This is a genomic window from Isoptericola jiangsuensis (genome assembly GCF_002563715.1).
Taxonomy (GTDB): Bacteria; Actinomycetota; Actinomycetes; order Actinomycetales; family Cellulomonadaceae; genus Isoptericola; species Isoptericola jiangsuensis.
On record NZ_PDJJ01000001.1, the window covers coordinates 798,625 to 853,726 of the forward strand.

Sequence of the window (55,102 nt, forward strand, 5' to 3'; positions counted from 1 at the left end):
AGCACTGACGGACGCGACCCCGCGCTGACTCGCCGAAACCAGCGCTGACTCGCGCAGAACTGCGCTGACTCGCGGGATCCTGCGCTGACTCGCGAGTCAGCGCAGGATCCCGCGAGTCAGCGCGGTCGCCGCCGAGTCAGCGCTTGCCGTGCTCCCACGCGTCGAGGCGGACGGTCCACGGGGTCGGGAAGACCGCGCGGAGGTCGTCGGCGAGGCGTTCGCCGTCGGCCAGGTGGGCCGACGCGACGTCGGGGGAGTCCCAGCCGACCTCGTGGTCGAAGTGGTCCTGGAAGGTGGCCGCCCAGGTTCGCAGGCGTTCGCGCAGGTCGTCGTCGATGCGACGCTCGACGTGGGTGGGGAGCTTGCCCCACAGGGGCCATCCGGCACCGTAGTCGTTCATGAGGCGCACCGAGTACCGGGCCCACGGGGAGGCGGGCTCATCGCGCCCTTCGTCCGCGTCCGCGTCGCTCCCGCCCGTCCGGACCCGGGGAGTGTGCTGCTCAGGTCCGGACTCGTCGGAGTCCTGGTCGGCGCCCGGGACGAACACCTGCCCTGAAAGCGGGGCGTACGCGAACCAGCCGTGGGACGAACGCGGGCGGTCCCGGTCGGGGAGGGCGCCGCCGCGGGCGTCCATGCGGTCGAGGAGGCGGTCGAGGACGTCTCCGGCGCGCAGGCCGTCGTGCTCGAACTCGTTGGTGACCCAGGTGCGGGCGCCGGGGACCCGCGCGGCGGTGTCGAGGGAGAGGTCGGCGTCGACGAACATGTCGTCGAAGTAGACGGCGGCCTCCAGCGGGACCTCGTTGGCGGCGAGGACGTCGAGGTCGTAGAGGGCGCCCCAGTCGTCGCGGGCGGCGAGCGCGTGCGCGGCGTCGCGGAAGGGGCGCAGCGCGGCGACCTGGTCGAACATCCAGGGGTAGATCATCTCGCCGGTGAACAGCAGAGGGCGGGCTCCGGGCGCGAACGCGGGGTCGGTGTCGCGCACCTGCTGCGCGGCCCAGGCCGTCGGGGCGCCGCCGTGGGCGTAGATGGACTCGTGCAGGACGGCGTACATCGGGTTGGTGGCGAACGACGTGGCGGCCTCGACCTCGGCGAGGAACGTGTCGGTGAGGTCGTCGGTGGGGTCGCCGGCGGCGTCGAGGTCGAACGCCTCGTCGACGATCCAGTGGACCTTCTCGAAGCCGGGTCCCATGCCGAACGCCATGCCGAGCGACTGGAAGCGTTCGACGCTCAGCAGGTCGCCGCCGGGGAGGCGGACGTCGCCGACGGCGATGCGGTCGGCGATGCGCGCGATCGTCGCGACGTCGTCGGGGTACCGCTCGCGGTAGCGGGCGTTCTTCGCGACGACGCGCGCCTGGGTGCGTCGGTACACCTCGCTCGCGTCGGCGGTGAGGCCGGCGAGCCCGCCGGTGACGTAGCACGCGGCGAGGCCCTCGGGGGCGATCGACAGGTAGGTGAGGGTGATGAACCCGCCGTAGGACTGGCCCAGCGACGACCAGCGGCGTCCGCCGTACACGGTGGTGCGGACGTGCTCGGCGTCGCGCACGATGGAGTCGGCGCGGAAGCGCGCGAGGTGGGCGGCCTGCGTGTCGCCGTCGCCGAGCGCGGCGAGGGCGGCGGCCCGCACGGCGGACGAGCGACCGGTGCCGCGCTGGTCGAGCAGGACGACGCGGAACCGCTGGAGCGCGGTGCCGAGCCAGCCGTCGGGGCCCGTGGGGCGGGGTCCCTTGCCGCCGGGGCCGCCCTGGAGGAACACGAGCAGGGGGAGGTCGTCGTCGCGGCGGGCCGGGTCGACGAGCTCGCGGACGAACAGGGTGAGGGTGCGAGGGTCGTCGGGGTTCGACCAGTCGAGCGGGACCGGGAGGGTGCGGTCGGTGACGTGGACGCCGGGGAGGGTGTACGAGGCGGGGCTGCTCACCGGTCCAGCGTACGAGGGGTCCCGCCGCAGATCGCAGCGGTAAGCAATCAAAGTTTTGACTGGATCAAAAAAGGAGCCTAGGGTGGTACCCATGAACGACACCTCGCACGCAGCCTCCGACCGGGCGGACGTCCTCCGGGAGCACGGGCTGCGCGCGACCGCCGGACGGGTCGCGGCCCTCGCGTACATCGACCGGCACCCGCACGTCACCGCGTCCGACGTCTACCAGGGGCTCCGCCAGGAGCTCCCCTCGACGTCGCCCCAGGCGGTCCACAACATCGTCCAGGACCTGCACACCCGCGGCCTGCTGCGACGGACCGACCTGCCGGACTCCAGCGGTGCCCAGTACGAGACCCGGACCGGCGACAACCACCACCACGTGCAGTGCGTGGTGTGCGGCCGTGTCGAGGACGTCGATTGCGTGGTCGGGCACTCCCCGTGCCTGACACCGTCCGACGACCACGGCATGCGCGTGTTCGCCGCCGACGTCACGTTCCGCGGGATCTGCCGCACCTGCGAGCAGGACCGCGCCGACCAGCCGGTCTGAGCGAGAAGGCTCCGACCCCCGCCCCACCCTGCCCGACCGCCCGTCCTCGCGACGCGGCGGCCCCGGACGACCCCTGACGCCCCGGCCTCCCCGGCCCCACGAGAGGACACCCCTGTGCCCACGCCGACCGCCACCCGCCCCCGCACCGCCACCGCCGAGCACGCCTACCCGGACGTCACCCGCGAGCAGCTCGTCGTGGGTGCCACGACGACGGCGCAGGTCCGCGCCCTGCACGAGCTCCCCGCGCTCGGCACGGCCGAGTTCGCCGCGATCCTGGGCACGTCCTGCCCGGGCGCCCCGCTGGCCGTCGTGGGCCGCCGCACCGACGGCCGCGCCTACGACCACCTGACGATCGACTACCGCGCCGACGGCGCCGTCGAGCGCCAGACCTGGACCCTGGCCGCGGACCGCGGCGCGGAGGTCACGTACCGCCTCGCGCAGGACACGGGCGCCCGCGGCGGCTTCGCCCCGCTCCCGCGCTGACCCGCCCGCCCCACCTCCGGCACGACGAGGGGGCCGCCCACCATGTGGGCGGCCCCCTCGTCGTTCGTGTCTCCCGCGCTCCGCCAGGAGGAACCGGAGGACGGCGGCGGGACTACTGCACGTCCTCGTCCACCCAGTCGAAGGTCTTCGTCACGGCCTTCTTCCAGAGGCGGTACTGGCGCTCGCGCTCGTCCTCCGCCATGGACGGGGACCAGCGCTTGCCCTCGACCCAGTTGTCGACGACGTCCTGGGTGCCGGACCAGAAGCCGACGGCGATGCCGGCGGCGTAGGCGGCGCCGAGGGCGGTGGTCTCGGCGACCTTGGGGCGGACGACGTCGACGCCGAGCTGGTCGGCCTGGAACTGCATGAGCAGCTCGTTGGCGACCATGCCGCCGTCGACCTTGAGCTCGGTGAGGTCGACGCCGGAGTCGAGCTTCATGGCGTCGACGACCTCGCGGGTCTGGAAGGCGACGGCCTCCAGGGCGGCGCGGGCGATGTGGTTGCGGTTGACGTACCGGGTGAGGCCGACGAGCGCGCCGCGGGCGTCGGGCCGCCAGTAGGGGGCGAACAGCCCGGAGAAGGCGGGGACGAAGTAGGCGCCGCCGTTGTCGTCGACCTTGCCGGCGAGCCATTCGACGTCGGGGGCGTCCTCGAACATGCCGAGGTTGTCGCGGAGCCACTGGACGAGGGACCCGGTGACGGCGATGGAGCCCTCGAGGGCGTACACGGCGTCGGCGTCGCCGATCTTGTAGCAGACGGTGGTGAGGAGGCCGTTCTTGGAGGGGACCTTCTCGGTGCCGGTGTTGAGCAGCATGAAGTTGCCGGTGCCGTAGGTGTTCTTCGCGGTGCCGACCTCGAAGCACGCCTGGCCGAACGTGGCGGCCTGCTGGTCGCCGAGGATGCCGGCGATGGGGACGCCGGGCACCATGCCGCGCTGGCGGCCCTCGCCGTACACCTCGGACGACGACCGGATCTGCGGGAGCATGGACAGCGGGATGGTCATGTCGGCGGCGATGGACTCGTCCCAGTCGAGGGTGTCGAGGTCCATGAGCATGGTGCGCGACGCGTTGGTGACGTCGGTGACGTGGACGCCGCCCTCGGGCCCGCCGGTCATGTTCCACAGGACCCACGTGTCGGTGTTGCCGAACAGGAGGTCGCCGCGTTCGGCGGCCTCGCGGGCGCCGTCGACGTTGTCGAGGATCCACTTGACCTTGGGGCCGGAGAAGTAGGTGGCGAGCGGCAGGCCGACGGTCGCCTTGTACTTGTCGGGTCCGGTGTCGCCGCCGAGCTGGTCGACGATCGCCTGGGTGCGGGTGTCCTGCCACACGATGGCGTTGTAGACGGGCTTGCCGGTGTTCTTGTCCCACACGACGGCGGTCTCGCGCTGGTTGGTGATGCCGATGGCGGCGAGGTCGCTGTGGGTGATGTTGGCGCGGGTCAGGGCGAGGCCGACGACCTCGCGGACGTTGTTCCAGATCTGCTCGGCGTTGTGCTCGACCCAGCCGGCCCGGGGGAAGATCTGGTCGTGCTCGAGCTGTCCGGTGGCGACGATGCGGCCGGAGTGGTCGAACACGATGGCACGCGAGCTGGTCGTGCCCTGGTCGATGGCGAGGACGTAGTCAGCCATGGTGAGTCTGTTCCTTCACGGCAGTGTGCGGATGGTGGTCGGGTGGGTTCGGGTCAGAAGGCGACGGCGGGGGCGAGGAGCCCGGCGAGGACGCCGCCGACGATGGGGCCGAGGACGGGGACCCAGGAGTAGGCCCAGTCGCTGGAGCCCTTGCCCTTGATGGGCAGCAGGGCGTGCGCGATGCGCGGCCCGAGGTCACGGGCGGGGTTGATGGCGTACCCGGTGGGTCCACCGAGGCTGGCGCCGATGCCGACCACGAGGAGCGCGACGGCGAGCGGGCCCATGTCGCCGGGCCAGTTGCCGAACGACAGGACGACGAACACGAGGACGAACGTGCCGACGACCTCGGTGAAGAAGTTCCAGCCGTAGGAGCGGATCTCGGGGCCGGTGGAGAACACGGCGAGCTTGGTGGCGGCCGGTGCCTCGAGGTCGAAGTGCTTCTTGTAGGTGAGGAACGCCAGGGTGGCGCCGACGGCGGCGCCGACGATCTGGGCGGAGATGTAGATGGCGCCGTTGGCGAAGGTGACCGGGATGCCCGGCCCGAACTCCGAGGCGCCGCTGGCCCAGATGCCGAAGGTCACGGCGGGGTTGATGTGCGCGCCGGTCTTGAAGGCCACGAACACGCCGGCGAAGACCGCGAGGCCCCATCCGAAGTTGATGAGCAGCCAGCCTCCGTCGAACCCCTTGCTGCGCGGCAGGATGACGTTCGCCACCACGCCGGCACCTCCGAGGAGCAGGATCATCGTCCCGAGGAACTCGGTGATGAAGATTTCTGATCCGGACATCGTCGTTCTCGCCTTCTCTGGGACTTCGTTGTCGGACCCGGCGGACCGGGGTGGTGCGTCTCGTACCGCGGCGCTCCGCGGTCAGGTGGTGCGCAGCGGCTGCATGGGAGCGACGTCGGGTGCCTGGGCGCGGGCCTGTCCGGCGGAGTCGTCGTCGGGCTGCTGCGCGGCGGCGTCCTCGGCGTCGGCGCGCGCGAGGTACGCGTCGATCTCGTCCTGCTTGGCGGCGTCGTCCCAGCCGAGGACGCCGGCGGCGACGTCGGCGATCTCGGGGACGGCGGCGCGGCCCTTGTCGGGGACCTCGTAGACGAGGCGGGTGCGTCGCATCATGAGGTCCTCGAGGTGCAGGGCGCCCTCGTGGCTGACACCGTAGTGGATCTCGGCGCGCAGGTAGGCGGGGGCGTGCTCGAGGGGGCGGGCGAGCGTCGGGTCCTCCTCGCAGAGGGTGACGAGCTCGCGCAGCATGGAGCCGTACCGGTGCAGCAGGTGGTCGACCATGGCGGGGCTCCACCCGTACCGCTGCGCCCACGTGCGGGCCTGACGGCGGACGGCGGCGAGGCCGACGGCGCCGATGAGGGGGATCTGGTGGGTGACGGACGCCAGGGCGGCGGCGCGCTGCCCTATGGCGAAGTCGACGGCGTCCTTGGCCATGACCCGGTAGGTGGTGAGCTTGCCGCCGGCGATGACGGTGAGCCCGGGGGCGGGGGAGGCGACGGTGTGCTCGCGCGACACCTTGGCGGAGCTGGTGCCCTCCTTGGTGCCGGGCTGCAGCAGGGGCCGCAGGCCCGCGTAGGTGCCGATGACGTCGTCGCGGGACAGCGGGTGGGCGAGCACGGCGTTGGCGTGCTCGAGCACGTAGTCGATGTCCGCGGCGGTGGCCACGGGGTGCACGGGGTCGAGCTCCCACGGGGTGTCGGTGGTGCCGATGATCCAGTAGCGCGACCACGGGATGATGAACAGCACGGACTTCTCGGTCTGCAGGATGAGGCCGACCTTGCCCTTGATGCGTTCGCGCGGCACGACGATGTGGATGCCCTTGGACGCGAGGACGCGCAGGCCGCCCTCGTCGCCGGCGAGCGCCTCGGTGTCCTCCGTCCACACGCCGGTGGCGTTGATGACGTGGCGGGCGCGCACGGTGATCTCGCGGCCGGTCTCGAGGTCGACGACGACGGCGCCGTTGACGGCCCCGGTGGCGCTCTTGGTGAGCGCGACGACCTGGGTGCGGGCGGCGGCGTGCGCGCCGTAGTCCACCGCGGTGCGCACGATGGTGGACACGAGGCGGGAGTCGTCGACGGACGCGTCCCAGTACTGGACGGCGCCGATGGCGGCCTCGTGCGCGAGGTCGGGGAACTTGCGGGCGATCTGCCGGCGGGTGAGGTGCCGGTGGATCGGCATGGCGCGGCGCCCGGGGGCGACGGCTGCGAGCGTGTCGTAGAGCGCGATGCCGGCGCCGACGTAGGCCCGCTCCCAGACGCGGTGCTCCAGCGGGTAGAGGAACGGGACGGGCTTGACCAGGTGGGGCGCGATCTCCTTGAGCAGGAGGTCTCGTTCGGTGAGGGCCTCGTGCACCAGGGAGAAGTCGAGCATCTGGAGGTAGCGCAGGCCGCCGTGGACGAGCTTGCTCGACCAGCTGGACGTGCCGGCCGACCAGTCCTGGGCCTCGACGATCGCCGTCGACAGGCCGCGGGTGACGGCGTCGAGCGCGATGCCGGCGCCGGTGACGCCACCTCCGATGACCAGGACGTCGAGCTCGCTGGCCGAGTCCTGTGAGCTTTCGAGCGCGGCGAGCGCGCGGGTACGTGATTCTGCGGTGATCCGGGACGCCATCGGCGGTCTCCTCTCGCGGTTCGTCCCCTAGCGGACCACCGCCCGAACGTTCTCGCAACGCAACTGCACGAACGTGCACGGGCGCTCGGGGCGGTGCATCGTGGGGGCATGACGATCTCCCGCGAACGCGACGTCGTGATGGCCGCGACCATGTACTACCTGCAGGACATGACGATGGAGGCCATCGCCCGGCACCTGCGCACCTCCCGCTCGACCGTGTCCCGCATGCTGCGACGCGCCCGCGACACCGGGATCGTGGAGATCACCCTGCGGCCGGCGCACTCCCAGGCGCCGGGCCTCGGCCGCGAGCTCGCCACCCGGTACGGCATCGAGGCGTACGTCGTCCCGGTGCCCGACGACGCCGACCCGGCGGACCGGCTCACCCAGGTGGCCCTGACGTCCGCCCGGCTCGTCTCCCGCATGGTCGACTCCGACATGGTGCTCGGCATCGCGTGGGGCACCACCGTGGGCGCCGTCGCCGAGCACCTCACCGCCAAGCCCACCCGCGGCGCCCACGTCGTCCAGCTCAACGGCGCCGCCAACACCCGTACCTCCGGCTTCGGGTACGTCGGCGCGCTGCTCGACCGGTTCGCCGCCGCGTTCGAGGCGCAACCCCACTACTTCCCCGTGCCCGCGTTCTTCGACTACGCCGAGACGCGGGCCGCGATGTGGCGCGAACGATCCGTGCGCCGCGTGCTCGACGTCCAGGCACGCACCGACGTCGCGCTGTTCTCCGTCGGCGCCCTGGAGTCCGTCGTGCCGTCCCACGTGTACGCCGCCGGGTACCTCGACCCCGAGGACCGGGCCGCGCTGCGGGACGCCGGGGCCGTGGGCGACGTCTGCACCGTGTTCCTCCGGCCCGACGGCACCTTCCGCGACCTCGCCATCAACGCCCGCGCCACCGGCCCCACCCCGGACCAGCTCGCCCGCTACCCGCGACGGCTCTGCGTCGCCGCGGGGGACGGCAAGGTCGCGCCCCTGCGCGCGGCGCTCGCGGCCGGCGCGGTCACGGACCTCGTGGTGGACGAGATCACCGCGACCCTGCTCGTCGAGCATCCCTGACGGGCCCGCGCCCCGCGCGCGCACGTAGGGTGAGGCCGTGCCCGACCTCACCACGGCCCCGTTCGACGTCCGTCCCGCGCTGCCCGCGGACGTCCGCGCCGTGCACGACCTGGTGGAGCCGTACGCGGCGGACCGCATCCTGCTCGCCAAGGAGTGGGTGGCCTACTACGAGGCCGTGCAGGAGTTCGTCGTCGCGGACGCCGGGGAGCTGGGCGTGGTGGGCTGCGGCGCCCTGCACGTCATGTGGAGCGACCTGGCGGAGATCCGCACCCTCGCCGTCGACCAGGCCTGGACGGGCCGCGGCGTCGGGCACGCCCTCGTCGACGAGCTGGTGCGCCGGGCGCGCGCCCTGGGGCTGCGCCGCATCTTCTGCCTGACGTTCGAGGTCGAGTTCTTCACGCGGCACGGGTTCCGCGAGATCGACGGCACCCCGGTGACCACGGAGGTGTACGCGGAGCTGCTGCGCTCGCACGACGACGGCGTCGCGGAGTTCCTCGACCTCGCGCGCGTGAAGCCCAACACCCTGGGCAACACGCGGATGCTGCTGGAGCTCTGAGGGCTCCCGCGTCAGGCGGGCAGCAGGTAGCGGCCGGCGTCGTCGGTCTCGGCCAGGCCGTCCTCCACGAGCCCGGCCAGGCAGCGGTCGAGCTGGGGCTGCGGTCCGGCGTCGGCGAGCAGCACGCGGGGCACGGGCTCGTCCGCGCTGCGCAGGGCGGCCATGACACGGCCCCGCACCTGCCGGTCGGTGCCCTCCCAGGACTGGGTGCGGCGCTTGTCGGCGTGCGCGTCGGGCGGGAACCCGGCGAGCCGCCACGCGCAGGACTCCCGCAGGGGGCAGGTGCCGCAGCGCGGGACCCGCGCCGTGCACAGGAGCGCGCCGAGCTCCATGGACGCCGCGGCCCACCGGGCGGCGTCCGCGTCGTCGTCCGGCACGAGGGAGGCGGCGAGGCGTCGTTCGGCCGCCGTGTAGGTCGGGGCGGGCAGGGCGACACCCGTGACGGCCCGGGCCTGCACCCGGCGCACGTTGGTGTCCACCACGACGGAGCGGCGCCCGAACGCGAACGCGCGCACGGCGGCCGCGGTGTACTCCCCGACGCCGGGCAGCGCGCGCAGCGCCTCCTCGTCGTCCGGGACGACGCCGTCGTGCCGCTCGACGACGGCGCGGGCGCAGTCCGCGAGCCGCAGCGCACGACGCGGGTAGCCGAGCCGCCCCCAGGCGCGCAGCACGTCCGCCGTCGGGGCGGCGGCGAGGTCCGCGGGGGTGGGCCAGCGGTCCATCCACTCGCGCCACACGGGCTCCACGCGGACCACGGGCGTCTGCTGCAGCATGACCTCGCTGACGAGCACGCCCCACGGCGTCCGGTCGGGGGCACGCCAGGGCAGGTCGCGGGCGACACCCGCGAACCAGTCGATGACCTGCGCGACGACCTGACCCGGAACCTGCTGCACGGTCGACCATTGTGCCTGCTCGGACGGGGTGCTGGTCTCCCGGCGCGGCGCCGCGGTCGCGCGCGGCGTGCCGCGTAGCGTGGCCGCAGCAGGACCTGTGCGACAAGGCGGGGGCGAGTGGCGGCATCGAAGGACGGACGCGGTTCGACGGGCGGGGGACGACCCTCGGCCCGGTCCACGGCACGCCCGGGGGCCGGGCGTCCCACGGGCGGGACCGCGAAGAGGTCCGCGGCGCCGCGGTCGGGCTCGGGGTCGGGCACGCGGTCCGGCGGGGCCCAGGGCGCCGGCACGTCGGGACGCTCCGGCGCCGCACGCTCGGGGGCCGGTTCCACCCGGTCGACGGGTGCCCGGGGGAGCGCCGGCCAGGGCACGGCCCGGTCCGCCGGGACCGGCGGCACCAGGAAGCCGGCCACGAGCGCCGCGAAGGGCACGTCGGGCAGGAGCACCGCGAAGGGCACGCCCGCGAAGAGCGGGTCCGCGCGGGCCACGACGTCCCGGGGCGGCTCCGCGAAGACCACCGGGGGGCGGACCACCGCGGCCCGGACCTCCGGCGCCCGGTCGGGCGGGTCCGCGCGCACGTCGGCGGCGCGTCCCACGTCCGCCCGGTCCGGGGCGGCCCGCGGCACGGCACGCTCGGGGTCGTCCACGGCCCGCCGCACCGTGACGAGGAACGGGCTCGTCGCACCCGGCGCGACGCCCCGCCCCCGGACCCGGCCCGCGCCGCGGCGTCCCAGCGCCGCCGAGCTGCGGCGTCGGCAGCGCCGCCACCGGCTCACGGCCCTGACGCTGCTGTGCACGGCGCTGCTGCTCGGGCTCGGCACGGCCGCGGGCTACGGCATCGGGCAGGGCGTGCAGTGGGTGCGGGACGTCTGGCCCGACCCCGAGCCCGAGCTCCTCGCCGAGAAGGCCGCCCCGCCGGATCCCCTCGACCTGAGCGGCGTGGCCGAGCCCTGCGCCCCGGAGGCGGTCGGGCTGGAGCTCGCGGGCGGCAGCACCAGCCTCACCCCGGGGGACCCCGTCGACCTGACGCTCACCGTGACGAACCTCGGCCGGGTGCCGTGCCTCGTCGACGCCTCCCCGTCGAACCTGCAGGTCACGGTGACCGACGGCGACGGCGAGCGCGTCTGGTCGTCGGCGGACTGCGCGGGCGACTCCTCGAACCCCGCCCTGCTGGGGCAGGGGGAGACCTGGCAGGTCACGACCCGCTGGAGCGGGTCGACGTCCACCCCGAGGTGCGACGCCAAGCCGTCCGAGGTCGGGGCCGGCACCTACACGCTCACGCCCGCGCTCGACGACGTGAAGGCCGCCGCGGGCGAGCCCGTCACGCTCGCCGTCGCCGCGCCCGCGCCGAAGAAGAACTCCGAGGGTGCGAAGGACGGCGAGGAGGCCGCGGCGGCGGACGGTGGCGACGACGCGGAGGCCACCGACGACGGTGCGAAGGGCGGCGGCGCCGCGAAGGGTGACGACGCGAAGGGTGAGGACGAGCCCGCCGCGGACGAGCCGGGGGCCGGCGGGGCCACCGTCAGCTGACGAGCGGTCAGACGTACCGCTCGAGGATGCTGGACTCGGCCAGGCGCGACAGGCCCTCGCGGACGGCGCGCGCCCGCTGGTCGCCGACGCCCTCGACGCTCATGAGGTCGTCCACGGACGCCGCGAGCAGCTTCTGCAGGCCGCCGAAGTGCAGCACGAGACGGTCGACGATGGACGACGGCAGGCGCGGCACCTTGGACAGCAGGCGGTAGCCGTGCGGGGCGACGGCCGCGTCGAGGGCGGCGCCGGAGCCCGGCAGCGCGAGCACGCGCCCGATCTGCGACAGGTCGAGGAGCTGGGCGGAGTCCAGCACGGCGAGGTCGGCGTGCACGTCGACGACGCCGCGTCCCGAGCGGTCGACGTCCACGTAGTCGCGGACGACGAGGTCGCGGTCCGCGCCGATGCCGCCGATGAGCTCGTCGAGCTGGAGGGCGAGGAGGCGGCCGTCGGTGCCGAGCTCGACGACGTAGCCGTCGATCTCGTCGGAGATGCGGCGCACCATCTCGAGGCGCTGCACGACGGCGCAGACGTCGCGCACGGTGACGAGGTCCTCGATCTCGAGCGCGGACAGCGTGCCGGACACCTCGTCGAGGCGGGAGCGGTACCGCTCCAGCGTGGCGAGGGCCTGGTTGGCGCGGCCGAGGATGGTGTCGGAGTCCTCCAGGACGTGCCGCTGGCTGCCGATGTAGATCGCGACGATCCGCATGGACTGGCTCACCGAGATGACGGGCAGGCCCGTCTGGATGGCGACGCGCTCGGCGGTGCGGTGCCGGGTGCCGGACTCGCTGGTCTCGATCGTGGGGTCGGGCAGCAGCTGCACGGCGGCGCGGCGGATGCGGGTCGCGTCCCGGTCGAGGACGACGGCGCCGTCCATCTTTGACAGCTCGCGCAGGCGGGTCGCGGAGAACTCGACGTCGAGGTGGAAGCCTCCGGAGCAGATCTCCTCGACCGTCTTGTCGTGCCCGAGCACGATGAGCGCGCCGGTGCGTCCTCGCAGGATGCGCTCCAGACCGTCTCGGAGCTCGGTGCCGGGCGCCACGGTGGCGAGGGTCTCCCGGAGCTGGGCGTCGGGGTGCGCGGACGCGGAGGAGGGAGCCACGGGGGCAGTCTACGACGTCGGGGCAGGCCGGCGCCGGGTACGCGCCGGATCCTGGACGGCTTCCGCGAGCTCGACCGCCTCGGCGATGTGGCGGGCCTCGGCCAGCTGCAGCCCGGCCGGAGCCTTCGCGGAGGTGCCCGCGGGGACGACGGCGCGGGTGAACCCGAGCCGGGCGGCCTCGCTGAGGCGGCGGTCGAGGCCCGCGACGGGCCGGATGTCGCCCGCGAGCCCGACCTCGCCGACGGCGATCGTCCCGGCGGGCAGCGCCTCGCCGGTGCGCGCCGACACGATGGCCAGGGCCGTCGCGAGGTCGGCGGCCGGCTCGGTCACGCGCGCACCGCCGATGGTCGAGGCGTACACGTCGCTGTCGGCGAGCCGCAGGCCGGCGTGCCGGTGCAGCACCGCGAGGATCATCGCGAGGCGCTGCGACTCGACGCCGCTCGTGGCGCGGCGCGGGTTCGCCAGCGGCGACGGCGCGACCAGCGACTGGATCTCGAGCGCGAGGGGGCGGCGACCCTCCAGGGTCACCGTCACGCAGGTCCCCGGGACGCCCGCCCCGAGGTGGGAGAGGAACAGCCCGCTCGGGTCGGCCAGGCCCTCGATGCCGGTCTCGGACAGCTCGAAGCAGCCGACCTCGTCGGTGGGCCCGAACCGGTTCTTCACCGCCCGCACCATCCGCAGCCGCGAGTGCCGGTCGCCCTCGAACTGGCAGACGACGTCCACCAGGTGCTCCAGCGTGCGCGGCCCCGCCACCGTCCCGTCCTTGGTGACGTGCCCGACGAGCAGCACCGGCACCTGACGTTCCTTCGCCGCCGCGATGAGCGCGCCTGCGACCTCCCGGACCTGGCTCACGCCGCCCGGGGCGCCGTCGACCTCCGCCGAGGCGATGGTCTGCACCGAGTCGACGACGAGCAGGGCCGGGTCCGCCGCCTCGACGTGCCCGAGCACGGTCGCGAGGTCGGTCTCCGCGGCGAGCAGCAGGGTGGGGGCGAGCGCACCGATCCGCTCCGCGCGCAGCCGCACCTGCCCGGCGGACTCCTCGCCCGTCACGTACAGCACCGTGCGGGGGCGGCCGTCCGCGCCGCGGGCCGCGTTCGACGCCACCGACAGCAGCAGCGTGGACTTGCCGACGCCCGGCTCCCCGGCGAGCAGGACCACCGCACCCGGCACGAGACCGCCGCCCAGCACCCGGTCGAGCTCGTGGACGCCCGTCGGGGTCGCCCGCGCCGAGTCCACGTCGATCTCCGCGATGGGACGGGCGGCCGAGCGCACCGGCGTCACGGCCGTCGTCCGCGGGCCCGCCGAGGCCTGCCCGGCCTCCGTCACGCTGCCCCACTCCTGGCACTCGCCGCACCGGCCCACCCACTTCGCGGTGGTCCAGCCGCACTCGGCGCACCGGTAGGCGGGCTTCGTGGACTTGGAGCGGGCGGCGCGCGTCGTGGTGGTCACGGGCCCACGCTAGGGGCGGGCACCGACACCCGGCGCGGGCGGTGCGCACCGGTGAGGTGGCGCGGCCGGATCGGCGCCGGGCCGCGGACGACACGCCCCGCGACGTGCGCCAGGCCGTAGGCTGCACCGCGACGCAGTCGTCGGAGCGCCGCACGGCCGCAGAGCAGCAGGAGGACGTCCATGGTCGACCAGAAGCCCGGTTACCTCTCCCCGGGATTCCGGACCCCGGGGGACAAGGTGCACCAGAAGAAGAACCGCGCGGCCGTCGTCCGCCGCCGGCGGCTGCTCCTCGTGGGCGCGGCCGTGGCGATCGTCGCCGTCGCCCTCGTGACCGCGCTGGTCTGGCCCGGGTTCGCCCGCCAGGCCGACCCGTTGCCGGAGGTCACCGTGACCGCGCCGCCGCCCACGCCCACCGCGGAGGCCGAACCACTCCCCGAGGGCCCCACCGAGTTCCTGACGTCCCTGCCCGAGACCGTCCTCCAGCTCGTCCGGCTCGACGTCGCCGAGGACGGCGACCGCGTCGACGAGACCGGCGCCGTCGAGGCCTGGACCGTCGTGTACGGGGACGGCTCCGGCACGCAGGTCGACCTCGCCGCCGGGCAGTGGGCCGACGACGACGCCGCGAGCGAGGTCCACGACGTCCTGCTGCAGGCCGCCGGCGAGCCCACGATCAGCGGCGACGTCACCGTCGGCGACGAGGTCGTCGGCACCTACGCCGTCACGCCCGGCGGCACGGCCGGCACCTCCGTGGTGACCTGGCGCAACGGCACCGCCGTGTTCCGGGCCACCGGACCCGACCAGCTCGTCCAGGACTTCTACGAGTCCTTCCCGATGTGACCGAGGAGAACCACGTGAGCACGCAGATCGCCGGGACCAGGGTCGCCTTCCTCGGCACGGGGAACATGGCCGAGGCCGTCCTCGCCGGGGCCCTCGCGTCCGGGCTGGCGCCGACCGACGTCGTCGCGACCGTCCGCCGCGCCGAGCGGGGCGCCGCCCTGGCCGACACCTACGGCGTGGCCACCACCACGGACAACGCCGCCGCCGTCGCCGGGGCGCGGGTCGTCGTCGTCGGGGTCAAGCCGAAGGACGTCGTCGCGCTCCTCGACCTCGTCGCCCCGTCCCTGGAGCCCGGCGCCGTCGTCGTCAGCGTCGCCGCGGGGCTGCCGCTCGCCCTGTACGCCGCGCACCTGCCCGCGGGGCAGCCCGTCGTGCGCACCATGCCCAACACCCCCGCCCAGGTCGGCGCGGGGATCACCGCCGTCGTGCCCGGGCCCACCACGTCCGAGGACGACGTCACGCTCGTCGAAGCGCTGCTCGGCGGCACCGGCGAGACGGTCCGCATCACCGAGAAGGACATCGACGCGTTCGGGGCGCTCGCCGGGTCCGGGCCCGCCTACGTGTTCTACGTCGTGGACGCCATGGCCGAGGCGGGCGTGCTGCTCGGCCTCACCCGCGACGTCGCGCGCCGCCTCGCCGTCCAGACGGTCCTCGGGTCCGGGAAGCTCCTCGCCGAGACGGGGGAGCACCCCGTCGTGCTGCGCGAGAAGGTGTCCTCGCCGGGCGGCACCACCATCCGCGGGCTGCAGAAGCTCGACGAGGGCGGGGTGCGCGCCGCGTTCCTCGCCGCTCTCGCCGCCGCCGACGCCCGTTCGAAGGAGCTCGCGACCGAGCTCGGCTGACGCATGCGTCAGCTCTCCGGCGCCGCCACGCCGGGGACCACCACGAGCGGTCCTTCGTCGGGGGTCGGGACCTCGAACCCGTCGAGGTACGCGACCGCCAGGTCCGGTGGCACCACGACGTCGTCGCCGCCCGTGCCGCGCCGTGCGGCCAGGCGCTCCAGCACGACGTCGCGCGGCGTGTCCATCAGGTGCACGACCACCGGGGCGCCCGTCGGGGCGAGCACGGCCCGGTAGGCGTCCCGCGACGCCCGCGACCAGAACGACGTGTCCACCACGACGTCCCGCCCGGCGCGGACCAGCCGCACCAGCTCGGTGTGCAGGTGCGCGTGCACCTCCGCCGCCGCCTCGGCGTCCAGGGGGTGCGTCCGGTACCCGCGGGCCCACGCCTCGTCGTCGAACGACAGCCGGACGCGACCTGCCCGTTCCAGGCGGCGGGCGTGGGTCGACTTGCCCGACCCGGCGGGCCCGCAGACCAGCACGACCTGCGGCTCGGCGGGCCCGGTCACGGGCGCGCGGAGAACCGCTCCAGCAGGTCCGCGTGGCCCGAGCACACCAGCAGGTCGTTCGAGCTCACGCGCGTCTCCGGCGTGGCGTACGCGAACTCCACGCCCGGCGACTTCACACCGATCACGGTGATGCCGTACTTCCTGCGGATGTCGGACTGCGCCAGCGTGAAGCCCTGCATCTCGCGCGGCGGCCGCATCTTCACGATCGTGAAGCCGTCCTCCACCTCGATGTAGTCCAGCATCTTGCCGCTGACCAGGTGCGCCACGCGGGAGCCCGCGTCCGACTCCGGGTAGACGACGTGGTGGGCGCCGATCCGCGTCAGGATGCGGCCGTGCTCCGCGGAGACCGCCTTCGCCCAGATCTGCGGGAACCCCAGGTCCACGAGGTTGCCGGTGATGAGCACCGACGCCTCCAGCGCCGTGCCGACGCCGACCACGGCGACGCCGAAGTCGTTGACGCCGAGCTGCTCCAGCGCCTCCGGGTTGGACGCGTCCGCCTGCACCAGCGGCAGCCGGCCGGTCCACTGGGCGACCAGGCGGTCGTCCGACTCCACGGCGAGCACGTCCTGGCCCAGCCGGTCCAGCGTCGTCGCCAGGGAGGAGCCGAACCGGCCCAGCCCGATGACGAGCACGCCGGCGTCGCGGTCGGATGCCTTCTTGTCAGCCACTGTCGTCCTCTCGTGTTGCAGCGGAACCGCAGGCTCAGCCGATGATCGGTCGTTCCTCGGGGAAGCGTATGACGCGCCGCCGGTCCCGCAGGGCGAGCGCGCCGAGCACGGAGATCGTGCCGATGCGGCCGAGGTACATCAGGCCGCACAGCCAGAACTTCGCGGCGTCCGGCAGGTCCGGGGTGATGCCGGTGGAGAGCCCGACGGTCGCGAACGCGGAGATGACCTCGAACAGGATGGGCGCCAGGGAGAACTCCGTGAGGCGCACCAGGGCGATGCACGACACCAGGACCATGGTCGCGCCGATGAACACCACGGCGATGGACAGGCGCAGGGTGTCCCGGGGGATGCGCCGGCCGTAGACGTCGATGTCCCGGTCGCCGCGGGCCTCGGCGAGGATGGCGAGCAGCATGACGGCGAGGGTCGTCACCTTGATGCCGCCGGCGGTGGACGCCGACCCGCCGCCGACGAACATCAGGGCGTCGGTGACGAGCCACGTCTCGCCGTGCATCTGCCCGACGTCGAACGTGCTGAACCCGCCCGAGCGCGGCATGACCGACGCGAAGATCGTCGACAGGAACCGGGTGTGCAGGTCCTGCGCGCCGAGCGTCGCGGGGTTGCCCCACTCGAGCGCCCCGATGACGAGCCCGCCCACGACCAGCAGGCCGACGGACGTCGTCAGGGTGAGCTTGGTGTGCAGGGTGATGAGGCGCCGCCAGCGGCGGCCGGCCCGGCGCGCCTGGAGGAGGTTCAGCATGACGGGGAACCCGAGCGAGCCGATGAACACGCCCAGCGCGATCGGGATGACGACGAACCAGTCGGACGCGTGGGGGACCAGGCCCTCGGTGGTGGGCACGAACCCGGCGTTGTTGAACGCCGACACCCCGTAGAACAGGGCGTGCCAGGCGGCGTCCCCCGCGGTCTCGCCGAGCGCGAGGAACCGGGGAAGCAGGATGAGCGCGACGGTGATCTCGATGGACAGGGACACGACGACGATGAGCCGGATGAGCTCGCCGACCTGCCCGAGGCTGGTCGACTTCGTCTCCGACGCGGTGAGGAGCTTCTGCGTGAGCCCGATCCGGCGGGACACCGCCAGCCCCACGAGCGACGCGATGGTCATGACGCCGAGGCCGCCGACCTTGATGCCGAGCAGGATGACGACCCGCCCGTACTCGGACCAGTAGGACCCGGTGTCGACGACGACGAGCCCGGTGACGCACACCGCCGACGTCGCGGTGAACAGGGCGTCCACGAACGGCGCGGACCGGCCCGAGGCCGTGGCCCAGGGCGGCAGGAGCAGGAGCGTGAAGATGCTGACGACGGCGCCGAACACCGTCATGGCGAGGCGGGCGGGGTAGTGGCGGGCGGTGCGGTCCACCCACTCGCGCAGGGTGAGGACGCGGTCGTGCAACGGTCTCGCCACCGGCCGCGCCCTCCCTCGTCTCGTCCCGCAGGCGTGGTGCTCAGCCTGCCACGCGTTCGGCTACCGTGGCGGGATGTCCGTCGCCCGGCTGCTGTGGAGCCCCGAGCTCCTGCGCTACGACTTCGGGGCGGGTCATCCGATGGCTCCCGCCCGTCTCGACCTCACGATGCGGCTCGTGGCCGAGCTCGGCCTGCTGTCGTCGGGAACCCTGGAGGTGGTGGACCCCGCGAGCGCGGACGACGACCTCCTGACGACCGTGCACGACCCGGCCTACGTGGCGGCCGTGCGGCACGCGGCGGCGACCGGCGAGCCGGACCTCGCCCGCGGCCTCGGCACGGAGGACGACCCGGTGTTCCCCGCGATGCACGAGGCGGCCTCCCGCCTGGTGGGCGCGTCGGTGGCCGCCGCGGACGCCGTCTGGTCGGGGCAGGTGCAGCACGCCCTGAACATCGCCGGGGGCATGCACCACGCCCGGCGGGCCGCCGCGTCCGGGTTCTGCATCTACAACGACGCCGCCGCGGCCGTCCGGCGGCTGCTGGACGCGGGCGCCCGGCGGGTGGCGTACGTCGACCTCGACGCCCACCACGGCGACGGCGTGGAGGCGATCTTCTGGGACGACCCGCGCGTCCTGACGTTCTCCGTCCACCAGGACGGCCACACCCTGTTCCCGGGGACCGGCAACCCGTCGGACGCGGGCGGGCGGGGCGCCCCGGGGTCCGCGGTGAACGTGGCGCTGCCGCCGCGCACGGACTCGGCGCGCTGGCTGCGCGCGGTGGACGCGGTGCTGCCCGCCGTGCTGCGCGCGTTCGCGCCGGACGCGATCGTGTCCCAGCACGGCACCGACGCGCACGGCAACGACCCCCTGACGGACCTGTCGGTCGGGATCGACGCGCAGGTCACCGCGGCCCGCTGGGTGCACGAGCTGGCGCACGAGCTCTGCGACGGCCGGTGGGTGGCCCTGGGCGGCGGCGGGTACGCGGTCGTCGACGTGGTGCCGGTGGTCTGGTCGGCGCTCGTCGCTGAGGCGGCGCACGTCCCCCTGGAGCCGGGCACGGAGCTGCCCGCGTCCTGGCGTGACGTGGTCGAGGAGATGTCGGGGCTGGAGGCCGCGCGCACCCTCGGCCGGGGCGAGGTCGAGTGGCGCCGCTGGGCGGACGGCTACGACCCGTCGGACGCGACCGACCGGGCCGTGCTCGCGACCCGCCGGCACACGTTCCCGGAGCTCGGGCTGGACCCGTTCCACGACTGATCCGGCGTCCGGGAGCCCCCGGGACGGGGGCCGACCTGCACCGACGTGGTCGCGTGCCCGGCACCGCCGCGGATCGGGTAGTCTGGGGGACGGATTTTTCCGCGTTGGTCGGCTGTACTTGGACCCAGGGGTACCTGGGCACAGGCTCGTCGGGACCAACCGTGTTCCACCACCGACCAGCATTGTGAGGACCTCATGGGCTCCGTCATCAAGAAGCGCCGCAAGCGCATGGCGAAGAAGAAGCACCGCAAGCTGCTTCGCAAGACGCGTCACCAGCGTCGCAACAAGAAGTGACGTCGTGCCCACCCGCGGGTGGGCGCACGCATCGAGCCCGGACCCCCTCGCGGGGGTGCCGGGCTCGTTCGCGTCCGGGGTGGCTGCGGCCCGCCGCCCGGACGGTGGCGGACGGCGAGGCGGGTCAGCGGCCCTGGAGGCGCTTGCGCAGGCTGCGGCGCGCGGCGCGGACGACGAGGCGGGTCAGCGGCCCTGGAGGCGCTTGCGCAGGCTGCGGCGCGCGGCGCGGACGACGAGCCCGGCCACCCAGGCGGCCCCGGCCCACGACGCGGTGCGCACGCCCCGCCCGGCGGCGCGCTGCCCGCGGCCGCGGAACTCGCGGATCGGCCAGCCGACCTCCTTGGCGAAGCGGCGCAGGCGCGCGTCCGGGTTGATGGGGCACGGGTGCCCCACGGACCGCATCATCGGCAGGTCGTTGAGGGAGTCCCCGTAGGCGTACGACGCGTCCAGGTCGATGCCCTCGCGCTCGGCCAGCTCGCGGACCGCGGCACCCTTCGCCTCGCCGTGCATGAGGTCGCCGATGAGCGCGCCCGTGTAGTAGCCGCCGGAGTGCTCCGCGACGGTGCCCAGGCAGCCGGTCCCGCCGAGCCGGCGCGCGATGAGCCCGCCGATCTCCACCGGCGTGGCGGTGACCAGCCACACCTGGTCGCCGGCGGCGAGGTGCTCGTCGAGGAGCCGCTTGGTGCCGGGGAAGATGCGCAGCGCGAGGACGGTGTCGTAGACCTCCTCGCCGACGGCCGTGACCTCGGCCACGGACCGGCCCGCGATGAGGGACAGGGCGCGGGTGCGCACCGTCTCGATCTGGGACCGCGACTCGCCGAACACCAGGTACTTCGCCTGGATGAGCCCGAACCGCAGCAGGTCCGCGGTCCCGAAGAACCGGCGCTGGTAGAGCGCGCGGGCCAGGTGGAACGAGCTGGCGCCCCGGATGATCGTGTTGTCGACGTCGAAGAATGCCGCTGCGCCGGAGCTCCGAGGGGGCGTGGGGTGAGACGGCATGCCGTCCACTGTAGTGGCGCCGATACGATTGCCCCGTGAGCGGGCACCGGACCGGACCCGAGGCGCCGGCCCGGGTCGTGATCTTCAGCCGGGCGGGCTGTCACCTGTGCGACGAGGCGCGGGAGGTGGTCTCCGCGGTGTGCGAGGCTGCGGGCGAGGCCTGGCGAGAGGTCGACGTAGACAGCGACCCCGCGTTGGTGGACCGTTACGGCGAGTACGTGCCCGTCGTCGAGGTGGACGGCGTGCAACAGGGATTCTGGCGGGTCGACGGTGCGCGGCTGGCGCGGCGCCTGGCACGACCCACGGGGAGGGGACGGACGTGATCGAGATCGGTGAGGTGACGGTGCCCACGGCGACGGTGGCGCGGCTGCCGTTCTACCTGCGGGCGCTGCGGGACCTGGCGGGCGAGGGCGTGGAGGTGACGTCGTCGTCCGACCTGGCGGAGCGGTCCGGGGTGGGGTCCGCGCAGCTGCGCAAGGACCTGTCCTACCTGGGGTCGTTCGGCACCCGCGGGGTGGGCTACGACGTGGAGTCGTTGTCGTCGTACATCTCGTCGGCGCTGGGTCTGGGGTCGGAGCACCGGCTCGCGATCGTGGGCGTCGGCAACCTGGGCCACGCCCTGGCGAACTACTCGGGCTACTCGGCGCGCGGCTTCTCGCTGGTGGCGCTGCTGGACGCGGACCCGGTCGTCGTCGGGCAGGAGGCCGCGGGGCTGGAGGTGGAGCACGTCGACGCCCTGGAGCGCGTCCTCGCGGAGCGTCAGGTGTCGATGGTGATCCTGGCGACGCCGGGCGGGGTGGCCCAGCAGGTCGCCGAGCGGGTCGTGGCGTGCGGGGTCCGGGAGATCCTCTGCTTCTCGCCGGTGGCGCTGCAGCTCCCGGACGACGTGGTCGTGCGTAGCGTCGACGTGGCGGGCGAGCTGCAGATCCTGGCGTTCCACGCGGCGGCGCGGGCCGCGCAGTCGGCGCAGTCGGCGCAGGCGGTCCCGCCGGCCGTCTGAGCGGTCCCGCCCCTCCGGGGCGCCCGAGCGGGCCCGGACGCGACAGGACCCCGCGAGCCCGAGGGCTCGCGGGGTCCTTGCGCGGTGCGGGGTGGTTCAGTTCTGGGAGATCGCGGAGACGTCGAGCGCGATCTTGACCTTCTCGCCGACGAGGAAGCCGCCGGTCTCGAGGGCGGCGTTCCAGGTGAGGCCGAAGTCCTTGCGGTTGATCTCGATCTCGGACTCGAAACCGGCGCGCTGGTTGCCGAACGGGTCCTTGGCGGTGCCCTCGAAGTCGACGGGCAGCTCGACCTGCTGGGTCACGCCGTTGATGGTGAGGTCGCCGGCCACGACGTAGCCGTCGGAGCCCGCGGTGACGGTGGTGGACTCGAAGGTCCAGGTGGGGCGCTCCTCGGCGTGCCAGAAGTCGGCGCTGGCGAGGTGCTGGTCGCGGTTGGCGTCACCGGTGCTCACGGCGGCGGCGTCGAGCTCGACGCGCACGGAGGAGGACTCGAGGTCCTCGCCGACGGTGATGGTGCCGGCGGCGATGCCGATGGTGCCGCGCACCTTGGCGATGCCGGCGTGGCGCACGGTGAACGACGCGGTGGAGTGGGAGGCGTCGACGGCGTAGGTGCCGGTGGCGAGACCGGTGGGCAGTGCGGTGGCCATGGAGTGCTCCTTGTCGGGGTCCGGGGCCCTGTCCCGGGCGGGGCAGGTCCATCGAAAAGCATGAACCAGGGGGTCCGTCGACCTATTCCTCGTCCGCGGCGCCCGCCGGCGGTGACGTGCGTCACACCCCACGGCCTGGTCGGCGGCGGTCCCGGCGCGAGGTGCGGACCCGGTCGACGACGGCGACCCGACTGCTTGTGAGACCTGTCACAACCGCGGCGGCGGGGCCCGAGGCCGGACCGGAGCGCCGTCGACGATCTGGGACACTGGGGCGCATGGCCACCACCACCGTCCACCTCCTGCGGCACGGCGAGGTCCACAACCCCGACGGCGTCCTGTACGGACGGATCGCCGGGTACCGGCTCTCCGACCGCGGCCAGGAGATGGCCCGCCGCGTCGCCGAGCACCTCGTCGGTGCAGGCCGGGACGTCGTCGCCGTCGTCGCCAGCCCCCTCCAGCGCGCCCAGGAGACCGCGACGCCCGTCGCCCGCGGCTTCGGCGTCGAGCTCGCCACCGACGAGCGCCTCCTCGAGGCCGGCAACCAGTTCGAGGGCACCACGATCGGCTCGCGACCCGGCCAGCTGGCCAACCCGCGGTACTGGAAGCTCCTGTGGAACCCGCTGCGGCCCTCGTGGGGCGAGTCCTACGCCGACCAGGTCACGCGCATGCGCGCCGCCGTCGAGGACGCCCGCCGCGCCTACGACGGCCACGAGGTCGTGCTCGTCAGCCACCAGCTCCCCATCTGGGTGACGCGCCTCGCGCTGACCGGTTCCCGCCTCGCCCACGACCCGCGCCGCCGCGAGTGCACGCTCGCGTCCCTGACGTCGCTGCGGTTCGACGACGGACGCTTCACCTCCCTGCACTACAGCGAGCCCGCCGGCGACCTCCTCCCCGGCGCGGACCCGGTGGCGGGCGCATGAGGCGCGCACGCACGACCGCGGCCCTCGCCGCCGTCGCCGGGACCGCCCTGCTGCTGTCCGCCTGCGCGGCCGAGTCCGGGGCGTCCGACGTCGTCGGGCAGGGCTTCGTGTCCGGCGACGGCACCGTCCAGCAGTGGGCGCCCGACGAGCGCGACGACGTGGTCGTCGTCGCCGGCACCACCTTCGAGGGCGACGAGGTCTCCACCGAGGACTGGCGCGGCGACGTCGTCGTCCTCAACACCTGGTACGCGGGCTGCGCGCCCTGCCGGGCCGAGGCGCCCGACCTCGTCGAGATCGCGGGCTCCCGCGCCGACGACGGCGTCCACCTGCTCGGCATCAACACCGAGGACGAGGCGGGCGCCGCGCTGGCCTTCCAGCGCACCTTCGACGTGCCCTACCCCTCGATCGAGGACCGCAGCGGGCAGGTCGTCGCCGGGCTGTCGGGCGTCGTCCCGCTGCAGGCCGTCCCGTCGACGGTCGTGCTGGACGCCGGCGGCAAGGTGGCCGCCCGCGTCGTCGGGCAGGTCGCGGGCTCCACGCTCGAGGCGCTGATCGACGACGCGCTGGCCGGCACCCAGACGGCCACCGAGGGCGACTGACGTGGGGGAGGCGTTCGCGACGACGGCGATGAGCGGGTCGATGCTCCTCGCCGTCCCCGTCGCGGTCCTGGCCGGGGTGGTGTCGTTCGCGTCCCCGTGCGTCCTGCCGCTCGTGCCCGGCTACGTCGGGTACGTGGGCGGGATGGCCGCGGCCACCGCGGGCCCCGCGGGCGGCACGACGACGGCGACGAGGACCCCGGCCCGCAGCCGCGTCGTCACCGGCGTCGCGCTGTTCGTGCTCGGCTTCACCGCCGTGTTCGTGGCCCTCATGGCCGCCGCCGGGGCGCTGGGCTCGTACCTGGTGCGCTACGAGGACGTGCTCACGCGGGTGCTCGGCGTCGTCGTGATCCTCATGGGCGTCGCCTTCCTCGGCGGCATCGGGTTCCTCCAGCGGGAGCGTCGCCTGCACGTCAGCCCGCGGGCGGGTCTGTGGGGGGCGCCGCTGCTGGGCGTCGTGTTCGGCCTCGGGTGGACGCCCTGCCTCGGCCCGACCCTGGCCGCGGTCCAGTCGCTCGCGCTCGACGAGGCGTCGGCGACCCGCGGCCTGCTGCTCGGCGTCGCCTACTGCGTGGGGCTCGGCGTGCCGTTCCTCCTGGTCGCGCTCGGCCTGCAGTCCTCCCAGAAGATGCTCGGGTTCCTGCGTCGGCACCGCCTCGCGATCATGCGGGTCGGCGGCGGCCTGCTCATCGCCATCGGCCTGGCCATGGTGACGGGCGTGTGGGGCGCGGTGACGAGCCAGCTGCAGAGCTGGATCAGCGGATACACGACGGTGGTGTGATGGCAGGGCAGACGTACCGTCCCGACGGGATCGCGGACGAGTTCACGACCGGTGGAGCGGAGCCCGAGCGGCCCGCCGCCGCGGACGCCCCCGGGCAGGGGGCGCCGCAGCTGCCCTCCCTCGGCCGGCGCGGCATGCTGCGCTGGACGTGGCGCCAGCTCACCAGCATGCGTGTCGCGCTCATGCTGCTCATGCTGCTCGCCGTCGCCGCGGTGCCCGGCTCGATCCTGCCGCAGCGGCCGCAGGACCCGGCCGCCGTCGTCGAGTACCTCGGCGAGCACCCCACCGCGGGCGAGTGGCTGGACCGCTTCGGGTTCTTCGACGTCTACTCCTCGCCCTGGTTCTCGGCGATCTACCTGCTGCTGCTCGTGTCGCTGGTCGGTTGCATCGTGCCGCGCACGATCGCGCACGCCCGCGCGCTGCGGTCGCGTCCGCCGCGCACCCCGGCCCGGTTCGAACGCTTCCCCGTGCACGTGCGCGCCACGTCGTCCGCGACGCCCGACGAGGTGACCGAGGCCGTCGCCGCGCACCTGCGGGGCCGCGTGCGCCTGCTGCCGAGGTTCCGCGTCGAGACCGACGCCGAGGACGCCCGTGCGGCCCGCGGCAAGGTGCCCGCGCGCCCGGCCACCCGCACCGTCGCGGCCGAGCGCGGCTACCTGCGCGAGACGGGGAACCTGCTGTTCCACCTCGCGCTCGTCGGCCTCGTGATCTCCGTCGGCGTGGGCCAGCTGATGCACTACCGCGGCCAGGCCATCGTCACCGAGGGCCGCGGCTTCGCGAACGCCGTCGTCGACTACGACACCTTCGAGTCCGGCGCGTGGTTCCGCGAGGACTCGCTCGTGCCGTTCTCGATGACGCTCGACGCGTTCACCTCCGAGTTCGCCACCGACACCGTCGCGTTCGCGCAGTCGCGCGACTTCACCGCGGACGTCACCGTGCGCGAGCCCGACGGCACCGAGAGCGCCGAGACCATCAAGGTCAACCACCCGCTCGAGATCGACGGCGCCAAGATCTACCTGCAGGGCAACGGCTACGCGCCCGACATCACCGTGACCGACGCCGCCGGCGAGGTCGCGTTCTCCGGTCGGGTGCCCTTCATCCCGGAGGACCAGGTCTACACCTCGCGCGGCGTCGTGAAGGTGCCGGACGTGTCCGACGGGCTGGAGCAGATCGGGCTCGTCGGGTACTTCCTGCCCACCGCGGTCATCGAGGACGACGGGTCGGCACGGTCCGCGTTCCCGCTGCCCACCGCACCCCTGCTCGTGCTGGAGGTGTACCGCGGGGACCTCGGCCTGGACGAGGGCGTGCCGCAGAACGTGTACCGCCTCGACACCGCCAACCTCACGCCGTCGCTCGACGAGGACGGCGAGCGCGTCAAGATCCTCCTGGAGCCCGGCGACACGGTCGACCTGCCCGACGGGCTCGGCACCATCACGTTCGCCGACGGCGACGTGCCGCGGTTCGTCGCGCTCGACCTGCGCCACGACCCGTCGCTCGCCTGGGTGCTGACGTTCGCCCTGCTCGCGCTCACCGGCCTCGTCGGCTCGCTGTTCCTGCCGCGGCGCCGCGTGTGGGTGCGATCATGGGACGACGGCGGCACCACGCGCGTCGAGGTCGCGGGCCTGGCCCGCGGCGACGACGCCGGCCTGGACGGCGAGGTCGGGCGCGTGCTCGACGCCGTGCCGGGCGTCACGACCGACGACAGCCCCACCGACCGAGGGACGGAAGACTGACATGGGTATCGCCGAGCTGAGCGACCTGCTCGTCTGGGCCGCCGCGACGACGTTCGCGATCGCGATGATCGCGTTCGCCGTCGACCTGGGCAGCAGGTCCGACGAGAAGCTCACCGCCAAGGCCTCCGCGGCCGTGACCGTCGGGGCCGGCGCCCCCGCCGCCGGGCCCGCCGGCGCCGAGGCCCCGCCGCGCCGGCGCGCCGCCGGGATCGCGATGTCGACGTCGTGGCTCGGTACCGCGCTGCTGCTCGTCGGGATCGTGCTGCGCGGCCTCGCCGCCGGGCGCACCCCCTGGGCCAACATGTACGAGTTCACGCTCGTCGGGTCGTTCGTCGCGATGGCCGTGTTCCTCGTCTGGAACCTGCGCCGCGACGTGCGGTTCCTCGGGGCGTTCGTCACCGGCATCGTGACGCTGTTCCTCGTGCTGGGCCTCAACGCGTTCCACGTCGCCGCGACCGGCGTGCAGCCCGCGCTGCAGAACTACTGGCTGGTGCTGCACGTCGGTGTCGCGATCGTCGCCACCGGCATCTTCACCGTCGCGTTCGTCCTGTCCGTGCTGCAGCTCCTGCGCGACTTCCGCGACGAGAACGTCCCGTTCCTCGCGCGCCCCGGCTTCCGCTGGCTCGACCGCACGCCCTCCCCGGTGACGCTCGAGTCGATGTCGTTCCGCCTCAACGCCGTCGCGTTCGTGCTGTGGACCTTCACCATCATCGGCGGCGCCATCTGGGCCGAGGACGCCTGGGGCCGGTACTGGGGCTGGGACCCCAAGGAGGTGTGGAGCTTCGTCATCTGGGTCATCTACGCCGCCTACCTGCACGCCCGCACCACGCGCGGCTGGTCCGGCCGCCGCGCCGCCTGGTTCGTCGTCGTCGGCTACGCCTGCGTGCTGTTCAACTTCACCGGCGTGAACCTCATCTTCAACGGCAAGCACTCGTACTCCGGCATCAGCTGATCCGCCGCCCGCGCCCTCCCGGCGCGGCACGACGAAGGGCGGGGACCATGACGGTCCCCGCCCTTCGTCGTCCCGGTGACGCCGACCTCCCCGGTCCGTGGCGCCTGGTCCTGCCGTGCCCGAGACCCTCGTCACCCAGGGCCGTCCGCCCCGGGTGAGGTGCCCGCGCCGCGCGGTGCGGCCCGGTGGTCAGTCGCCGCCGCCACCGCCGTCCCCGCCACCGCCGTCGGACCCGCCGTCGCCGCCCCAGCCGCCGTCGTGACCGCGCCGGTCGCCGTCGCCGTCCGCGGACGGACCGGTGGCGCCGTCCCCGCCGCTGTCGCGCTGCTCACGTCGCCGGCGACGCTTCTCCTGGTCCAGGCGCCACAGGAACTCCGGGTCGTCGTCCGGCGCGACCGGCCCGGACGGGCGGCGCGGGCCACGGCTCGGCCGCGCCGTGCGGCCGCCGGAGCCGCCGCGGCGCTTGCGGGCCTGCCGGGCGACGATCCAGGTCAAGGGGCCGAAGATCGGCAGCAGGACGATGATGAGCACCCACAGCCAGGTCGGCAGGCCGCCCCGGTCGTCGTCGTCCGAGCTCGCCAGGTCGGACAGGGCGTACACCAGCAGCCCGACGACGACGAGACCCACCAGCACACGAGTCATGGCTCCACCCTAGTTGCCCGGGGAAGGGCCTCGGCACGGGCCGCTGTCCGGCCCCCCTGCGCGGGCGGACTACCCTGGGAGGGTGCCCCTCGTGACCTACTCCGTGCTGCGCCTGCTGATCCTCGCGGCCGCCCTCGGGCTGGCCTGGACGGTCGGCCTGCGCGGCTGGCTGCTCGCCCTGGTCGCCGTCGTGGTGGCCTTCGCCGTCTCCTACCTCGCGCTGCCGAGGCAGCGGGACGCGGCGACCGCCTGGATGGCGCAGCGTGCGGAGCGGCGCGCCGGGCGTCGTGGCTCGGACAAGGTCACGGTGGACTCCCTGGCCGCGGACGACGCCGCCGCCGAGGACGCCGCGTTCGAGGGCGACCGGGTCGACCCGTCCGCCACGACCGAGCGCTGAACCCGCCGGCGGGGCGGCGTCAGAGCGCCAGACCGACGCCCAGCAGGACGCCGTAGGCGAGCTCGAACATCCCCGTGCCCGCCAGGACGGGCACCAGCGCGCGGCCCCGCGCGCCCGCCAGCACCGGCAGCACCAGCAGGACCGCCGGGAGCAGCAGCACCGCGACGAGGAACACCCACGGGTTCCAGGCGGCGCACGCGAGGGCGAGCAGCATGGCCAGCGCGATCCACAGTGCGTACAGGCGGCGCGCGCGCCGGTCACCGAGACGCACCGCCAGGGTCCGCTTGCCGGCGTCCACGTCCGTGGGGATGTCCCGGACGTTGTTGACCATGAGCAGCGCGCAGGCGATGAGCCCGACCCCGACGGCGCCCAGCACCGCCGGCCACGTGACGCGGTCCGCCTGGGTGTAGGTCGTGCCGAGGGTGGCCACCAGCCCGAAGAACACGAACACCCCGACCTCGCCGAGGCCCGCGTACCCGTAGGGCCGCTTCCCGCCGGTGTAGTACCAGGCCGCGACGACGCACAGCACGCCGACTCCCAGCAGCCACCAGTGCCCGCTCACCGCGCACAGGGCCAGCCCCAGCACCCCGGCGACGCCGAACGCCGCGAACGCCGCGCCCCTGACCTGCCCGGACCGGGCGACGCCCGACGCCGTGAGCCGCAGCGGACCGACCCGGTCGAGGTCCGTGCCGCGCACGCCGTCCGAGTAGTCGTTGGCGTAGTTCACGCCCACCTGGAGGGCGAGGGCCACCCCGAGGGCGAGCAGCGCCGCCAGCCAGGCGAACGCGTCGACCTGCGCGGCCGCGCCGGACCCGACCAGGACGGGGGCGGCGGCGGCGGGCAGGGTGCGCGGGCGTGCCCCGGCGACCCACTCGGCGGGCGTGGCCATGCGTGCTCCTCTCAGCGGGCGGTGCCGGCGGGCACCAGGTCGACGACGGCTGCGCGGTCGACCTTGCCGGGGCCGCGCAGGGGGAGCGCGGGCACCCGGTACACCTGTCGTGGCGCGGCGGCCGCGCCCAGCCTATCCGCGACGGCGGCCCGCACCCGCGCCAGCTCGGCCGCGCCGACGGGGACGGCCGCGGCGTCCGCAGGGGGGTCGCCGCGGCCGTCCGGGACGGCACCGGCCCGGCCCGGGGCGGAGCACACCGCGACGACGGCCTGCCCCCACTCGTCGTCGGGCACGCCGACCACGCACACCTCGGCGTCGAGCAGCTCGCCGAGGACCGCCTCCACGGCCGCGGGCGCCACGTTCACGCCGCCGGTGACGACCACGTCGTCCGCCCGGCCCAGCACCCGCAGCACGCCGTCCTCGACCGTGCCGAGGTCGCTCGTGCGGAACCAGCGGCCGTCGGGGCCGTCGACGAACGCCGCCGCCGTCGCGGCGTCGTCGCCCACGTACCCCGACGCGAGCGTGGGCCCGGCGAGCTCCACCACGCCGTCGGCGAGCCGCACCCGCACGCCGGGCAGCGCGACGCCGTCGTAGACGCAGCCGCCGGCCGTCTCCGACATGCCGTAGGTGCGGACCACGGGCACCCCCGCGTCGTGCGCGCGGGCCAGCAGCCCGGGCGGGGTGGCCGCGCCACCCAGCAGCACCGCCCCGCAGCGGGCCAGCGCGTGCAGCGCCGCCGGCTCGCCGCCGTCCGCCGCCTCCACGACCCGGTGGAGCTGGGTGGGGACCAGCGACAGGTGCACCGGGTCGTCGCCGCGCAGCGGCTCGGCGAGCAGCTCCGCCAGCCCGGCCGGGGTGAACGGTCCGTCGGGCGCCGCCACGGGCGCCCGGCCCGCCAGCAGGGAGCGCACCAGCACCTGCACGCCCGCGACGTGCGTCGGCGGCAGGGTGAGGACCCAGCGGCCCGCGCCGCCGAGCCGCTCGTGCGTCGCGGTCGCGGAGGCCCGCAGCGCCGCCGCGCCGAGCGCGACCTCGCGCGGCGTGCCCGTGGACCCCGAGGTGCGCACGACGACCGCGGTGCCCGCCGGCGGCGGCGCGGCGGTCAGGCGGGGGAGGGGGGCTACGGGGGCGCCGCCGTCGAGCGCGCGACGCAGGGCGTCGACGAGGACCGGGAGGTCGGTGGTGCTCACCGGGTCACGATAGGCCGCCCTCGGCGGCGCCGGGACCGCCGGGGCGGGTCCCGTCGGGGCGGCCGGGCGCGGCGGGTCGGGTGACGTAGGGTGTGCGCGCCGACACACTGCCGGAGGTACCGATGACCGTGCGCCGTCGTCCCGCGGCCCTCGCGGGGACGCTCCTCGCCGTCACGCTGCTCGCCGCGTGCTCCGGGGAGCCGGAGCCCGCCCCCACCTCGACCGTGGCCGCCCCCGTGGAGTCGGTCGCGAAGTCCGCACCCCCGGCCGTGCCCACCGTCTGGCCCCTCACCGGGGTCGCCACCGACGAGGTCGCGCAGCGTCCCGCGCTGGCGATCAAGATCGAGAACTCCCGCGAGGCCCGCCCCCAGACCGGTCTCGAGGCGGCCGACACCGTGTGGGAGGAGGTCGTCGAGGGCGGCATCACGCGGTTCGTCGCCGTCTACCACTCCACCGTCCCGGACGTCGTCGAGCCCGTGCGCTCGGTGCGACCCATGGACCCGGCGATCGTCGCGCCGCTCGACGGGATCCTCGCCTACTCCGGCGCGCAGCAGCCGTTCATCGACGCCGTGGGGGCGGCCGGCGTCCAGTCGGTCATCATGGACGCGGGCGACGCCGGGTTCACCCGCGACCCGAACCGGTACGCCCCGCACAACGTGCTCGGCGACCCGGTGGCGTTCCTCGCCCAGGACGACGGCGAGCGCACCACGCCGCCGCCCGCACAGTTCGCGTTCGCGCGCGCCGCGGCGCACGCCACCGCCGTCGTGCAGGGCACGGCGACACGCCACCTCGACGTCGTGCTGTCCCCCGCGCAGACGAGCGCCTGGGCGTGGGAGAAGAAGTCCGGCACCTGGCTGCGCTCCGAGGGCACCGCCCCGTCCCTGTCGACGTCCGGGGTGCAGCACGCCGCGGAGAACGTCGTCGTCCTGGACGTGGAGGTCGTCGACACCTCCTACCGGGACCCGTCCGGGGCGCCCGTGCCGGAGACGCAGCTCGTGGGCTCGGGCACCGGCCTGGTCGCGAGCGGCGGTCGCACGCTCGCCGTCGAGTGGTCGAAGAAGTCCCTGCACGACCCGGTGGTGCTCACCGCGGACGGCGACCCCGTCGAGCTCGCCCCGGGCCGCACGTGGGTGGAGCTCGTGCCCACCCGCACCGGCTCGTACTCGACGTCCTGACCCGGGCCGCCACCCTCTCCGGAACAGGGGTGTCGGAGGCAGCGGAGCGGCGGGGGACCGGCGGCCGTCAGTAGGCGTACGGGAACTGCGACCAGTCCGGGTCGCGCTTCTGGAGGAAGGCGTCGCGGCCCTCGACGGCCTCGTCGGTCAGGTAGGCCAGGCGCGTCGCCTCGCCCGCGAACACCTGCTGGCCCATGAGACCGTCGTCGGCCAGGTTGAAGGCGAACTTCAGCATCCGCACGGCCTGCGGGGACTTCCCGGCGATCGTCAGCGCGTACTCCAGGCCGAGATCCTCCAGGTCGTCGTGCTCGGCGACCTCGTTCACCCCGCCCCAGCGCTCGGCGTCGTCCGCGGAGTACTCGCGCGCGAGGAAGAAGATCTCCCGGGCCCGCTTCTGCCCGACCTGGCGGGCCAGGTAGGCCGAGCCGTAGCCGCCGTCGAACGAGCCGACGTCGGCGTCCGTCTGCTTGAACCGGCCGTGCTGGCGGCACGCGATCGACAGGTCCGCCACGACGTGCAGGGAGTGCCCGCCACCGGCCGCCCACCCGTCGACGACGGCGATCACCACCTTCGGCATGGTGCGGATGAGCCGCTGCACCTCGAGGATGTGCAGGCGGCCCGCACGGGCCGGGTCGACGGCGTCCGCGGTGTGCACGTCGCCGCCGCCGTCGGGCGCGGACGTGTACTGGTAGCCGGACCGTCCGCGGATGCGCTGGTCGCCGCCGGAGCAGAACGCCCACCCGCCGTCCTTCGGCGACGGCCCGTTGCCCGTGAGCAGCACGGTGCCGACGTCGGACGTCATGCGGGCGTGGTCCAGCACGCGGTAGAGCTCGTCCACCGTGTGGGGGCGGAACGCGTTGCGCACCTCGGGACGGTCGAACGCGACGCGCACCACCGGCAGGTCGCGCACCTGCTCGGTCCCGTCGGCGCCGACGGACCGTTCCACGCCCCGGTGGTAGGTGAGGTCCGTGAGGTCGTCGAACCCGGTCACGGTGCGCCACCGGGTCGGGTCGAACGTGCGGGACACCTGGCGGGGCAGGGCGGTGGGGATCGCTGCGTCGGTCGCGTCGTCGGTCACGCCCGCCAGCCTAGTTCGGGTCCGCACGGACCGGTCACGGCGGCCCTGCGCGTCGCCCCCAGGATCTGCACATCGCGGGAGGATCATGGGGGGCATGGACACGACGTTCCCTCCCCGCCCCGAGGTCGCCGACCTGGACGAGGTCGTCGACGAGCTCATCGCCTACGACGCCGCGATCCTGCGCGAGGCGGCACCGGTGACCACGGTGCACGCCCCGAGCACGCCGGGCATGCCGACGGAGTTCACGGACTGAGCCGCGCCGTCGGCCCACCCGCCCCGGGACACGGCGCGGGGCGCTGCCGCCTACGCTGAGGGCGTGGCAGCCACCCTGCAGAGACGACTCGCCTGGTCCACCCCGTTGCGCACCCGCTTCCGCGGGCTGGACGTCCGTGACGGCCTGCTCCTGCGGGGCGACGCCGGGTGGGGGGAGCTCAGCCCGTTCGCCGAGTACGACGACGCCGAGTCGCTCGCGTGGCTGCGCGCCGCGCGCGAGGCCGCGGACACCGGGTTCCCGGAGCCCGTGCGCGACCGCGTGCCCGTCAACGTGACGGTCCCCGCCGTGGGGCCCGAGCAGGCCCGGGCCATCGTGCTGGCGTCCGGCGGCTGCCGCACCGCCAAGGTGAAGGTCGCCCAGCGGCTCGCCGACGGCACCCTCGAACCCCTGCACGTCGAGGTCGAGCGCCTCGAGGCGGTGCGTGCCGCGTTCGTCGAGGCCGGGGTGCCCGACGCCGCCGTCCGCGTCGACGCCAACGGCGCGTGGGACGTCGACGACGCCGTCCGCCGCATCGGGCGCCTCGACGCCGCGGCGGGCGGCCTGGAGTACGTGGAGCAGCCGTGCGCGGACGTCGCCGGGCTCGCCGCCGTGCGACGCCGCGTCGACGTGCCGGTCGCCGCCGACGAGTCGATCCGGCGTGCCGCCGACCCCCTGCGGGTCGTGCGGGAGGACGCGGCCGACGTGGTCGTGCTCAAGGTCCAGCCCCTCGGCGGCGTGCGCGCCTGCCTGGACCTCGCCGAGCAGGTCGGCCTGCCCGTGGTGGTGTCGTCCGCCCTGGAGTCCTCCGTGGGGCTGGCCGCCGGGGTGGCGCTCGCGGCCGCGCTGCCGGACCTGCCGTTCGCGTGCGGGCTGGCCACGTCCCAGCTGCTCGTCCACGACGTCACCGGTGACCCGCTGCTCCCGGTGGACGGTGCGCTGCCCGTGCGCCGCGTGGCCCCCGACGCCGCCGCGCTGGCCGCCGCCGCGGCCCCGCCCGACGTCGAGGCGTCCTGGCTGGCCCGCCACGACCGGCTCGAGGCGCTGCTCGACGACGCGGGCCGGGCCGCATGAGCGCCACGACGCCCGACCGCGCCCACGCTCCCGCCGTCCCGCCCGCCGTCGGGAGCGCGCAGGCGCTCGTCGCCGACCTCGTCGCGCACGGGATGCGGGACGTCGTGCTCGCTCCCGGGTCGCGGTCCGCGCCGCTCGCGTACGCGCTGGCCGCTGCGGCCGACGCCGGGGCGCTGCGCCTGCACGTGCGGGTCGACGAGCGCGCCGCTGGGTTCCTCGCCCTCGGGCTGGCCCGCGGCGCCGCGCCGACCGACGGCGCACCCACCCCCGTCGCGGTGGTCACGACGTCCGGCACCGCCGTCGCGAACCTCCACCCGGCCGTGCTGGAGGCCCACCACACGGGCGTACCGCTGGTGGTGCTCACCGCCGACCGGCCCCACGAGCTGCGCGGCACCGGCGCGTCCCAGACCACCGACCAGGTCGGGATCTTCGGCACGGCCGTCCGCGCGAGCGTCGACGTGCCCGCCCCGGACGGCCGCGACGGCGAGGTGCGGGACCTCCTCGCCACCGTCCGCCGGGCGCTGGCCGCGGCGTGCGGGCTCCGCGACCGCCACCCCGGCCCCGTGCACGTCGACCTCGCCTACCGCGACCCGCTCCAGCCCGCCGAGCCGCTGCGCTGGGAGCCGGCGACCCTGCCGCACGCCGCCGAGGTCGTCCCGCCCGTGCCTGGCCCGGGCGCCGACCCGCTGCTGCCCGGCGACCCCGCCCGCACCCTCGTCGTGGCGGGCGACGGCGCCGGCCCGGCCGCGCGGCGCCTCGCCGAGGCCCGCGGCTGGCCCCTGCTCGCCGAACCGTCCTCCGGGGCGTGCGGGGGCCCGCACGCCGTGCCGGGGTACCGGCTGCTGCTCGCCCTGCCCGAGCTCACCGACGACGTCGAGCACGTCGTCGTCCTCGGCCACCCCACCCTGTCGCGGCCGGTCCAGCGGCTCCTCGCAGGGCCCGACGTCACCGTGACCGTCGTCGCGCCCGGCGGCGGCCCCTGGCCCGACGCCGCCCGCAACGCCGCCCGTGTCGTCGACGCCCTCGCCGACCGCTGGTTCGCCCCGGCCACGACCGGGCACGGTGCCGGGACGCCGGACGCACCGTCCGCCCGCACCCCGTTCCTGCGCCGGTGGCAGACCGCCGGCGCCGCGGCGGCCGCCGCGCTGCGCGCCACCACCGACGCCGTCGACGGCTCCCTCGACGCCGCCCGGTACGCGGCGCTCGCCGTCGCCCGCACGGTGCTCGCCGCGACGGGCCCCGACGACGTGCTCGTGGTCGGGGCGTCCAACCCCGTCCGCGACGTCGAGCTCGCCCTCGGCCTCGACGACGACCCCGGCACGGTGCTCGCCAACCGCGGCCTCGCCGGCATCGACGGCACGCTGTCCACTGCGACCGGCGTCGCGCTCGCCACCGGTCGCCGCACCCGCGTCCTGGTCGGCGACCTCACGTTCCTCCACGACGTCGGGGGCCTCCTGCGCGGTCCCGCGGAACCTGCCGCGCCGCTCGACGTCGTGGTCGTCAACGACGACGGCGGGTCGATCTTCGCGACCCTGGAGCACGGCGCGCTCGCCGCGACGGGACCGGGCGCGTCCGCGACGTTCGAGCGGGTGTTCGGCACCCCGCACGGCGCCGACCTAGCCGCCCTGTGCGCGGGGTACGGGGTCCGGCACCGGCTCGTGCCCGACGTCGCCGCGCTGCGCGACGCGCTCGCGACGTCGCCGGGAGGTGTGCGGGTCCTGGAGGTCCGCGTGCCGCGGGCCGACCGGCTCGCCGAGTCCCGGGACCTCGCGGCCCGCGTCGCGGACGCCGCCCGCGACGGGCTGCGCACGGCCGGCTGAGCGCGCGCCACCCCTGCCGCCCGGCCCGGGGGTGCCGGAGCGGCCGGCCGGGCGGCGGACGCGCACCCGAGGCGGCTACGGTGGACGGAGCCGACCCCGGGAGAGCGATGACCAGGCACGTCGTGACCGTCCCCGCCGCCGCGCTCGTCGCCGCGCTGCTGGCCGCCTGCACGCCCGGTGCGCCGGACGCCGCGTCGCCCGCCGCGTCGTCGGCGGACGCCTCCACCCCGGCGGGCACCGCCACCGACCCGGAGGACACGGGCACGGCGGGCGCTGCGCTCGCCGGGGAGCCGGAGGCGTTCGCCTCCGACCTGGAGGCGCCGTGGTCCCTGGTGTTCCGCGACGGCGTGCCGCTGGTCAGCGAGCGGGACAGCGCGCGGATCCTCGAGCTCGCCGACGACGGCACGGCCCGGGAGGTGGGCGTCGTCGCCGGGGTGACCCCGACCGGTGAGGCGGGCCTCCTCGGCCTGGCGGTGGACGACGACGGCCGGCTCTACGTGAGCTCCACGGCGGCCGAGGGCAACCGTGTCCAGCGCTACGACGTCACCGGGGAGCCCGGGGCGCTCGCGCTCGGCGACCCGGTGACCCTGCTCGACGGCCTGCCCGCCGCGGCGAACCACGACGGCGGCCGGCTCGCGGTCGGGCCCGACGGCATGCTGTACGTGACGCTCGGCGACGCCGGGAACCCCGCGGACGCGCAGGACCCGGAGGTGCTCGCGGGCAAGATCCTGCGCCTCACGCTCGACGGGGAGGTCCCCGACGACAACCCGTTCCCCGGCTCGCCGGTGTACAGCCTCGGGCACCGCAACCCGCAGGGCATCGCGTGGGCGGACGACGGCACGATGTTCGCCACCGAGTTCGGGCAGAACACGTGGGACGAGCTCAACGTGATCGAGGCGGGCGCCAACTACGGCTGGCCCGAGGTCGAGGGCGCCGCCGGGCGGGACGGGTTCACCGACCCGGTGCAGCAGTGGGCGCCGTCCGAGGCGAGCCCCAGCGGGATGGCGCAGGCCGGCGGCACCCTGTTCGTCGCGAACCTGCGCGGCGAGGTGCTGCGCACCGTGCCGGTCGCCGACCCGTCGACGTCGCAGGAGCACTGGGCGGGCGAGCACGGCCGTCTGCGGGACGCCGTCGTCGGCCCCGACGGCCGCCTGTGGGTGCTCACCAACGAGACGGACGGCCGCGGATCGCCCGCCCCGGGCGACGACCACGCCCTCGTGGTGGATCTCACGACGCCCTGACCAGCAGCGACGCGGATTGACAGGGAACTCTCAGGTTCACCCAAGGGGTACCCAAGGATCGGGGGGTCCACTGGGGTCAGAACTTCGAGGAGAGGGCATCCCATGAGCACCGACAACACCCCCGCGTCGCAGCCGTCGCAGCAGCCGCAGTCGGGCCCGGAGCAGCACCCCACCGAGCAGCACACCCAGCCGCTGCCCGTCGAGCGTCCGGCACAGCCCGCGGCACAGCAGCCGCAGCACGCCCCGCGCCAGGAGAACCCCGTCCCGCAGCCGCCCCAGCAGCGCGAGGCCCAGTTCGCCCACCCCGTCGCCGCGCAGCAGCACGGCGCCCACCCCGCCCCGCAGCAGGCCGCCCGCACCGCCCCCCACGGCGGCTCCCGGCCCCAGGCGTACACGCCGTTCGGCGTGCCCGCCGGTGCGCCGCAGGGCTACGGCTACCCGAACCAGCAGACGCACCCCGCGCCCGCCCAGCAGGCGCCCGCCACCAAGCAGCGGTCGCGCTGGGTGCCGGTCGTCGTCGCCGCGGGCGCCGCCGCCGTGCTCGCCAGCGGCGCCACCGTCGCGCTGACGTCCGTCCTCGACGACGGGACCACCGCCTCGTCCCTCGCCGACGTCGGCGCGTCCGAGCAGACCGCCGCCGCGCCCGTCGCGAGCTCCACCGACCAGAACCCCGACTGGCAGGCCGTCACCGCCGCCGTCGCGCCGTCCGTCGTCGCGATCCAGGTGACCAGCCAGTCCGGCGGCGCCGAGGGCTCCGGCGTCGTCATCGACGACGCCGGCCACATCCTCACCAACAACCACGTCGTCTCCGGCGCGTCCGACGACAAGGTCCAGGTCACCCTCAGCGACGGCCGCCTGTTCGAGGCCACCATCGTCGGCACCGACCCGACGACCGACCTCGCCGTCGTCCAGATCGTCGACGCCCCCGACGACCTCCAGCCCGCCACCCTCGGCGACTCCGACGCCGTCCAGGTCGGCGACTCCGTCCTGGCCGTCGGCAACCCGCTGGGCCTGGCCAACACCGCCACCACCGGCATCGTCTCCGCCCTCGACCGGCCCGTGGCCGCGTCCGGCGAGGACGCCTCGGACGTCGTGGTGACCAACGCCATCCAGATCGACGCCGCGGTGAACCCCGGCAACTCCGGCGGGCCGCTGTTCGACGCCCAGGGCCGCGTCATCGGCATCACGTCGTCCATCGCGACGATGTCGGACGGGTCGAGCCAGTCCGGGTCGATCGGTCTCGGGTTCGCGATCCCCGTGAACCTCGCGACCAACGTGTCCCAGCAGCTCATCGAGACCGGCACCGCGGAGCACGCGTTCCTCGGCGTCACCCTCGGCGACGCCACCGCCACGGCGGACGGCGTGACCCGCCGCGGCGCGGAGATCGGCGACGTCACCGCCGGTTCGCCCGCGGCCGACGCCGGGCTGCAGTCGGGCGACGTCATCGTCGCCATCGACTCCGACCCGGTCAACGGCGCCGAGGCGCTCACCGCGTACGTCCGGGAGCGCACCGCCGGCGAGCAGTCGACCATCACGTACGTCCGTGACGGTCAGACCCGGAGCGTCGACGTCACCTTCGCGGTGCGTGACGAGTCGGCGACGGCCGGCCAGGGCTCGTCGGGCACCGACGGGTCGCAGGACGGCTCGCCGGACGGGTCGCAGGGCCAGGACGGCTCCGGCACCCAGCAGCGGCCCGGCCAGGGCCAGGGCCAGGACGGCTCGTCCGACCCCACGCAGCCGGACAACATCCCCGGCTGGCTCCAGGACCTGTTCGGCAACTGAGCTCCGTGACGGCGGGACCCCTCCCCCCTCCGTCCCCGTCGTCGCGGCCCGCACCGGCCCGTCCGGTGCCCCGACCGGCCCGGCACGCCTCGCGCGTGCCGGGCCGGTCGTCCGTGCAGGGCGGGGGAGCGGCACGGCCGGGCGCGCCCCGGGGCGCCGGGACCGCGCTCAGCCGGTCGGGCCGGGAGCCGCCTCCAGCGCCGCCGCGACGCCCAGCGCGCTGCGCTCCAGGAAGGCCGCCAGGTCGTCGGGCGGGACGTCGGGGTCCGTCGCGGCCTCGATGAGCGCCTGCTCGGCGAACGAGATCCACGAGTGCACCGCGACGTCGAGCAGCGGTCCGGGCGGAGTGCCCAGCCCCGCCAGGACGTCCTGCAGGTGCCCCGCCAGGACGTCGCGGGCGTGCTGGATCGTGGTGCGGACGTTCTCGTCGCCGCTCGCCGCACCCCGCACCAGCGAGTAGAAGGTCGCGTGGTGGTCGCGCACGAACACCACGAACCGGTCCAGGGTGTCGCGCAGCCGCGCCTGCGGCGGCAGGTCCGCGCGCGGCTCGGTCGCGTGGAGCATCGCGTCGCGGGCCGTGCGCACGATGGCGGAGTGCAGGCCCTGCCGGTTCTGGAAGTAGTAGTGCACCAGGGCGGGGGACACCCCCGCCTGCGCGGCGAGCTCCTCCACCGTGACCGCCTCGAGCGGGCGGTCGGCCAGCGCCGCGACCCCCAGGGCCAGGAGCTGCTGGCGGCGCTCGTCGGGACTCATCCGGGTGCGTCGAGCCGAGGCCATGGCCCGAGCATAGGACGCCCCGGCGGGCCGTCCGGACGGCGCCCTCGGCGCCGGCACCACCGAGGCGGCCTCAGCAGACGTGGTCGGTCAGCCGGCGCCCAGCGCCCAGCGCATCGGCACCAGCTTCGCCTCGGACTCCGCCAGCTCCGCCGCCGGGTCGGAGGCCGCCACGATCCCGCAGCCCGCGAACAGCCGCAGGTGGTGCGGGTCCGCGCCCAGCTCCGCCGACCGCAGCGCGATACCCCACTCGCCGTCGCCGTCCGCGCCCACCCAGCCCACCGGCCCGGCGTACCGCGCCCGGTCCATGCCCTCGATCTCCCGGATCAGGTCCCGCGCCGCCACCGTCGGCGTGCCGCACACCGCCGCCGACGGGTGCAGCGCCGCCGCCAGCGTGAGCGAACCCGCCCGCGCCGACCGGTCCAGCACCCCCGTCACGTCCGAGGCCAGGTGCATGACGTTCGGCAGGTGCAGCACGAACGGCGCGTCCGGCACGTTCATCGACGAGCAGAACGGCTCCAGCGCGTCCGCCACCGACCGCACCGCGAACTCGTGCTCCTCCAGGTCCTTCGACGACCGGGCGAGCTGCGCCGCGTGCAGCAGCGCGTCGTCGTCGCTCATCCCCGCCTCCCGGCGGATCGTGCCCGCCAGGACCCGCGACGTCACCAGGCCCTTCTCGCTGCGCACCAACAGCTCCGGCGTGGCACCCACCATCCCCGCCACCGAGAACGTCCAGCACGTCGGATAGCCGTCGGCCAGCCGGGCCAGCAGGAACCGCGGGTCCACCGGCCGCTCCGTCGTCGCCACGACGTCCCGCGCCAGCACCACCTTGTCCAGCGCGCCCGACCGGATCCGCTCCACGGCCTCCGCGACCACGCCCGGCCAGTCCACCGGCCCGACCGCGCCGTCCGCGAGCACCACCCGGCCCGGGTCCGTCACCGGAGCCCGCCGCACCGCGGCCAGCGCCGCGTCACCCGGGGCGTCCAGCGTCGGACCCACGCTCGTCGTCGTCATCCACGTCACGTCGCCACGACGCCCCACCACCACGCGCGGCACCACCAGGGTGCCCTGCGGGCGCTCGTCGTCGAACGAGTCCCCGGCCGGGCCGTCGTCGAACGCGAACGTGCCGAACGCGACCGGACCCGTGCCCGGCAGCCCCACCTCGTCACGCACCACCGCACGCGCCAGCAGGGCGCGCCACGCGGCGTCCGCGTCCGCGAACCGACCCGGGCCGAACGTGTCCAGCCGCAACGCCTCGCCCCAGCCGACGATGCCGTCGCCACGACGCACCCACGTCGAGGGGCGCGTGTCGGGCAGGAGGTCGACGAGAGCCGTCGGACCGCCCGGCAGCGCATCGATCCGGACGGTGCGCACCACGAGGTGCTGGGCCTCGGGGGCCGGGGGCGGCGTGCCGGCGGACGCGCCCGACGGCGGGACCGGCGCCGGGTGGGGCGTGGCAGACATCGCCCCCACCATACGCCGCGCGACCCCACGCCTCGCGCCCACCTGCCCCCGCCCGCGGACCGGCGTGGGACGATGACGCCATGTCCCGCGCCAGCCTGGAGAAGAAGCCCGCCGAGGTCGCGTCGATGTTCGACGGGATCGCCTCGCGCTACGACCTCACCAACGACCTGATCTCCCTCGGGCAGGACCGCCGCTGGCGGCGTGCCACCGTCGACGCCGTCGCCGCGTCGCCGGGGGAGAAGGTCCTCGACCTCGCCGCCGGGACCGGCACCTCCAGCGAGCCGTTCGCCCGCGACGGCGCCGTCGTCGTCCCCTCCGACTTCTCCCTCGGCATGCTGCGCGTCGGCAAGGCCCGCCGCGACGACCTCCCGTTCGTCGCCGGGGACGCCACCCGCCTGCCGTTCGCCGACGCCTCGTTCGACGCCGTCACCATCAGCTTCGGGCTGCGCAACGTCGTCGACACCTCCACCGCGCTGCACGAGATGCTGCGCGTCACCCGCCCCGGCGGACGCGTCGTCATCTGCGAGTTCTCGCACCCCACCTGGGCGCCGTTCCGCACCCTGTACATGAACTACCTCATGCGGGCGCTGCCCGCCGTCGCCGGTGCCGTCACCCGCGACAAGGGCTCCTACCAGTACCTGGCGGAGTCCATCCGCGCCTGGCCCGACCAGGCCGAGCTCGGCGCGCTGCTCCTCGACGCCGGCTGGGAGCGCCCGAGCTACCGCAACCTGTCGGGCGGCATCGTCGCCCTGCACCGCGCGGTGCGTCCGCTGGACTGAGGGTCGTCCTCGTCGGTGGCGTGCGGGCGCTGTTCGGGGCGGGTGCGGGCGTGGCGCGGGAGATCGGCGCGCGGTCGCGCTCACGGGCCCCAGGGGGCCCTCCGCTTCCGGTCTGACGACCGCGCGCCGACCTCCCGCACCCCGCCCTTTCGTCGTCGGGCGCATCGTGGTCGTGACTTCTCGTGCATCACGCGCTGATGGGTGAGGACGGACGACGTCGGTCGGTGGCGGTGCTGTCGCTCCTCGCGCTGCGAGCACGGGTGCGACCGACCGCGGAGGGTGATGCGCGAGGCCCGGGTGGGCGAGGGGTGTGCGCGGTCGTCGGACGGGAAGCGCAGGTCGCGCAGCGACCGTGAGCGCGACCGCGCACACCCCTCGCCCACCCGGGCCGGGAGCGAGGAAGAGCGTCAGGACCTGCTGGTGACCTTCTCCTGGACCTCGCTGACCTTCTCCTGGACGCGCGGGTCGTTCCAGGTGTCCACGGCCCAGCCCTTGGCCTTGTCGAGCTGTTCGCGACCCTTGTCGGTGCCGAGGAAGTACCCCAGCGCGACGCCGGCGGCGAGGGTGGTGATGGCCTTCATGATGTCGAGCCTCCTGGGTGATGGGGCGGTCGGGCGGTGTGCCCTCGACCGTATGTCGTGACCTGGCGGGACGCCAGTGTGCCCCGACTCGCGCCGAGGTCAGGCTTGCCTTCCTACACAGACTTCCGTCAGTGTGGTTAGAGTGCTCGCAGAACGTTGTGATCGGGTTCACAAGGATGCTTCGGCAATGGCGTCGAGGTCTCACTTTCCAGGAGGTGAGCAGTGCGAGCAGCGCAGGGTGACGACGCGGACGTGATCGTCGTGGGCGCCGGCCCCGCCGGTGCCTCGACCGCGCACTGGTGCGCCTCCGCCGGTCTCGACGTCCTGCTGCTCGACAAGGCCGAGTTCCCCCGCGACAAGGTGTGCGGCGACGGGCTGACCCCGCGTGCCGTGGCCGAGCTGGCCCGCATGGGCGTGGACACCCGCGAGCAGGACGGCTGGATCCGCAACGAGGGGCTGCGCGTCGTGGCGGGCGGGCGATCCTGGGAGCTCGCGTGGCCGGAGCTCACCACGTACCCCGGGTACGGCATGGCCCGGTCCCGCATGTCGCTCGACCACCGGCTCGTGCAGCACGCCCAGGCGTCGGGCGCGAAGCTGGTCGAGCGCGCCAAGGTCACCGGGCCCGTCGTGGACGAGCGCTCGGGCCGGGTCGTCGGCGTGACCTCGCAGCCGCTGGACGGCCGCGGCCGGGCCGACGGCGCGGTGCGCACCTACCGGGCTCCCGTGGTCGTCGCGGCCGACGGCGTGTCGTCGCGGTTCGCGACGGGCCTGGGGATCACGCGCCGCGACGACCGCCCGATGGGCACGGCCGTGCGGACCTACTTCCGCACCGAGGGCACGTCGCGGCACGCCGACCGGTTCATGGAGTCGCACCTGGAGCTGTGGGACGGCGCGCCGGGCGCGTCCAACCTCCTGCCGGGCTACGGCTGGATCTTCGCGCTCGGCGACGGGACGGCCAACGTGGGCCTCGGCTCGGTGAGCTCGACCCCGGCGCGGCAGTCCGCCATCGGCCACGACTACCGGGCGCTGCTGGACACGTGGATGCGCACCAGCCCGCCCGAGTGGGGCTTCACGCCCGACAACCAGACCGGACCCGTGCGGGGCGCGGCGCTGCCGATGGGCTTCAACCGGTCGCCCCTGTACTCGCGCGGCACGTTCCTCGTGGGCGACGCCGCCGGGATGGTCAGCCCGTTCAACGGCGAGGGCATCGCCTACGGCCTGCAGGCCGGGCGCGTCGCCGCGGAGTCCATCGCGCAGGCCCGCACCCGCGTCACCGACGACGCCCGGGAGCGGACGCTCGCCACCTACGCCGAGCGCATGCGCGCCGACCTGGGCGGCTACTACACGCTGGGCCGCCTGTTCGTGCGGCTCATCGAGCACCCCGCGGTCATGCGGGCGTGCGTGCGGTACGGGCTGCCCCGACCCGTGGTCATGCAGTTCGTGCTCAAGCTGCTGTCCGACTGCTACGAGCCCCGCGGCGGCGACTGGGTCGACCGGGTCATCGCGGGCCTGACGAGGGTGGTGCCGAAGGCATGAGCACGAGGAACGCCCGGAACGAGGCACCCCGGTGTCGGGGCGGGGCCGATCCGGCATGAGGTCCGCAGTGGCACGACGATGTGGCACGACCGTGGAGGAGAACCGATGAGCAACCCGTACGTCCCGGTGCTGGTCCTCATGGGGATCGCCGGCGTCCTCGCGCTCGGCGGGGTGGCGGCGAGCGCCGTCATCGGCCCGAAGCGGTACAACCGGGCGAAGCTCGACGCGTACGAGTGCGGCATCGAGCCGACACCGCACGCGACCGGCGGCGGACGCCTGCCGGTGAAGTACTACCTGGTGGCGATGACCTTCATCGTGTTCGACATCGAGGTCGTGTTCCTCTACCCGTGGGCGGTCGACTTCACCGTCCTGGCCGGGTTCGGGCTGGCGGCGATGCTGATCTTCCTGGCGCTCATCACCGTGCCGTTCGTGTACGAGTGGCGGCGCGGCGGGTTCGACTGGGTCTGACGGACGAAACGGCAAGGGTGCCGGCCGCGGCCGGCACCACTCCTGGGGAGGAGGGGTCATGGGGCTGGAAGAAGCGCCGTCAGGGTTCCTGCTGACGACGATCGAGGACCTGGCGGGCTACCTGCGCAAGGCGTCGGTGTGGCCGGTGACGTTCGGCCTGGCGTGCTGCGCCATCGAGATGATGGCGGCGGGGGCGTCACGGTTCGACCTGTCCCGCTTCGGCATGGAGGTGTTCCGCGCCTCGCCGCGCCAGGCCGACCTCATGATCGTGGCCGGGCGGGTCAGCCAGAAGATGGCACCCGTCGTGCGGCAGGTCTACGACCAGATGAGCGAGCCCAAGTGGGTGCTGTCGATGGGCGTGTGCGCGTCCAGCGGCGGCATGTTCAACAACTACGCGATCGTCCAGGGCGTCGACCACATCGTCCCGGTCGACATCTACCTGCCCGGCTGCCCGCCGCGGCCCGAGATGCTCATCAACGCCATCCTGGCGCTGCACCAGCAGATCGCCGACTCCCCGCTGGGCGTCAACCGGGCCGAGGTCGCCAAGGCCGCCGAGGCCGCGGCGCTCGAGGCCACGCCCACGTCCCAGATGATCGGCCTGCTGCGGTGAGCGCCGGCGACGAGGTGATGAAGGACCTCCAGGGCCCCACCACCCCCGACGCCGCCACGGGAGCCCCGACGGCGGAGGTCGTCCGGGAGCACACCGGCATGTTCGGCGTCCACGGGACGGGCGACACCACCGGGTACGGCGGGCTGGTGCGGGTGCTGACCATGCCGGCGGCCGCGACCCGCCCCTACGGCGGCTGGTTCGACGAGGCCGTCGACGTGCTCGCCGAGGTCCTCGCGGAGTCCGGCGTCGCGTTCGACGACGCCGTCGAGCGGGTCGTCGTCACCGACCCCCGCCGACGGGCCGAGGGCGAGCCGCCCAGCACCGACGCCGAGCTCACCCTCTACGTGCGGCGCGAGCACCTCGTCGCGGTCTGCCGGGTGCTGCGCGACGACCAGGACCTCCGGTTCGAGCTGTCCCTCGGGGTGTCCGGGGCGCACTACCCGCAGGACCCGGGCCGCGAGCTGCACGCGCTCTACCACCTGACGTCCGTCACGCACGGCCGCCGGGTGCGCGTCGAGGTCACCTGCCCCGACGCGGACCCGCACCTGCCCACCACGACCGGCGTCTACCCCGCCAACGACTGGCACGAGCGCGAGACGTGGGACTTCTTCGGGATCGTCTTCGACGGCCACCCCGGGCTCGCCCGCATCGAGATGCCCGACGACTGGCCCGGCCACCCCCAGCGCAAGGACTACCCGCTCGGCGGCATCCCCGTGGAGTACAAGGGCGCCACGGTGCCGCCGCCGGACACGAGGAGGCGGTACTCATGACCGCGACCGCGGGCATCCCGCACGCCACCCGACCCGCGTCGGAGGACTACGGGCCCGGCGTCGCCGGGTTCGAGGCGTCCGGCGGCGACTGGGACGAGATCGCGCGCGAGGCCATCGGCGAGGAACGGATCGTCGTCAACATGGGCCCCCAGCACCCGTCCACGCACGGCGTGCTGCGGCTCATGCTGGAGATCGACGGCGAGACGGTCACCGAGGCCCGGTGCGGCGTCGGCTACCTCCACACCGGCATCGAGAAGAACATGGAGTTCCGCACCTGGACGCAGGGCACCACGTTCTGCACCCGGATGGACTACCTCGCGCCGTTCTTCCAGGAGACCGCGTACTGCCTCGGCACGGAGCGACTCCTCGGCGTCACCGACGACGTCCCCGAGCGGGCCAGCGTCATCCGGGTGCTCGTCATGGAGCTCAACCGGGTCGCCTCCCACCTGGTGTGCCTCGGCACCGGCGGCAACGAGATGGGCGCCACCACCGTCATGACCATCGGGTTCACCGGCCGTGAGGAGATCCTGCGGATCTTCGAGGCCATCACCGGCCTGCGCATGAACCACGCGTACGTGCGCCCCGGCGGCGTCGCCCAGGACGTCCCGGCCGACCTCACCGACCAGGTGCGCGCCGCCCTGCCGAAGGTCCGCGGCTACCTCAAGGACCTCGGCGACCTCATGCTCGCCAACCCGATCTTCAAGTCCCGCCTGCAGGGCGTCGGCGCGCTCAACCTCGCCGGCTGCTTCGCGCTCGGCATCACCGGGCCGGTGCTGCGCTCCGCGGGCCACCCGTACGACGTCCGCAAGGCGTTCCCGTACTCCGGCTACGAGACGTACGACTTCGACGTCCCCACCGACACCGCGGCCGACTGCTACTCCCGCGTCGTCATCCGGCTGGAGGAGTGCTACCAGTCGCTGCGCATCGTCGAGCAGTGCCTCGACCGGCTCGACGCCACCGTCGGGGCGCCGGTCATGGTCGCCGACAAGAAGATCGCGTGGCCCGCCCAGCTCGCCGTCGGGTCCGACGGCCAGGGCAACTCCCTCGACCACATCCGCCGCATCATGGGCGAGTCGATGGAGGCCCTCATCCACCACTTCAAGCTCGTCACCGAGGGCTTCGGGGTCCCGGCCGGGCAGACGTGGCAGACGGTCGAGCACCCCCGCGGCGAGCTCGGCGTCCACCTCGTGTCCGACGGCGGCACCCGCCCCTACCGGGCCCACTTCCGCGACCCGTCGTTCAACAACCTCCAGGCCGTGTCCGTCATGTGCGAGGGCGGCCAGGTGGCCGACGTCGTCGTCGCGGTCGCGTCCCTCGACCCCGTGCTGGGAGGCGTGGACCGATGACCGCCGAACCCCTGGGCGCCCGCTCGCGCACCGGCTACGACGCCGCCACCCTGGAGGCGCTCACCGCCGACGCCGAGCGGATCAAGGCCCGCTACCCCGACGAGCGGTCCGGCCTCCTCCCGATGCTGCACCTGGTGCAGTCCGTCGAGGGGTACGTCAGCCGCGACGGCATCGTGTTCTGCGCCGAACAGCTCGGGCTCACCGCCGCCGAGGTGTCCGCCGTCGCGACGTTCTACACCCAGTACAAGCGCCACCCCAACGGCGAGTACACGGTCGGCGTCTGCACCAACACGCTGTGCGCCGTCATGGGCGGCGACGCCATCTTCGACCGGCTCAGCCAGCACCTCGACGTCGGCCACGACGAGACCACGCCCGACGGCGCCATCACGCTCGAGCGCGTCGAGTGCAACGCCGCGTGCGACTACGCGCCCGTCGTGATGGTCAACTGGGAGTTCTTCGACAACCAGACGCCCGAGTCCGCCACCGAGCTCGCCGACCGGCTGCGCGCCGGCGAGGACGTGGCCCCCACGCGCGGCGCCGCGAGCGTCTGCTCGTTCAAGGCGATGAGCCGCGTGCTCGCGGGCTTCCCGGACGGCCGCGCGGACGAGGGCGTCGGGGCGGGGGACGCGACGCTCGCCGGGCTGCGCCTGGCGCGGGCTGCCGCGGCGGTCGACGAGCCGTCGGGGTCGGGTCCGACCGGTGCGGGGGACGCCTCGTCGGCGGGCACGCCATCCGCCTCGGTCGTCCCTCCCTCGGCTCCCGCCAGGCCCGACCAGCCCGCCGACGAGGCGTCCCCCGCACCGGCCTCCGCCGACGGGGCCGCGCCGGAGACCGGCGGGGAGCAGTCGAGCGCCGAGCGCACGGAGGTCGCGCCGGAGGACGACGAGGCGGCTCGCCTGCCCGACGGCGGGAAGCCGAACCCGGAGCCGGAGAAGGGTGGCGACGATGACTGACCTGCTGCCGGTCCTGACGGACACGTGGGACCACGACCGGTCGTGGAAGCTGGCGACGTACGAGGCCGCCGGCGGGTACGCGGGCCTGCGGGCCGCGCTCGCCATGGACCCGGGCGACGTCGTGCAGGCCGTCAAGGACTCGGGGCTGCGCGGCCGCGGCGGCGCGGGCTTCCCCACGGGCATGAAGTGGGGCTTCCTGCCCCCGCCCGACGGCGGCCCGCGGTACCTCGTGGTCAACGCGGACGAGTCCGAACCGGGCACGTGCAAGGACATCCCGCTGATGATGGCGAGCCCGCAGCACCTCGTCGAGGGCGTGATCATCACCAGCTACGCGATCGGCTGCCACCACGCGTTCATCTACGTGCGCGGCGAGGTGCTGCACGTGTACCGGCGCCTGCTGGAGGCGGTGCGCGAGGCGTACGACGCGGGCTACCTGGGCACCGACATCCAGGGCTCGGGGTTCGACCTGGAGGTCACGGTGCACGCCGGGGCAGGCGCGTACATCTGCGGCGAGGAGACGGCGCTGCTCGACTCCCTGGAGGGGCGGCGCGGACAGCCGCGGCTGAAGCCGCCGTTCCCTGCCGTCGCGGGCCTGTACGCCCGGCCGACGGTGGTCAACAACGTCGAGTCCATCGCGTCGGTCCCCGGGATCGTCGCGCGCGGCGCGGACTGGTTCGCAGGGATGGGCACCGAGAAGTCCCAGGGCCACGGCCTGTTCTCCCTGTCGGGGCACGTCGTGACGCCCGGCCAGTACGAGGCGCCGCTCGGCATCACGCTGCGCGAGCTCCTCGACCTCGCCGGGGGAGTCCGGCCCGGCCACGAGCTGAAGTTCTGGACGCCGGGCGGGTCGTCCACGCCGATCTTCACCGCGGAGCACCTGGACGTCCCGCTCGACTACGAGTCCGTCGGGGCCGCCGGGTCGATGCTCGGCACGCGCGCCCTGCAGATCTTCGACGACACCACCTGCGTGGTGCGGGCCGTGAGCCGCTGGACCGACTTCTACGCGCACGAGTCGTGCGGCAAGTGCACCCCCTGCCGCGAGGGCACCTACTGGCTCAAGCAGGTGCTGCACCGCATCGAGGCGGGCCTCGGCGAGGAACGTGACGTCGACCTGCTGCTCGACCTGTGCGACAACATCCTCGGCCGGGCGTTCTGCGCGCTGGGCGACGGCGCGACGTCGCCGATCACGTCCAGCATCCAGTACTTCCGCGACGAGTACGAGGCCCACCTGGGCGGGCGCGGCTGCCCGTTCGACCCGGCCCGGTCCACCCTGTTCGACGACACCCCCGAGGCGCCGACGGCGCTCGCCGGGGCGGGAGGCCGCTGATGACCGCCACCACCGACAAGCCGGCCTCCACGCCGGTGGAGACGGTGACCTGCACCATCGACGAGGTGGAGGTCACCGTGCCGAAGGGCACGCTGATCATCCGCGCCGCGGAGCAGGTCGGCATCGAGATCCCGCGGTTCTGCGACCACCCGCTGCTGGAGCCCGCGGGCGCCTGCCGGCAGTGCCTGGTCGAGGTCGCGATGCCGGACCGCGAGGGCAACCTGCGGCCCATGCCGAAGCCGCAGGCGTCCTGCACGATGACGGTCACCCCGGGGATGGTCGTCAGGACGCAGCGCACGTCGGCCGTGGCGGACAAGGCGCAGCAGGGGGTCATGGAGCTGCTGCTCATGAACCACCCCCTGGACTGCCCCGTGTGCGACAAGGGCGGCGAGTGCCCGCTGCAGAACCAGGCGATGACGAACGGGCGGGCCGAGTCCCGCTTCGAGGACGTCAAGCGGACGTTCCCCAAGCCGATCCGGATCTCCACCCAGGTGCTGCTCGACCGGGAGCGGTGCGTGCTGTGCCAGCGGTGCACCCGGTTCAGCGAGGAGATCGCGGGCGACGAGTTCATCGCGCTGCAGGAACGGGGCGCGCACCAGCAGATCGGCCGGTTCGACGAGGAGATCCTCGACTTCGCGCCGCCCTGCGGCGGCCACGGTCACGGCGACGACGAGGCACCGGCCCGGGCCGCCGGCCCGGTGGACATCCCCCTCGGCGTCGCCCTCCCGGACACCTCCGGGCAGCCGTTCGCGTCGTACTTCTCGGGCAACACCGTGCAGATCTGCCCGGTGGGGGCGCTGACGGGCGCCCGCTACCGGTTCCGGTCCCGGCCGTTCGACCTCGTGTCGACGCCGGGCGTCGCCGAGCACGACTCCTGCGGCTCCGCGATCCGCGTCGACCACCGCCGCGGGACGGTGATGCGGCGGCTGTCGGGCGAGGACCCGGTGGTCAACGAGTCGTGGATCACCGACAAGGACCGCTTCGCGTTCACGTGGCAGTCGGCGCCCGACCGCCTGACGACCCCGCTGGTGCGGACCGACGGGGAGCTGCGCCCCGCCTCGTGGGTGGAGGCCCTCGAGGTCGCCGCGCAGGGCCTCGCCGCGGCCCGCGACGACGGCGGCGTGGCCGCCCTGCCGGGGGGCCGGCTCACCGTCGAGGACGCCTTCGCGTGGTCCCGGTTCGCGCGGACCGTGCTGCGCACCGACGACGTCGACCAGCGGGCCCGCGTCCACTCGGTGGAGGAGGCGGACTTCCTCGCGCACGCCGTCGCCGGGACGGGCGTCGGCGTGACGTTCGGCGACCTGGAGGCCTCGCCCGCCGTGCTCCTGGCGGGCCTGGAGGCCGAGGAGGAGGCCGGGGTCACGTTCCTGCGGCTGCGCAAGGGGGTGCGCCGCGGCACCCGCGTCTTCTCCGTGGCACCGTTCGCGAGCCGGGGCCTCGCCCGGCTCGACGGGACGCTGCTGCCGGGGGCGCCCGGCACCGAGGCCGAGTGGCTGGGCACCCTGGCCGCGCAGGCCGCCGGCGACCTCGTCCCCGCCGACGCCGACCACGAGCTCCTCGCCGACGTCGCCGGCGCGCTCGGGCAGGACGGTGCCGTGCTGCTCGTCGGGGAGCGGCTGGCCGCCGCGCCCGGCGCGTACACCGCGGCCCTGCGGCTCGCCGCGGCCACCGGGGCGCGCCTGGCCTGGATCCCCCGCCGGGCGGGGGAGCGCGGCGGGGTGGAGGCCGGGCTGCTGCCCGGGCTGCTGCCCGGCGGACGCCCCCTCTCCGACCCCACGGCACGCGCCGAGGTGGCCGCCGCCTGGGGGATCGACGCCGACGCCCTGCCCGCCGCGCGCGGTCTCGACACCGTCGGCATCCTCGACGCCCTGAGCATCAGACAGCTCGCCGGGGTGCTCGTCGGCGGCGTGGAGCTCGCCGACCTGCCCGACCCGGAGCACGCCCGCCGGGCGCTCGGCGCCGCACGGTTCGTCGTGTCGCTGGAGGTGCGGCGCTCCGAGGTCACCGACCTCGCCGACGTGGTCCTGCCGGTCGCGCCGCCCGTCGAGCGCGCCGGGTCCTACTGGAACTGGGAGGGCCGCGTCCGGTCCTTCGGCCAGGCGCTGGAGTCGTCGGCGCTGCCGGACCACCGCGTCCTCGACGCGCTCGCCGCCCGGCTCGACGTCGACCTCGGCACCCTGGAGCCCGCCGCCGCGCACCGCGCGGTCGCGGCCCTGCCCGCCTGGACGGGCGATCGGGCCGCCGCCCCCGACCAGCAGCCCGTCGACCCGGCTCCGGTCCCGGACGGCAGCGCCGTCCTGGCCGGCTGGCGGCTCCAGCTCGACGACGGGGCCCTGCAGGACGGCGAGCCGTTCCTCGCGGGCACCGCCAAGACGCCGGTGGCCCGCCTCAGCGCGGTCACCGCGGCCGGGTTCGACGTGTTCGACGGCGACCTGGTCACCGTGGCGACCGACCGCGGGGCGATCACCCTGCCGGTCGCCATCACGGAGATGGTGGACCACGTCGTGTGGCTGCCGCTGGCGAGCGTGGGGTGCCGCGTCCACGACACGCTCGGCGTCTCGCCGGGCGACCCGGTGCGCGTCACCCCCGCCGAGAAGGGAGCCGGCGCATGATCCCCGGCGTCGAGGCCGACTTCAGCAACGACACGATCTGGGTGTCGGTCGTCAAGGCCGTGCTCATCGTCGTCTTCCTCCTGACCAGCGTGCTCTTCGCCATCTGGTTCGAGCGCAAGGTCGTGGCGCGCATGCAGCTGCGTCCCGGACCCAACTGGCACGGCCCGTTCGGCCTCCTGCAGTCGCTCGCCGACGCCATGAAGCTCCTGCTCAAGGAGGACATGACCGTCACCCGGGCCGACAAGGTCGTGTACCTGCTGGCACCGATGATCTCGGTGTTCTGCTCCCTGCTGGTGTACGCCGTCATCCCGTTCGGGCCGAGCGTCACGATCCCGTTCACCGACTTCACGACCCCGCTGCAGCTCACCGACTTCCCCGTCGCGGTGCTGTACATCCTGGCGTGCGCGTCGATCGGCGTGTACGGCATCGTGCTCGGCGGCTGGTCGTCGGGCTCCACCTACCCGCTGCTCGGGTCGGTGCGCTCCACCGCGCAGGTCATCTCCTACGAGCTCGCGATGGGCCTGTCCCTGGTGAGCGTGTTCGTCATGGCGGGGTCGATGTCGACCTCCTCGATCGTGGCGTCCCAGGCCGAGCTGTGGTGGTTCGTGCCGCTGGCGCCCGCGTTCGTCGTGTTCCTCATCTCGATGGTCGGCGAGACCAACCGGCTCCCGTTCGACCTGCCCGAGGCCGAGGGCGAGCTCGTCTCCGGCTACATGACCGAGTACTCGTCGATGAAGTTCGCGTGGTTCTTCCTCGCGGAGTACATCGCGATGCTCAACGTGTCGGCCGTCGCCACCACCCTGTTCCTCGGCGGCTGGCGCGCCCCCTGGCCGCTGTCGCTGATCGGCGACGGCGTGCTCAACACCGGCTGGTGGCCGCTGCTGTGGTTCCTCGCCAAGGTCTGGCTGCTCATGTTCGTGTTCGTGTGGATCCGCGGCACCCTGCTGCGGCTGCGCTACGACCAGTTCATGGTGTTCGGCTGGAAGGTCCTCATCCCGTTCGCCCTCGGCTGGCTGGTCGTGCTCGCGACGTTCCAGTGGTTCGGCCTGGCGGGCGTCACCCGCACCCAGCTGATCGTCGGCATCCTCGTGGCGCTCGCCGTCGTCCTGGTCACCCTGTGGCTGTGGCCGGCCCGCAAGCAGCCCGACGCCACCGAGCCCGACGACGCCCCGTTCGACGCGTTCGCCCACGGCTTCCCGGTGCCCCCGCTGCCGGGGCAGAGCCTGCCGCCCTCGCCCCGTGCCCGCCGTCACGTGCCGCCCGCCGGGACGGAACCCGCCGGCGACGCCGCCGGCACCACGACCACGACCGCCACCGCGCCCGACGACGAGGAGGAGACGCGATGACCACGCCGTACGAGCCGCTGCGCCCGACCAAGGGACCCCTGGGCGAGCTGCTCGCCCCCGTCGCCGGGTTCGGGGTGACCTTCGCCTCGATGTTCCGGCCCGCGGTCACCGAGGAGTACCCGCGGCGCAAGACGCCCCCGCAGGCCCGCTACCACGGCCGTCACCAGCTCAACCGGTACGCCGACGGGCTGGAGAAGTGCATCGGCTGCGAGCTGTGCGCCTGGGCGTGCCCCGCGGACGCCATCTACGTCGAGGGCGCCGACAACGCCGACGCCGTCGAGGGCGCCCCCGAGGCCCACATGAGCCCCGGCGAGCGCTACGGCCGCGTCTACCAGATCAACTACCTGCGCTGCATCTTCTGCGGGCTGTGCATCGAGGCGTGCCCCACGCGGGCCCTCACGATGAGCAACGACTACGAGCTCGCCGGGCCCACCCGCGCCGGGATGATCTACGAGAAGCAGGACATCCTCGCGCCGCTCGCCCAGGGCATGCTCGCCGCGCCGCACCCCATGGCCGACGGCACCACCGACACCGAGTACTACCGGGGCGAGGTCACCGCGCCCACCGCGGCGCAGGTCGACTGGGTGCGCGAGCACCGGCCCGACGACGCCACCCTCGACGACGCCGCCGCCGTCGTGGCGGGCGACGCGCCGCCGCCCGTCCCCGCCCAGCACGAGCTGCGCCCCGACCAGGACCGCGCGGAGGCCGAGCGCGCCGCCGCGCACGAGTCGAACCTCGACGGCCGCTGGACCGTCCACGAGCAGGAGGCCCGCGCATGACGGTGTCCGGCGGCGAGGCCGTCCTCTTCTGGGTCGTCGCGCCGCTCATGGTGCTGGCCGCCGCCGGGCTGCTGTTCGCCCGCCGGGCCGTGCACGCCGCGGTCTGCGTCGTGTTCGTCATGATCGGCCTGGCCGTCCTGTACGTCGCCCAGGAGGCGCCGTTCCTCGGCATCGTCCAGATCGTCGTCTACACCGGCGCCGTGATGATGCTGTTCCTCTTCGTCCTCATGCTCGTCGGCGTCGACGCCGCGGACTCCCTCACGGAGACCATCAAGGGGCAGCGCTGGGTCGGGATCCTGCTCGGGGTCGGCCTGGCGTCCGTCCTGTGCGGCGTGATCTCGCAGGCCACGTTCCCGCCGCCGCAGGGTCTCGCCGCGGCCAACGAGGTGACCAACCCGGTGGCCCTCGCCCGCATCGTCATGCAGCACTACGTCGTCGCCATGGAGGCCGTCGGCATCCTGCTGGTCACCGCGGCGCTCGCCGGACTCGTCCTCACCCACCGCCGCCGGCTGGGCCGCAAGCCCACGCAGCGTGCGCTCGCCGAGGCGAAGGTCGCCGCCCTGCCGTCCGGGCGCACCCTCACCCCGCTGCCCGCCCCCGGCGTCTACGCGCAGAACAACGCGATGGACACGCCCGCGCTCGACCCGCAGGGGCGGCCGCTGGAGCACTCCGTGCCGCGCGTCCTGCGGATCCGCGGGCAGGAGCGCTCGGCCACGGAGCTGCTCACGGCCGAGGAGACCCTCGTGCCGCGCCTGACGGCCCCGGTCGACGACCCGGAGACCGCCCCCGAGGAGGAGCGCTGATGGAGCTCACGAACTACCTCTACCTGGCGTCGATCCTCTTCGCGCTGGGCGCCACCACGGTGCTGCTGCGCCGCAACGCGATCGTCGTGTTCATGGGCGTCGAGCTCATGCTCAACGCCACGAACCTCGCCCTGGTCACGTTCGCCCGCATGCACGGCGACGTCACCGGGCAGGTGCTCGCGTTCTTCGTCATGG

General features: G+C 74.6%; 56 protein-coding genes (2 of these 56 running past the window's edge). 37 read left to right on the forward strand and 19 right to left on the reverse strand.

Annotation, left to right across the window (positions count from 1 at the left end):
- On the forward strand, positions 1–8 hold the 3' portion of the coding sequence (locus ATJ88_RS03600) for a nucleoside deaminase (protein WP_211287457.1). It extends 475 nt beyond the left edge of the window; 8 of the gene's 483 nt are visible here — the last part of the coding sequence; the start codon falls outside the window, past its left edge; its stop codon occupies positions 6–8.
- 128 nt (positions 9–136) lie between these two features.
- Here ATJ88_RS03600 and ATJ88_RS03605 read toward each other — a convergent pair whose 3' ends face one another.
- Positions 137–1,915 carry an alpha/beta fold hydrolase gene (locus ATJ88_RS03605; protein WP_342744835.1) on the reverse strand — a complete coding sequence of 593 codons (1,779 nt, stop codon included), beginning with the start codon at positions 1,913–1,915 and terminating at the stop codon, positions 137–139.
- 91 nt (positions 1,916–2,006) lie between these two features.
- Between ATJ88_RS03605 and ATJ88_RS03610 the strand changes: the two genes are divergently transcribed.
- Positions 2,007–2,462 (forward strand): Fur family transcriptional regulator, encoded by a 456-nt coding sequence (locus ATJ88_RS03610; protein WP_098462652.1) that lies wholly within the window; start codon positions 2,007–2,009, stop codon positions 2,460–2,462.
- 114 nt (positions 2,463–2,576) lie between these two features.
- Positions 2,577–2,945: a hypothetical protein gene (locus ATJ88_RS03615; RefSeq protein WP_098462653.1), complete on the forward strand. Its 369-nt coding sequence runs from the start codon at positions 2,577–2,579 to the stop codon at positions 2,943–2,945.
- A gap of 112 nt (positions 2,946–3,057) precedes the next feature.
- Here ATJ88_RS03615 and glpK read toward each other — a convergent pair whose 3' ends face one another.
- The 3 genes from glpK to ATJ88_RS03630 all read right to left on the reverse strand — a co-directional run bounded on the left by glpK (position 3,058) and on the right by ATJ88_RS03630 (position 7,184).
- Complete coding sequence (gene glpK, locus ATJ88_RS03620; protein WP_098462654.1) at positions 3,058–4,572, reverse strand: glycerol kinase GlpK; 1,515 nt, start codon at positions 4,570–4,572, stop codon at positions 3,058–3,060.
- 53 nt (positions 4,573–4,625) lie between these two features.
- Positions 4,626–5,357, reverse strand: coding sequence for an MIP/aquaporin family protein (locus ATJ88_RS03625; RefSeq protein ID WP_098462655.1), 732 nt, complete (start codon positions 5,355–5,357; stop codon positions 4,626–4,628).
- A gap of 81 nt (positions 5,358–5,438) precedes the next feature.
- Complete coding sequence (locus ATJ88_RS03630) at positions 5,439–7,184, reverse strand: glycerol-3-phosphate dehydrogenase/oxidase (RefSeq protein ID WP_098462656.1); 1,746 nt, start codon at positions 7,182–7,184, stop codon at positions 5,439–5,441.
- Between the two features lie 108 nt (positions 7,185–7,292).
- Here ATJ88_RS03630 and ATJ88_RS03635 point away from each other — a divergent pair, with 108 nt between their 5' ends.
- The gene (locus ATJ88_RS03635; RefSeq protein WP_098462657.1) at positions 7,293–8,246 is read left to right on the forward strand and encodes a sugar-binding transcriptional regulator; all 954 of its coding nucleotides are present in this window, start codon (positions 7,293–7,295) and stop codon (positions 8,244–8,246) included.
- Positions 8,247–8,283: 37 nt separating this feature from the next.
- Positions 8,284–8,802, forward strand: coding sequence for an amino-acid N-acetyltransferase (locus ATJ88_RS03640; RefSeq protein ID WP_098462658.1), 519 nt, complete (start codon positions 8,284–8,286; stop codon positions 8,800–8,802).
- A gap of 11 nt (positions 8,803–8,813) precedes the next feature.
- Here the strand turns inward: ATJ88_RS03640 and ATJ88_RS03645 are convergent, their stop codons facing one another.
- Positions 8,814–9,695, reverse strand: coding sequence for an HhH-GPD family protein (locus ATJ88_RS03645; RefSeq protein ID WP_245852101.1), 882 nt, complete (start codon positions 9,693–9,695; stop codon positions 8,814–8,816).
- A gap of 660 nt (positions 9,696–10,355) precedes the next feature.
- Here ATJ88_RS03645 and ATJ88_RS18030 point away from each other — a divergent pair.
- Positions 10,356–11,225, forward strand: a complete 870-nt coding sequence (locus ATJ88_RS18030) for a hypothetical protein (RefSeq protein ID WP_141538606.1) — start codon at positions 10,356–10,358, stop codon at positions 11,223–11,225.
- A gap of 7 nt (positions 11,226–11,232) precedes the next feature.
- Here the strand turns inward: ATJ88_RS18030 and disA are convergent, their stop codons facing one another.
- Together disA and radA are read right to left on the reverse strand one after the other, a co-directional pair.
- A complete protein-coding gene (disA, locus tag ATJ88_RS03655) occupies positions 11,233–12,324 on the reverse strand; it encodes a DNA integrity scanning diadenylate cyclase DisA (protein ID WP_098462660.1) in 1,092 nt (363 codons plus the stop codon).
- A 9-nt stretch (positions 12,325–12,333) separates the two neighbouring features.
- Positions 12,334–13,773 (reverse strand): DNA repair protein RadA, encoded by a 1,440-nt coding sequence (gene radA / locus ATJ88_RS03660; RefSeq protein ID WP_098462661.1) that lies wholly within the window; start codon positions 13,771–13,773, stop codon positions 12,334–12,336.
- A 180-nt stretch (positions 13,774–13,953) separates the two neighbouring features.
- On the opposite strand from radA, the gene ATJ88_RS03670 reads away from it, so the two are divergent.
- A complete protein-coding gene (locus tag ATJ88_RS03670) occupies positions 13,954–14,610 on the forward strand; it encodes a hypothetical protein (RefSeq protein ID WP_098462663.1) in 657 nt (218 codons plus the stop codon).
- Between the two features lie 14 nt (positions 14,611–14,624).
- Positions 14,625–15,452 carry a pyrroline-5-carboxylate reductase gene (gene proC / locus ATJ88_RS03675; protein WP_281255225.1) on the forward strand — a complete coding sequence of 276 codons (828 nt, stop codon included), beginning with the start codon at positions 14,625–14,627 and terminating at the stop codon, positions 15,450–15,452.
- 8 nt (positions 15,453–15,460) lie between these two features.
- On the opposite strand, the gene ATJ88_RS03680 is transcribed toward proC, so the two are convergent.
- The 3 genes from ATJ88_RS03680 to ATJ88_RS03690 are packed head-to-tail and all read right to left on the reverse strand — an operon-like array spanning position 15,461 to position 18,049.
- Positions 15,461–15,958, reverse strand: coding sequence for a P-loop nucleotide/nucleoside kinase family protein (locus ATJ88_RS03680; protein ID WP_211287458.1), 498 nt, complete (start codon positions 15,956–15,958; stop codon positions 15,461–15,463).
- A complete protein-coding gene (locus ATJ88_RS03685) occupies positions 15,955–16,626 on the reverse strand; it encodes a potassium channel family protein (protein ID WP_098462664.1) in 672 nt (223 codons plus the stop codon). The genes ATJ88_RS03680 and ATJ88_RS03685 overlap by 4 nt, the downstream gene beginning before the upstream one ends.
- 34 nt (positions 16,627–16,660) lie before the next feature.
- Positions 16,661–18,049 (reverse strand): TrkH family potassium uptake protein, encoded by a 1,389-nt coding sequence (locus tag ATJ88_RS03690; protein WP_245852103.1) that lies wholly within the window; start codon positions 18,047–18,049, stop codon positions 16,661–16,663.
- Between the two features lie 73 nt (positions 18,050–18,122).
- On the opposite strand from ATJ88_RS03690, the gene ATJ88_RS03695 reads away from it, so the two are divergent.
- Positions 18,123–19,298, forward strand: a complete 1,176-nt coding sequence (locus ATJ88_RS03695) for an acetoin utilization protein AcuC (protein ID WP_098462665.1) — start codon at positions 18,123–18,125, stop codon at positions 19,296–19,298.
- Between the two features lie 195 nt (positions 19,299–19,493).
- Complete coding sequence (locus ATJ88_RS03700) at positions 19,494–19,592, forward strand: 30S ribosomal protein bS22 (RefSeq protein WP_003792170.1); 99 nt, start codon at positions 19,494–19,496, stop codon at positions 19,590–19,592.
- Between the two features lie 183 nt (positions 19,593–19,775).
- On the opposite strand, the gene ATJ88_RS03705 is transcribed toward ATJ88_RS03700, so the two are convergent.
- Positions 19,776–20,591: an HAD family hydrolase gene (locus ATJ88_RS03705; RefSeq protein ID WP_098462666.1), complete on the reverse strand. Its 816-nt coding sequence runs from the start codon at positions 20,589–20,591 to the stop codon at positions 19,776–19,778.
- 35 nt (positions 20,592–20,626) lie between these two features.
- On the opposite strand from ATJ88_RS03705, the gene ATJ88_RS03710 reads away from it, so the two are divergent.
- Complete coding sequence (locus ATJ88_RS03710; protein WP_245852104.1) at positions 20,627–20,914, forward strand: glutaredoxin family protein; 288 nt, start codon at positions 20,627–20,629, stop codon at positions 20,912–20,914.
- On the forward strand, positions 20,911–21,591 hold the full coding sequence (locus ATJ88_RS03715) for a redox-sensing transcriptional repressor Rex (protein WP_098462667.1): 681 nt from the start codon (positions 20,911–20,913) through the stop codon (positions 21,589–21,591). The genes ATJ88_RS03710 and ATJ88_RS03715 overlap by 4 nt, the downstream gene beginning before the upstream one ends.
- Before the next feature lie 96 nt (positions 21,592–21,687).
- Here the strand turns inward: ATJ88_RS03715 and ATJ88_RS03720 are convergent, their stop codons facing one another.
- Positions 21,688–22,239 carry a YceI family protein gene (locus tag ATJ88_RS03720; RefSeq protein ID WP_098462668.1) on the reverse strand — a complete coding sequence of 184 codons (552 nt, stop codon included), beginning with the start codon at positions 22,237–22,239 and terminating at the stop codon, positions 21,688–21,690.
- Positions 22,240–22,514: 275 nt separating this feature from the next.
- Between ATJ88_RS03720 and ATJ88_RS03725 the strand changes: the two genes are divergently transcribed.
- From ATJ88_RS03725 to ccsB, 5 genes are read left to right on the forward strand one after another with little or no spacing between them, the layout of a single operon-like run.
- Positions 22,515–23,159, forward strand: a complete 645-nt coding sequence (locus tag ATJ88_RS03725; protein WP_098462669.1) for a histidine phosphatase family protein — start codon at positions 22,515–22,517, stop codon at positions 23,157–23,159.
- Entirely contained in the window at positions 23,156–23,758 is a 603-nt protein-coding gene (locus tag ATJ88_RS03730) for a TlpA family protein disulfide reductase (protein ID WP_098462670.1), read from the forward strand. The genes ATJ88_RS03725 and ATJ88_RS03730 overlap by 4 nt, the downstream gene beginning before the upstream one ends.
- Before the next feature lies 1 nt (position 23,759).
- Positions 23,760–24,536: a cytochrome c biogenesis CcdA family protein gene (locus ATJ88_RS03735; protein ID WP_098462671.1), complete on the forward strand. Its 777-nt coding sequence runs from the start codon at positions 23,760–23,762 to the stop codon at positions 24,534–24,536.
- Entirely contained in the window at positions 24,536–26,269 is a 1,734-nt protein-coding gene (resB, locus tag ATJ88_RS03740; RefSeq protein WP_098465099.1) for a cytochrome c biogenesis protein ResB, read from the forward strand. The genes ATJ88_RS03735 and resB overlap by 1 nt, the downstream gene beginning before the upstream one ends.
- Position 26,270: 1 nt before the next feature.
- On the forward strand, positions 26,271–27,221 hold the full coding sequence (gene ccsB, locus ATJ88_RS03745) for a c-type cytochrome biogenesis protein CcsB (protein WP_098462672.1): 951 nt from the start codon (positions 26,271–26,273) through the stop codon (positions 27,219–27,221).
- Positions 27,222–27,410: 189 nt separating this feature from the next.
- On the opposite strand, the gene ATJ88_RS03750 is transcribed toward ccsB, so the two are convergent.
- Positions 27,411–27,863, reverse strand: coding sequence for a PLD nuclease N-terminal domain-containing protein (locus ATJ88_RS03750; protein ID WP_211287459.1), 453 nt, complete (start codon positions 27,861–27,863; stop codon positions 27,411–27,413).
- A gap of 82 nt (positions 27,864–27,945) precedes the next feature.
- Between ATJ88_RS03750 and ATJ88_RS03755 the strand changes: the two genes are divergently transcribed.
- Positions 27,946–28,260, forward strand: a complete 315-nt coding sequence (locus ATJ88_RS03755; protein ID WP_098462673.1) for a DUF4229 domain-containing protein — start codon at positions 27,946–27,948, stop codon at positions 28,258–28,260.
- Between the two features lie 19 nt (positions 28,261–28,279).
- Here ATJ88_RS03755 and ATJ88_RS03760 read toward each other — a convergent pair whose 3' ends face one another.
- Both ATJ88_RS03760 and ATJ88_RS03765 read right to left on the reverse strand, forming a co-directional pair.
- Entirely contained in the window at positions 28,280–29,149 is an 870-nt protein-coding gene (locus ATJ88_RS03760) for a 1,4-dihydroxy-2-naphthoate polyprenyltransferase (protein ID WP_098462674.1), read from the reverse strand.
- 11 nt (positions 29,150–29,160) lie between these two features.
- Positions 29,161–30,339, reverse strand: coding sequence for an AMP-binding protein (locus tag ATJ88_RS03765; protein WP_098462675.1), 1,179 nt, complete (start codon positions 30,337–30,339; stop codon positions 29,161–29,163).
- 122 nt (positions 30,340–30,461) lie between these two features.
- On the opposite strand from ATJ88_RS03765, the gene ATJ88_RS03770 reads away from it, so the two are divergent.
- Positions 30,462–31,514: a DUF3048 domain-containing protein gene (locus ATJ88_RS03770; RefSeq protein WP_098462676.1), complete on the forward strand. Its 1,053-nt coding sequence runs from the start codon at positions 30,462–30,464 to the stop codon at positions 31,512–31,514.
- Between the two features lie 67 nt (positions 31,515–31,581).
- Here the strand turns inward: ATJ88_RS03770 and ATJ88_RS03775 are convergent, their stop codons facing one another.
- A complete protein-coding gene (locus tag ATJ88_RS03775; protein WP_245852106.1) occupies positions 31,582–32,592 on the reverse strand; it encodes a 1,4-dihydroxy-2-naphthoyl-CoA synthase in 1,011 nt (336 codons plus the stop codon).
- A gap of 94 nt (positions 32,593–32,686) precedes the next feature.
- Here ATJ88_RS03775 and ATJ88_RS18280 point away from each other — a divergent pair, with 94 nt between their 5' ends.
- The 5 genes from ATJ88_RS18280 to ATJ88_RS03795 all read left to right on the forward strand — a co-directional run bounded on the left by ATJ88_RS18280 (position 32,687) and on the right by ATJ88_RS03795 (position 38,759).
- Positions 32,687–32,845, forward strand: a complete 159-nt coding sequence (locus tag ATJ88_RS18280) for a hypothetical protein (protein WP_170023507.1) — start codon at positions 32,687–32,689, stop codon at positions 32,843–32,845.
- A 63-nt stretch (positions 32,846–32,908) separates the two neighbouring features.
- A complete protein-coding gene (locus ATJ88_RS03780) occupies positions 32,909–33,916 on the forward strand; it encodes an o-succinylbenzoate synthase (RefSeq protein ID WP_245852108.1) in 1,008 nt (335 codons plus the stop codon).
- Positions 33,913–35,736: a 2-succinyl-5-enolpyruvyl-6-hydroxy-3-cyclohexene-1-carboxylic-acid synthase gene (gene menD / locus ATJ88_RS03785; RefSeq protein WP_098462678.1), complete on the forward strand. Its 1,824-nt coding sequence runs from the start codon at positions 33,913–33,915 to the stop codon at positions 35,734–35,736. The genes ATJ88_RS03780 and menD overlap by 4 nt, the downstream gene beginning before the upstream one ends.
- Before the next feature lie 107 nt (positions 35,737–35,843).
- Entirely contained in the window at positions 35,844–36,977 is a 1,134-nt protein-coding gene (locus ATJ88_RS03790; protein ID WP_098462679.1) for a PQQ-dependent sugar dehydrogenase, read from the forward strand.
- A gap of 102 nt (positions 36,978–37,079) precedes the next feature.
- Entirely contained in the window at positions 37,080–38,759 is a 1,680-nt protein-coding gene (locus ATJ88_RS03795) for a S1C family serine protease (RefSeq protein ID WP_098462680.1), read from the forward strand.
- Between the two features lie 168 nt (positions 38,760–38,927).
- On the opposite strand, the gene ATJ88_RS03800 is transcribed toward ATJ88_RS03795, so the two are convergent.
- Both ATJ88_RS03800 and ATJ88_RS03805 read right to left on the reverse strand, forming a co-directional pair.
- The gene (locus ATJ88_RS03800; protein ID WP_098462681.1) at positions 38,928–39,536 is read right to left on the reverse strand and encodes a TetR/AcrR family transcriptional regulator; all 609 of its coding nucleotides are present in this window, start codon (positions 39,534–39,536) and stop codon (positions 38,928–38,930) included.
- An 87-nt stretch (positions 39,537–39,623) separates the two neighbouring features.
- Positions 39,624–40,997, reverse strand: a complete 1,374-nt coding sequence (locus tag ATJ88_RS03805; RefSeq protein ID WP_098465101.1) for an isochorismate synthase — start codon at positions 40,995–40,997, stop codon at positions 39,624–39,626.
- Positions 40,998–41,077: 80 nt separating this feature from the next.
- Here ATJ88_RS03805 and ATJ88_RS03810 point away from each other — a divergent pair, with 80 nt between their 5' ends.
- Complete coding sequence (locus tag ATJ88_RS03810; RefSeq protein WP_098462682.1) at positions 41,078–41,776, forward strand: demethylmenaquinone methyltransferase; 699 nt, start codon at positions 41,078–41,080, stop codon at positions 41,774–41,776.
- A gap of 407 nt (positions 41,777–42,183) precedes the next feature.
- On the opposite strand, the gene ATJ88_RS18035 is transcribed toward ATJ88_RS03810, so the two are convergent.
- Complete coding sequence (locus ATJ88_RS18035) at positions 42,184–42,357, reverse strand: YtxH domain-containing protein (protein WP_141538607.1); 174 nt, start codon at positions 42,355–42,357, stop codon at positions 42,184–42,186.
- 222 nt (positions 42,358–42,579) lie between these two features.
- On the opposite strand from ATJ88_RS18035, the gene ATJ88_RS03815 reads away from it, so the two are divergent.
- From ATJ88_RS03815 to nuoK, 12 genes are all read left to right on the forward strand, one after another.
- Positions 42,580–43,893 carry a geranylgeranyl reductase family protein gene (locus ATJ88_RS03815; protein ID WP_098462683.1) on the forward strand — a complete coding sequence of 438 codons (1,314 nt, stop codon included), beginning with the start codon at positions 42,580–42,582 and terminating at the stop codon, positions 43,891–43,893.
- A gap of 105 nt (positions 43,894–43,998) precedes the next feature.
- Positions 43,999–44,361 carry an NADH-quinone oxidoreductase subunit A gene (locus ATJ88_RS03820; RefSeq protein WP_098462684.1) on the forward strand — a complete coding sequence of 121 codons (363 nt, stop codon included), beginning with the start codon at positions 43,999–44,001 and terminating at the stop codon, positions 44,359–44,361.
- Between the two features lie 58 nt (positions 44,362–44,419).
- Positions 44,420–44,971, forward strand: a complete 552-nt coding sequence (locus ATJ88_RS03825; RefSeq protein WP_098462685.1) for a NuoB/complex I 20 kDa subunit family protein — start codon at positions 44,420–44,422, stop codon at positions 44,969–44,971.
- A gap of 17 nt (positions 44,972–44,988) precedes the next feature.
- Complete coding sequence (locus ATJ88_RS03830) at positions 44,989–45,741, forward strand: NADH-quinone oxidoreductase subunit C (protein WP_098465102.1); 753 nt, start codon at positions 44,989–44,991, stop codon at positions 45,739–45,741.
- Positions 45,738–47,087 (forward strand): NADH-quinone oxidoreductase subunit D, encoded by a 1,350-nt coding sequence (locus tag ATJ88_RS03835; protein WP_098462686.1) that lies wholly within the window; start codon positions 45,738–45,740, stop codon positions 47,085–47,087. Before ATJ88_RS03830 ends, ATJ88_RS03835 begins: the two co-directional genes overlap by 4 nt.
- Positions 47,084–48,040 carry an NADH-quinone oxidoreductase subunit NuoE gene (gene nuoE / locus ATJ88_RS03840; RefSeq protein ID WP_098462687.1) on the forward strand — a complete coding sequence of 319 codons (957 nt, stop codon included), beginning with the start codon at positions 47,084–47,086 and terminating at the stop codon, positions 48,038–48,040. The genes ATJ88_RS03835 and nuoE overlap by 4 nt, the downstream gene beginning before the upstream one ends.
- Complete coding sequence (nuoF, locus tag ATJ88_RS03845) at positions 48,033–49,367, forward strand: NADH-quinone oxidoreductase subunit NuoF (RefSeq protein ID WP_098462688.1); 1,335 nt, start codon at positions 48,033–48,035, stop codon at positions 49,365–49,367. The genes nuoE and nuoF overlap by 8 nt, the downstream gene beginning before the upstream one ends.
- The gene (locus ATJ88_RS03850) at positions 49,367–51,979 is read left to right on the forward strand and encodes an NADH-quinone oxidoreductase subunit G (RefSeq protein WP_098462689.1); all 2,613 of its coding nucleotides are present in this window, start codon (positions 49,367–49,369) and stop codon (positions 51,977–51,979) included. The genes nuoF and ATJ88_RS03850 overlap by 1 nt, the downstream gene beginning before the upstream one ends.
- A complete protein-coding gene (gene nuoH / locus ATJ88_RS03855; protein ID WP_098462690.1) occupies positions 51,976–53,325 on the forward strand; it encodes an NADH-quinone oxidoreductase subunit NuoH in 1,350 nt (449 codons plus the stop codon). Before ATJ88_RS03850 ends, nuoH begins: the two co-directional genes overlap by 4 nt.
- The gene (gene nuoI / locus ATJ88_RS03860) at positions 53,322–54,104 is read left to right on the forward strand and encodes an NADH-quinone oxidoreductase subunit NuoI (protein WP_211287460.1); all 783 of its coding nucleotides are present in this window, start codon (positions 53,322–53,324) and stop codon (positions 54,102–54,104) included. The genes nuoH and nuoI overlap by 4 nt, the downstream gene beginning before the upstream one ends.
- A complete protein-coding gene (locus ATJ88_RS03865; protein WP_098462692.1) occupies positions 54,101–54,907 on the forward strand; it encodes an NADH-quinone oxidoreductase subunit J in 807 nt (268 codons plus the stop codon). Before nuoI ends, ATJ88_RS03865 begins: the two co-directional genes overlap by 4 nt.
- Positions 54,907–55,102, forward strand: the 5' portion of a protein-coding gene (nuoK, locus tag ATJ88_RS03870; RefSeq protein ID WP_098462693.1) for an NADH-quinone oxidoreductase subunit NuoK. The gene runs 104 nt beyond the window's last position; only the first 196 of its 300 coding nucleotides appear in the window; it begins with the start codon at positions 54,907–54,909; its stop codon lies off the right edge, out of view. Before ATJ88_RS03865 ends, nuoK begins: the two co-directional genes overlap by 1 nt.

What these genes read in the sequence shown, in the direction of transcription:
- ATJ88_RS03695 (WP_098462665.1), top strand. Translation starts at nt 18,123, where the DNA reads ATGTCCGTCGCCCGGCTGCTGTGGAGCCCCGAGCTCCTGCGCTACGAC.
- ATJ88_RS03770 (WP_098462676.1), top strand. Translation starts at nt 30,462, where the DNA reads ATGACCGTGCGCCGTCGTCCCGCGGCCCTCGCGGGGACGCTCCTCGCC.
- ATJ88_RS03825 (WP_098462685.1), top strand. Translation starts at nt 44,420, where the DNA reads ATGGGGCTGGAAGAAGCGCCGTCAGGGTTCCTGCTGACGACGATCGAG.
- ATJ88_RS03700 (WP_003792170.1), top strand. Translation starts at nt 19,494, where the DNA reads ATGGGCTCCGTCATCAAGAAGCGCCGCAAGCGCATGGCGAAGAAGAAG.
- menD (WP_098462678.1), top strand. Translation starts at nt 33,913, where the DNA reads ATGAGCGCCACGACGCCCGACCGCGCCCACGCTCCCGCCGTCCCGCCC.
- ATJ88_RS03795 (WP_098462680.1), top strand. Translation starts at nt 37,080, where the DNA reads ATGAGCACCGACAACACCCCCGCGTCGCAGCCGTCGCAGCAGCCGCAG.
- ATJ88_RS03630 (WP_098462656.1), bottom strand. Translation starts at nt 7,184, where the DNA reads ATGGCGTCCCGGATCACCGCAGAATCACGTACCCGCGCGCTCGCCGCG.
- ATJ88_RS03830 (WP_098465102.1), top strand. Translation starts at nt 44,989, where the DNA reads ATGAAGGACCTCCAGGGCCCCACCACCCCCGACGCCGCCACGGGAGCC.
- resB (WP_098465099.1), top strand. Translation starts at nt 24,536, where the DNA reads ATGGCAGGGCAGACGTACCGTCCCGACGGGATCGCGGACGAGTTCACG.
- ATJ88_RS03725 (WP_098462669.1), top strand. Translation starts at nt 22,515, where the DNA reads ATGGCCACCACCACCGTCCACCTCCTGCGGCACGGCGAGGTCCACAAC.
- ATJ88_RS03670 (WP_098462663.1), top strand. Translation starts at nt 13,954, where the DNA reads ATGGTCGACCAGAAGCCCGGTTACCTCTCCCCGGGATTCCGGACCCCG.
- ATJ88_RS03835 (WP_098462686.1), top strand. Translation starts at nt 45,738, where the DNA reads ATGACCGCGACCGCGGGCATCCCGCACGCCACCCGACCCGCGTCGGAG.
- ATJ88_RS03720 (WP_098462668.1), bottom strand. Translation starts at nt 22,239, where the DNA reads ATGGCCACCGCACTGCCCACCGGTCTCGCCACCGGCACCTACGCCGTC.
- ATJ88_RS03760 (WP_098462674.1), bottom strand. Translation starts at nt 29,149, where the DNA reads ATGGCCACGCCCGCCGAGTGGGTCGCCGGGGCACGCCCGCGCACCCTG.
- nuoI (WP_211287460.1), top strand. Translation starts at nt 53,322, where the DNA reads ATGACCACGCCGTACGAGCCGCTGCGCCCGACCAAGGGACCCCTGGGC.
- ATJ88_RS18280 (WP_170023507.1), top strand. Translation starts at nt 32,687, where the DNA reads ATGGACACGACGTTCCCTCCCCGCCCCGAGGTCGCCGACCTGGACGAG.
- nuoH (WP_098462690.1), top strand. Translation starts at nt 51,976, where the DNA reads ATGATCCCCGGCGTCGAGGCCGACTTCAGCAACGACACGATCTGGGTG.
- ATJ88_RS03805 (WP_098465101.1), bottom strand. Translation starts at nt 40,997, where the DNA reads ATGTCTGCCACGCCCCACCCGGCGCCGGTCCCGCCGTCGGGCGCGTCC.
- ATJ88_RS03810 (WP_098462682.1), top strand. Translation starts at nt 41,078, where the DNA reads ATGTCCCGCGCCAGCCTGGAGAAGAAGCCCGCCGAGGTCGCGTCGATG.
- ATJ88_RS03625 (WP_098462655.1), bottom strand. Translation starts at nt 5,357, where the DNA reads ATGTCCGGATCAGAAATCTTCATCACCGAGTTCCTCGGGACGATGATC.
- ATJ88_RS03850 (WP_098462689.1), top strand. Translation starts at nt 49,367, where the DNA reads ATGACCGCCACCACCGACAAGCCGGCCTCCACGCCGGTGGAGACGGTG.
- nuoF (WP_098462688.1), top strand. Translation starts at nt 48,033, where the DNA reads ATGACTGACCTGCTGCCGGTCCTGACGGACACGTGGGACCACGACCGG.
- ATJ88_RS18035 (WP_141538607.1), bottom strand. Translation starts at nt 42,357, where the DNA reads ATGAAGGCCATCACCACCCTCGCCGCCGGCGTCGCGCTGGGGTACTTC.
- ATJ88_RS03865 (WP_098462692.1), top strand. Translation starts at nt 54,101, where the DNA reads ATGACGGTGTCCGGCGGCGAGGCCGTCCTCTTCTGGGTCGTCGCGCCG.
- ATJ88_RS03750 (WP_211287459.1), bottom strand. Translation starts at nt 27,863, where the DNA reads ATGACTCGTGTGCTGGTGGGTCTCGTCGTCGTCGGGCTGCTGGTGTAC.
- ATJ88_RS03610 (WP_098462652.1), top strand. Translation starts at nt 2,007, where the DNA reads ATGAACGACACCTCGCACGCAGCCTCCGACCGGGCGGACGTCCTCCGG.
- ATJ88_RS03800 (WP_098462681.1), bottom strand. Translation starts at nt 39,536, where the DNA reads ATGGCCTCGGCTCGACGCACCCGGATGAGTCCCGACGAGCGCCGCCAG.
- ATJ88_RS03635 (WP_098462657.1), top strand. Translation starts at nt 7,293, where the DNA reads ATGACGATCTCCCGCGAACGCGACGTCGTGATGGCCGCGACCATGTAC.
- ccsB (WP_098462672.1), top strand. Translation starts at nt 26,271, where the DNA reads ATGGGTATCGCCGAGCTGAGCGACCTGCTCGTCTGGGCCGCCGCGACG.
- nuoE (WP_098462687.1), top strand. Translation starts at nt 47,084, where the DNA reads ATGACCGCCGAACCCCTGGGCGCCCGCTCGCGCACCGGCTACGACGCC.
- ATJ88_RS03790 (WP_098462679.1), top strand. Translation starts at nt 35,844, where the DNA reads ATGACCAGGCACGTCGTGACCGTCCCCGCCGCCGCGCTCGTCGCCGCG.
- ATJ88_RS03705 (WP_098462666.1), bottom strand. Translation starts at nt 20,591, where the DNA reads ATGCCGTCTCACCCCACGCCCCCTCGGAGCTCCGGCGCAGCGGCATTC.
- ATJ88_RS03730 (WP_098462670.1), top strand. Translation starts at nt 23,156, where the DNA reads ATGAGGCGCGCACGCACGACCGCGGCCCTCGCCGCCGTCGCCGGGACC.
- glpK (WP_098462654.1), bottom strand. Translation starts at nt 4,572, where the DNA reads ATGGCTGACTACGTCCTCGCCATCGACCAGGGCACGACCAGCTCGCGT.
- ATJ88_RS03820 (WP_098462684.1), top strand. Translation starts at nt 43,999, where the DNA reads ATGAGCAACCCGTACGTCCCGGTGCTGGTCCTCATGGGGATCGCCGGC.